This is a genomic window from Oceanospirillum sediminis (assembly GCF_014164585.1).
Taxonomy (GTDB): domain Bacteria; phylum Pseudomonadota; class Gammaproteobacteria; order Pseudomonadales; family Halomonadaceae; genus Oceanospirillum; species Oceanospirillum sediminis.
Genome location: NZ_JACJFM010000002.1, coordinates 204,518 through 262,188 on the forward strand (window position 1 = coordinate 204,518; position 57,671 = coordinate 262,188).

Genomic DNA, 57,671 nt, shown 5'->3' on the forward strand with positions numbered 1-57,671 from the left:
GCAGGCTGTGAAACTGATCTGCTGCCCTTGCTGAGAAAAAGACTCAATCCTGTAATCAGCATCATCACTGAAACCGTAAGTAATAACTGGCCGGCTTATTTCCGGAAGAATATCTCTGACAACAGGATCATCAATACAGACAACAGCCAGACCATAGAAAGGTAAGTTGTGCAAAAAGTCGATAAATGTCTGTTTCAGTTTGCTGAAATCACCACCATAGGTCGACATGTGATCAGCATCAATATTGGTCACGATAGAGACCATTGGCTGCAGATGCAGGAATGACGCATCACTTTCATCTGCTTCTGCAACCAGGTAACGACTTTCACCCAGCCTGGCATTGCTGCCTGCGCTATTAAGACGTCCGCCAATAACAAAAGTAGGGTCAAGCTGAGCTTCTGCCAGTACAGTTGCCATCAGACTGGTGGTGGTGGTTTTACCATGAGTACCCGCAACAGCAATACCGTGCCGGAAACGCATCAGCTCTGCCAGCATTTCAGCGCGACGCACAATTGGCACCCGATTGGCCATAGCATAGGCTACTTCGGGATTATCCGGGTTAATCGCTGTTGATACGACAACAACATCTGCTCCGGATACATTAGATTCCGAATGACCGATAAAAACCTGAGCCCCCAGCCCTATCAGACGTTTCACGCTGGCAGATTCATTCAGATCTGAGCCAGATATCGCATACCCCTGATTCAACAGCACCTCTGCGATGCCACACATACCTACGCCACCAATACCAACAAAATGAATACGCTGGATCCGGCGCATTCCGGGAACACGATAACCGTTTTTTTCTTCAGTCAAAACATATCTCCAGACACTCATCAACAACCTGACTGGTCGCTCTGGGCTGAGCGGCTTTACGTGCATTCAGGCCCATTTGCTTCAATTGTTTTTTATCTGCGGACAAATCAGTCAGCACTTTTGCCAGCGTAGACGCATTCATTTCTTTCTGAGGCATCAGCACAGCAGCCTTTTCGTGGACCAGAAAACGGGCGTTCGCTGTCTGATGATCATCAACAGCAATCGGCAGAGGCACCAGAACAGAAGCCCGGCCAGCTGCGGCCAGTTCAGAAACAGTCAAGGCTCCGGCACGACACAATACCAGATCAGCCCAGCTGTATGCCTGATGCATATCATCAATAAATTCCGTCACATCAGAGTCAATATTAACAGCCTGGTAAGCCTGACATGTCCGGTCTTTTTTACCTTTCCCGGACTGATGACGCACCACTGGACGCTGGTGTTCTGGGATAGAGCTTAACGCTTCAGGTAAGCAATCATTGATCGCCTGAGCACCCAGGCTTCCACCAACCACCAGCAAGTGATAGCGCTCATTTTCAGTACAGACTGGCGCTATATCAAACAGCTCATTTCGAACCGGATTACCACTCACGACGGCTTTATCTTCTGCAAAAGCGCCGGGAAAAGCAGCAAAGGTTTTACGGGCAAAACGGTTTAACCAGCGATTTGTCATACCGGCGACAGCATTCTGCTCATGAATAAACAAAGGCACCCTCATTATCCAGGCAGCAAGCCCTCCCGGACCACTGGCAAAACCTCCCAGCCCGATAACCAGGTCAGGTTTATAGCGCCTTAATACCGATATCGCCTGCCAGACAGACCTGATAATTAACCAGGGAGCTGATAACTTTCTCCGTATACCTTTGCCTCTCAGACCAGCTACCTGAACATGATTTAATGGAATATCAGCCGCTGGAACCAGCCGGTTTTCAATACCGTTCGGACTGCCAAGCCACTCAACTGTCAGCCCTCGTTTGCGGAACTCAGATGCCAGTGAAAGAGCCGGAATAACATGTCCACCCGTTCCTCCGGCCATGATGAGCACTCGTTTCCCCTGATAGGGGTTAGTATCTTTTTCTGGCATACTCCGCTCGTTTCTCTTCCTTCAGGCGTTCACGTTCTTTCAGTGTCAGTCGGGTTTCCTGATCAACCCTGAGGGTAATGGCGACCATAACACAACTGACCAGAAGACTACTGCCGCCATAACTCATAAAAGGCAAGGTAAGCCCCTTTGTTGGCAACAGACCAGTATTCACACCAATATTAATAAAAACCTGTGCGGAAATAACCAGAGCCAGACCAAAACAGGTATAACAGTGGAACAGTAAGCCTGTCTCACCGGCCTTTCGCGCAATATGAACCATGCGAAAAACCAGCAAACCATAAATAAACAGTGTCGCCAGTGCTCCAATTAACCCCAGCTCTTCAGCCAGAATAGCAAATACAAAATCAGTATGCGCTTCCGGCAGATAAAACAACTTCTGGACACTATTGCCCAGCCCAAGTCCATCCCAGCCGCCCCGACCAAAAGCGATCAGAGCCTGCGTCAGCTGATACCCTGAATCAAACTGGGCAGACCAGGGATCAAAATACGTTGTCAGTCGTTTCATTCGATAAGGCTGCATCATAGCAATCATTCCAGCCATAGAAACGGTAGCCACCAGAAGCAGAATGAAACGCATCATGCCAACACCGGATAAAAACAACATACCCAGCATACTACCCAGAATCACAACAGTAGCACCATAATCCGGTTCCATAATCAGCAATAGCCCCATAAAGACCATTACTGCCAGCGGCTTAATAAAACCAGACCACCTATTTCTGACCTCATCCAGTCGTCGCACCAGATACCCAGCCAGATAAACCATCATAAACAGCTTGGCTAGTTCCGAGGGCTGCAAATTAACAATACCCAGAGAGATCCAGCGGGAACTACCATTAATCTCACGCCCGATTCCCGGCACCAGCACCGCCAGCAATAATAAAAAAGCCATCAGTAGCAGGACAAAACTGTTGTCATACCACCAGCGCATGGGAATCAAGACAATAAATAGCCCCAGTCCCAGCCCCATCAACACATAAATACCGTGGCGAATGCTGAAAAAGAAAGGATTACCGTACCGGCTGCCAGCGACTTCCATCGATGCAGAGGTCACCATCAACCAGCCCAGAAACAACAAGAACAGAGCCGAAAAAAGCAACCAGCCATCCACTCGGCGTGTCATTTCCCTGTTTACATATGGCAGGTGTAAAAATGTAGCCAGCGCACTGATCTTACCGGTATCCTGTTCTGCAGGAGCGACCTCAGCCCCCATCTTAAATTTTGCTAATTTCTCAGCAATCAAGGCTCAGCTCCTTTACTGCAGATACAAAAGCATCCCCACGAGCAGCATACCCCGAAAACATATCAAAACTGGCGCAGGCTGGTGATAACAGTACCAGATCTTCAGGCTCAGCCACCGCACGGGCCTTAATGACAGCATCCTGCATATCGGCGGCATAACTGAAGGCAATTCCATCTGGTAATATGGCTTCAATCTGAGGCCCATCTCTTCCCAGTAGAACCACTTCCCGGCAATACGACTGCACAGGCTCTGCAAGGTCTCCAAAATCAGCACCTTTGCCATCACCTCCGGCAATCAGTATCAACTTACCAGCACATCCGGGACCTAAGCCATTCAACGCAGCAACGGTTGCCCCAACATTCGTACCTTTCGAGTCATTAATATAATTAACACCATCAATACTGCCTGCCAGTTGACAACGATGGGCCAACCCCTGAAAAGATCTGAGTGCCTCCAGCATGGCAGAAAATGAAAAACCGGCACACTGACCGATCGCCAGAGCTGCCAGAGCATTTTCCTGGCCATGCCTGCCGGTCAGAGTAATGTCATCAACAGCAATCAGACGCTCATGCCCCAGAGCCAGATATTCTTTTCCTTCATGACAGACCACACCAAACTCACCAGACTCAGGCTGGTCGGTACCAAACCCAACCATCCCTGTTTTATAACCATGAACAGGCAGAGTAGCCTCATCAGAGCGGTTGACTACTGCGTATTCACATCCGGCATAGACCCTCTGTTTGGCAAGCGTGTACTCCAGAACATCAGGGTAACGATCCATATGATCCGGGCTTATATTAAGAATACAGGCCACCTGAGCTTTCAGAGAGTGCGTTGTCTCCAGCTGAAAAGAAGACAGCTCCAGTACATACAGATCTTTTGGTGAGTCTTTAAGCAACTCAAGGGCAGGAACACCAATATTCCCCCCCATACCGACATTAATCCCTGACCTCTCTGCCATTTGAGCTACCAGAGAAGTCACCGTACTTTTCGCATTAGACCCTGTTATCGCAATAATCGGGACAGATACCGCCCGGGCAAACAGTTCAATATCACCAACGATGGAAACACCTTGCTCCGCAGCCAGGCAAATTGCAGGCTCACTGATCGCGACCCCGGGACTGACCACCAATTCCTGAGCCTCACACAACTGCCCTGCATCCAGCGGTCCCAGCCAGATTTCAGTATCAGGAAACGCCTGTTCAAACTGCTCAAGTCCCGGAGGCCTGAAACGGGTATCAGCTACAGCAAACGCCACACCCTGATCTGCCAGATAACGAGCACAGGATAAACCTGTTTGTCCAAGTCCTATAATTACAGAATGCGGCAAAATCCAGCCCCCTTTCAGCGTTCTGCACAGAGTCATAAACACCAGAACAAAAGTTTCTCTGCCAAACGCAGTCTTATACTCCAGCCCGGAACAGGCAACTATCGAAGTGCTTCGTCCGGACATACCAATCTGAATAACCTCAGCGCAACTTCAACGTTGAGAGGCCAATAAGCACCAGTACAACGGTAATAATCCAGAAACGTACAATCACTCTTGGCTCGGGCCATCCCTTCAACTCAAAGTGGTGATGAATAGGAGCCATACGGAAAATACGACGCCCGGTCAGCTTAAAAGAACTGACCTGAAGAATAACGGAAAGGGTTTCCATCACAAAAACCCCACCCATAATAAACAACACAATTTCCTGGCGAACAATAACAGCTACAACCCCTAAAGCAGCCCCCAGTGCCAGAGAGCCAACATCTCCCATAAAAACCTGAGCCGGATAGGTGTTAAACCAGAGAAAACCCAGCCCTGCGCCTGCAATAGTGGCGCAGAAGACCACTAGTTCGCCGGCACCAGCGATGTAAGGGATATTCAGATAGTCAGCAAACTGCAGGTTACCGGAGGCATAAGCAAATACCCCTAATGCAGACCCAACCAGCACCGTAGGTAAAATAGCCAGACCATCCAGACCATCTGTCAGATTCACCGCATTACTGGTACCCACGATAACGAAATAGGTCAGGACAACAAATAATAGCCCCATCTCCCAGGTAAAATCCTTGATAAAAGGAATAATCAATGAGGTCTCAGCCAGACTCGGAGCAGAAAAATAGAGAAAAATTGCAGCACCGCCCCCCGTAACAGATTGCCAGAAATACTTCCATTTCGCGGGTAAGCCACGGGAATTTTTCTCAACCACTTTACGGTAGTCATCCACCCAGCCAATTGCGGCAAACAGCAGAGTAACCAGCAATACGACCCAGACATAACGATTACTCAGGTCGGCCCAGAGCAGCGTACTAATGGCTATTGCACTGATAATCAGGGCTCCCCCCATTGTTGGAGTACCACTTTTACTCAGATGACTCTGAGGCCCATCATCTCTGACAGCTTGCCCGATCTGAGCATCGACCAGCTTACGAATCATCACAGGCCCGAGTAACAAAGAGAATACCAGAGCAGTTAACACTCCCAGAATAGCTCTTAATGTTAGATAACTGAATACACTGAAAGGACTATAAAACTGGGCAAGCCAGTCAGTCAGAATAAGAAGCATGGGTCAAAACAGTTCCTGAATTATCATTTTTATTGCGTCACATAAAGCGACATTCAGATCTCAGATTTATCCATCAGCGCATCTGAGACCTTGTCCATAGCAGCACTTCTCGAGCCTTTGATCAGCAACACCGAATCAGCTGTAACCGCTTGTTTCAGTTCAGCAATCAGATTCACCTGATCATCAAAGTGCCGGCTATCCTCTCCAAACCCTCTGGCAGCATTCTGGCTGAGAGTGCCCTGAGTCCATAATTCATCAACACCTGCACTACGAGCATATATCCCCATCTCAAAGTGCAGACGTTCAGCCTCATCACCCAGCTCCCCCACATCTCCTAGAACCAGAATACGCTTACCGGGGAAATCCATCAGAGTATCAACTGCGGCCTGAACAGCGCCGGGGTTGGCATTGTAACTGTCATTCAGCAAAGTCGCACCTGCTAGCCCCGATAAAGTCTGTAAACGGCCCTTTATGCCGGAGAATTGCTCCAGCCCTTTTACAATCTGGCCGGAAGGGATTCCCAGACTGTAAGCACCAGCGGCGGCGGCCAGCGCATTGGATACATTATGCCTGGCAGGTACATTCAGCTGCACAGGAAACTCACCGTCCGGCATACACAATACAAAGTAATATCCTGTCGTTGTTGCCTGAATTGAATGGCCGCCTACTTGTCTCTCAACCCTTTTTTCTCTTGTATCACATGAGGGCGACGTCTTAACCGAATACACCAGAGTTCGTCGACCTTCAGCTTTATTCAGCCAGTAGGGAGCATAGGCATCATCACCATTGATAATCGCTACACCATGATCCGGCAAAGCGGACAAAAGTTCACTTTTTGCCAGCGCAATATTATCCATTGAACCGAACTCCCCCAGATGGGCTCCGGTCACATTCAGTACAATCCCTGCCTGAGGACGTGCAAGATCGGCGGTATATGCGATCTCCCCCAGATGGTTTGCACCCAGCTCTATCACAGCATAATCATGCTCCTGCTGTAACCGGAGCAGCGTCAGAGGAACACCGATATCATTATTGAAATTACCACTGGTAATCAGGGGACACCCCGACAATGACAGGATAGCCCCCAGCATCTCTTTAACCGTTGTTTTACCACTATTGCCCGTCACACTGATCACAGGGCCGGTGAACAGCTGACGATTAAAAGAAGCAATCTGTGCCAGAGCAAGATGGGTATCTGCCACCAGCCATTGAGCAACAGGCAACGGCTGAGGTTCACTGACGACCAGAGCAACGGCACCCTGGCTGACAACAGATGAACAGAATTGATGGCCATCAAAGCGCTCACCTTTCAGCGCAACAAAGAGATCCCCATGAGAGACTTTGCGAGAATCAATCACCAGTTGACTGAATTCTGCATCTCCATTAATCAACTGGCCACCAAAGGTTTTCTGCAACTCAGAAAGAGATAAGGCTCGCATCATAGTGGCTTTGACTCCGGAAAAAGGTTATACAGATCAGGCTTCCAGTAACTGACGGGCAATAGCAACATCATCGAAATCATGGCGGACCCCTTTGATTTCCTGGTACGTTTCATGACCTTTCCCTGCCAAAAGAATCACATCATCAGGTCCGGCCATAGCCAGTGTTTCTTTGATCGCCAGATAACGGTCACTCTGAACCAGTGCAGCAGGCAAAGACAGGCCTTGCCTGATATCATCAATGATCGACAGTGGTGATTCAGATCTGGGGTTATCACTGGTCACCACCACATGATCAGCCAGCCTTTCAGCAACTTCAGCCATTTGCGGGCGTTTACCCGCATCTCTGTCTCCACCGCACCCGAAGATACACCATAAATTACCCGACAGGTGTCCACGTACAGCACATAGTGCATTCTCAAGCGCATCAGGCGTATGAGCATAATCCACCACAACAGCCGGACGGCCTGTTGTCAGAGAAACATTCTGCATTCGGCCCGGCACAGGTTTAAGCTGGCGACACCCTTCAGCGAGGACGGACATAGAAACTCCCAACCCTGCCAGGCAGGTTACCGCAGCCAGCACATTAGCAATATTAAACATGCCAAACAGAGGCAGAATCAGCTGAAATGCTCCCCAGCGCCCATTAAGATGCAACTCAAAACCATCCCGAAGCACACCAATATCAGAACAAAACAGATCAGCAGATGGATCAGAGAGACTGTAAGTCAACAGCGCCTTTGCCTGATGCTGGCGTTGTAACAGCTCTGAGAAAGGGTCATCCAGATTGACAACAGCAATGGCCAGATCTTTTTTCTGAAACAAACGAGCTTTGGCCTGACCATAAGCCTGCATTGTTCCATGGTAGTCCAGATGATCGCGACTAAGATTGGTAAAGACTGCAGCTTTAAAAGGCGCTCCGGCAATTCGCTGCTGATCCAGAGCATGAGAAGATACCTCAATCGCCTGCCAGTGATACCCCTGATGAAACAGGTCAGCCAGCAGCTGATGCAACTGAATGATATCCGGTGTTGTATACGTTGCAGTACGCATATTATGCAAAGGTCCTGCCCCTACCGTACCAATGACAGCAGCTGACTGACCAGCATACTCCAGTAACTGGGCAATATAATGAGATACAGACGTTTTCCCGTTGGTCCCTGTCACACCAATCAGATGAAAGACCTCGGAGGAAATACCACCTGCCTGGAATAGCCAGGTCCCAAGCTCTTCCCGGAAATTACTTCGGTAAACAACCGGTACCCCGTTCTGCAAAACTACATGATTCTGATCAGACTCGGCCAGCACCAATGCGGCTCCCTGAGTAATAGCGGCATCAATAAACTGACAACCGTCCAGGGTATGGCCTTTCAGAGCAATAAAAATATCGCCAGTATTAACCGTTCTCGAATCCAGTTTTAGCGGACCAGGCTGACCAGGAAAGGAATAATCCGGAAAAAGATCTGATAAAACCTGACAAATATGATGTGCAACAGTCGTACTCACAGACTGTAACTCCTTATTTTTCCTTTACAGAAGAGGCCGCTGCTTCGATATTATCAGGTCTGATATTAAGATAACGTAACGCATTACCCATGATCCGACCAAAGATAGGGGCCGCTACTTCACCACCATAATATTCCTGTCCGGAAGGGCTATCGACCCAGATCACCATCACAATACGGGGATCCGAAACCGGAGCAATGCCAGCGAAGACGGCCATATATTCGTTATCATACCCTCCGGCAGCACTGACCTTATGCACAGTACCGGTTTTACCTGCAATACGATATCCGGGCACAGCAGCCCGGGTGCCTGTACCGCCCCTCTGCGTAACCGTCTCCATCATTTCTATGACTGCCCGAGAGGTATCCGGAGACATGACCTGCTCATCAGGTATAGTATCCATACCCTTCACCAGGGAAATATGTTTTTTCAGTCCACGATTAGCCAGAACCTGGTAAGCCTGTGCTAACTGCAAAGAAGTCACCGCCAGACCATAACCATAAGCCATAGTAGCAATACGTGCCTTTTCTCTGGCCTTTGGAATCAGCAGAGTACCAACACCTTCTCCTGGAAACCCTGTTCCTGTTGTCTGCCCTAAGCCCAGCTGCTGAAAAAAGTTAGCAACGGTATCTTCTGCCATAGACAAAGCAATACGAGCAACCCCGACATTACTGGACTTGGTAATAATCCGGGTCATACTCAGCGTACCGTAATTACGAAAATCACGAATGCTGCTTCCTCCCAGCCTCATATATCCCGGTGAGGTATCAACAGAATCTGTCGCTTTGTACTGACCACTGTTAATGGCTGCAGCAATCGTCAGGGGTTTAACGGTTGAGCCTGGCTCAAACAGGTCAATCATAGCCCGATTTCTCAACGCAGCCACATCCAGCCCTGAACGATCATTGGGGTTAAACGAAGGTTGATTCACCATCGCCAGAACCTCACCGCTTCGGGCATCCAGCATCACAACGGCACCGGATTTCGCCTTATGCTGATCCACTGCGGCCTTCAGCTCACGGTAAGCCATAAATTGCAGTTTGAGATCAATAGTCAGATCCAGAGTCTGGCCGGGCTGAGGTGTTTTAATGACCTGAAGATCCCGGAACACATGCCCACGACGATCTTTCAGAATTTTCTTCTGCCCTGGCTCACCCGCCAGGGCTTCATCAAAGGTCAGTTCCAGGCCTTCCTGGCCTTTATCATCAATATTGGTAAAACCAATCAGATGGGCAGCCATCTCATGGGCAGGATAGTAACGCTTGTATTCATATTGTGCGTACACCCCCCGAATACGAAGGTCCAGTATCTCTCGTGCTTCATGGGGAATCATATGACGCTTCAGATAAATAAACCCTTTACTCTCGGCCCGCTTCATCTTGTCTTTCAGGAAAGACAGAGAAAGATCCAGACGCCGGGCCAGCTCTTTAAGCTCCATATCATCGGCTTTAAAGTGCCGGGGATTTGCCCAGATTGTCGTAACGGGAGTGCTGACCGCCAGGGGTTCGCCATTTCTGTCCCGGATCATACCGCGATAACCAGGAATAGAATCGATCCGGACACTACGTGCATCACCCTGTTCCTGGAGAAATGTACGATCTGCAATGTGTAACTGAATCATACGCCCGGACAGAATAAGAGCAGCCAGCCCCAGAACAGCCAGAGCAATAGGGTAGCGATAACCGATAATCGCCAGAATCGTTTTTTCTTTCACTTCAGCACCTGAATCTGTTTAGGAGAAGCCACTTTCATCTGTAAGGACTCACGTGCCAGCTTTTCAATACGATCCGGGGAAGACAGAGTGCTGCGCTCCAGCATCAGCTGGCCCCACTCTTCTTCAAAATAGCGCTGTTGCTGCTCCAGCTCTCTCAGCTCAGCATACGCCAGTCGACTCTCATATGCAGCGTAAACCACCAATAATGAAGAAAAAAGAACCACAAGGGAGAATGCCATAAACAACCAGGCGGAATAAGGAATACGTTCAGGCATTAAGGCTAAAAACTCAGCCTTCATTCTCTGCACAGGTCCGGGCTGATCCGCATGACGTGGGGTTGCGCCTTTATGCTGTCCTTCTGGCTTCATAACACTCTCTTTAGCAAAATCAGACCAGGCTGACTTTAAACTTTCTCAGCAATACGCATAACAGCGCTACGAGACCGGGGATTATGACGAACTTCATCAGCCGACGGCTTAATTGCCTTCCCTGACAGCTTTAATCGTATATTCAGTTGTTCCTGAGTAAAAGGCACACCCGGCGGCAGATGAGTATCCCCTTTGGCCATATCCCGCATAAAACGCTTTACAATACGATCTTCCAGCGAATGGAAGCTGATTACGACCAGCTTGCCTCCGGGCTTAAGTAAGTCCAGAGATTTTTCCAGACAGATCTCCAGGTCTTCCAGCTCTTTATTAATATGGATACGGATACCCTGGAATGCACGGGTTGCCGGATGTTTGCCTTTCTCCCATGCAGGATTAGCATCCTTAATGATCTGCGCCAGCCTTGCCGTCCTGGTGATCGGAGTTTCCTGGCGCTCTGCAATAATAGCTCTGGCCATACGCCGGGCAAACCGTTCCTCACCATAATCCTTCAGAACACGGATAATTTCAGACTCTGATGCCCGATTAACCCACTCTGCAGCAGATTCACCTGCATCAGGGTTCATTCGCATATCCAGAGGCCCATCATTCATGAAGCTGAAACCACGCTCAGGATCATCTAACTGAGGTGAAGATACGCCGAGGTCCAGCAGAATACCATCCAGCTGCCCTGCGATACCGGCCGAAGTTGCATAATGTTCAATTTCAGCAAAGGACCCCGGAAAAATACTGAATCTCTGATCAGACGATTTCAGATCTCTGGCTACAGCCAGCGCTTCCGGATCTTTATCAATTCCGAACAAGCGACCATCATCCGCCAGCTGGCCCAGAATCAGACGAGAATGTCCCCCTCGACCAAAAGTTCCATCAATATAATTTCCGGATGGATTATGAACTAAAGCCGCTACGGCTTCATCCAACAAAACGGTCAGGTGCTGAAAGGCTTGCGTCATGGTGTATTCTGGTCAGTTGATGTGAATTGAGCGGAATGAAGCCCCTGAAAACAGGGGCCACGGAATGGTGGGAGCTGGCCGATAAGCCGGGTTCTGTCTTGAACAGTCATTCATCTGGGATTTACGTCGCCATAAACCTCAAGCAACCTACCCGAATCCAGTGCGGGCCGCACATTTGGATTCCTATTTGGTCTTGCTCCGGGTGGGGTTTACCATGCCACAAACTGTTACCAGTTGCGCGGTGCGCTCTTACCGCACCCTTTCACCCTTACCTGTGCCTCTGCGAGGCCATCGGCGGTTTACTCTCTGCTGCACTTTCCGTAGGCTCACGCCCCCCAGGTGTTACCTGGCACCCTGCCCTTCGGAGCCCGGACTTTCCTCCCCTGCATAAAATGCAGCAGCGACTGTCTGGCCAACTCCAGACCGCGTAGCATATAAGCTAACACTCCTGCATACAACCTGTTTTTTTATTCACCAGCAAACTACAGGAAAATCAGACAGATGGTTACGACTTACCACTACCAGTCCACCACCAGCCTCAGCGATCCATCAGACTCAGTTTTTTTGCATTGACAGCGCTTGCTGATAAAGCGAATTTTTTTTCTGTCCGGTAATTTTTGCTGTCAGAGCAGCCGCTTGCTTAACAGGCAACTCTTCCAGTAACACCTCAAGCACTCGCCCGGCAGCAACCGAACCCTCATCATCATCCGACGACTCGTCTGCCCCGGCTACCACCAGCACAAACTCGCCCTTTCTCTGATTACTATCAGCTTCAACCTGCTCAATCACCTCAGCCAGAGAACCACTGAGAAAGGTTTCGAAGGTTTTAGTCAACTCCCGGGCCAGGGTCAGTTCCCGACCTTCACCAAACACCTCTGCAATATCTTTCAGGCTCTCCAGTACTCTGTGAGGTGACTCATAAAACACCATTGTTCTCGTTTCTTCCGCCAGTTTTTGCAGCTGCTTTTTGCGCCCACTGCTTTTTGCAGGTAAAAAGCCTTCAAAACAGAAGCGGTCTGTCGGTATCCCTGCAGCCGATAAAGCCGTTACCAGAGCACAGGCTCCCGGTACAGGTATGACACTGAACCCCGCCTGCCTGACTGCACGGACAACCACAAAGCCCGGATCAGAGATCAGAGGGGTTCCCGCATCAGATACAAGGGCAATTGAACGCCCCTGACTCAATTCATCCAGCACCCTGGAGACTCTCTGCTCTTCGTTATGATCATGCACCGAAAATAACGGCTTATTGATAGTAAAATGCATCAGCAACTGACGTGTATGGCGAGTATCCTCTGCCGCAATCAGATCGACAGAGCGTAAAACACTGATTGCTCGCTCAGAAATATCAGCAAGATTACCAATCGGAGTGGCAACCACGTACAATACGGATTCGGACATCCTTTAAACCTGTGTTATTCAGTGTGATTAGTGGACAAAAAAGAGTCAGATTATGCCTGCATCGTTACTGCGGTTTACTGATCTGTCTGTAAAAACCAGACAGAGATACAAGTTGCTCCTCAGCTGTTCAGCAGCCTTGCTCCTGACAGCCTGCGGGTCGACAGCAACAAAGAACGGAACTCCATCGGCACAGCAAGAAACCGGCATTCACTCAGAACAGAGCAGACTATCAGCAGATGATCTTCTTTCTCTTGCTCAGCAGAGCAGTTTTGACCAGGCTCAGATTTATCGCCTGAAAGCCGCTGAGATTCTAGCACAGGAAGGCCGTTCTGAAGCAGCGCTTAATATCCTGAGCCTGATTCAGACTCAGCGCCTGCCATTCAAACAGCAGAAACTGTATGTCATGCTGACCGCCAGACTCAGCCTTGAACAGGGCGACGGCTGGCAAGCCATGCAGGCTCTTAATAACGCCGGCAGCAACATTTACGAGCGCCTTAATGGTAAAGATCAGCAGATCCTGACTCTGTACCGTGCCAGAGCCTATGCTCTGATGGGGTACCACGAAAGTAGTGCCCGAGAATACATGACCCTGGCCAGAATTCAGACAGGCCAGTCTCAGAGCGAAGCCTATGCCGGGTTATGGAACAGCCTGCTGAACATGAGCCAGGAAGATATACGACTGCTGCTGGCAGAAGAAACTGATGAAGAGATGCAGGGCTGGCTGGATCTGGCACGAGTCAGAAAAGAAGCATCTGCCAATCTGGACCAGTTCACTACCGAACTGAACAGATGGCTGGAATACTGGCCAACCCACCCGGCTGTCGAATTCATGCCCAGGGACATTTCATTCCTGGATGAGATCAGCCGAAACCCGATCACGCATATTGCCGTTTTTCTGCCTCAGTCAGGTAAACTGGCCAGAGCAGGTAATGCTATCCGCGATGGCATCATCGCCTCTGCCATACACAACAAAACTCTGGGATCGCAACCTCCGGAACTCAGCTTCTTTGACAGCAATAAACTTTCTGTCAATCAACTGTATTCAGCTGCTTCTGAAGCTGGTGCCCAAGTCGCAATAGGCCCTCTGGCCAAAGACAAGGTCACTGCTCTTCAGCAAAAATCCAGCCTGGCCATGCCAACACTAGCCCTGAATTACGGCACACTATCAGACCGCAACAATCAGGAACTCGTTCAGTACGCCATTTCAGTAGAAGATGAGGCCTCACAAGCGGCACAACGAGCCTGGCAGGATGGCAAAAAAACTGCGCTTACACTCACACCTTCCAATAGCTGGGGAAATCGTGCTCTGAGTGCATTCAGAGATCGCTGGACACAACAGGGGGGTAAAGTTGCCACATCAGCCCGATACAATACAGATACCAATCTGGCATTGAGCATTAAGCACACTCTGGAGATAGACAAGAGCGAAGAACGAAAAAAGCGTCTGGTCAAACTGCTAGGACAAAAGCTGAATTTTGAACCCAGACGCCGGAAAGATATCGACCTTATGTTCCTGGTCGCCACACCAGCCACAGCTCGCCAGGTTAAGCCTGCACTGGCATTTTATTTTGCATCAGAGCTCCCGGTATATGCCACATCCCACCTGTACAACGGGCAACCTAACGCAAAACGGGATCAGGATCTTAATGGCATTAACTTCTGCGATATCCCCTGGTATCTGGAAACCCCTCCATTACTTAAGCAGCAGATTGACACGGCCTGGCAATCAGAAATCAACCGTTATGGCAGACTATTTGCTATGGGGAGCGATGCACTACAGATCGCTGGACGCCTGAGAATGATCAGCCTGTTACCAGGCAGCAAAGTATATGGCGCAACAGGCACTCTCTCTATGCAGACCGACGGTAGAATTCAGCGAGAACTGGACTGGGCCAGGTTTGAAGACGGCATACCGGTAACCCGCCACCATGCGCAACAGCAAGCAATCGGGCAGAACACAAGCAGACAAAGCACCACCCAATAAAAGGAAGCAGTCAATGACAGGGACGTCATACCAGAAAGGACAGCAAACAGAGCAGGCAGCGGAGCAGTATCTGATAACTCAGGGGCTAATTCCTATCGCAAGAAATATCAGGTTCAGAACAGGTGAAATTGATCTGATAATGCAGGACGGCCATTACCGCGTATTTATTGAAGTTCGCTTCCGTAAACACGCTCGCTTCGGATCAGCAGCAGAAAGCATCAACTATAACAAGCAACAACGTTTAATCCGTTCAGCCATGCTGTACAATCAACGCTATCCCAGCAACCAGCCATGGCGCATAGATGCAGTCGTACTGACGCCCGGACAAACAGAGAACTATCATTTTCAATGGCTGCAATCAGCCATTCACGGTTAGACAGAGCATATGGATCTTCAGGACAGAATTATCGCAAACTTCCACAGCAGCATTGACTCTCAGGCCACTGCCAGCGAAATGCTTCCTCCACTGCTTGAACATGCCAGTACCCTGATGGTGAACTGCCTGATTAATGACAACAAAATTGTCTGCTGCGGCAATGGCGGATCTGCTGCCCTGGCACAACACTTCACCTCTGAGTTGCTGGATAAGCACGATAGAGACAGGCCCAGTCTGCCAGCCATGAATCTGTCTTCCGATGCCACCTCAATCAGCGCTATTGCCAACAATAGCAGCTTTAACGAGATCTACTCCCGCCAGGTACTGGCCCTGGGGCAACCCGGAGATATTCTGCTGGTTATCACATCCAGCTGTAAATCGAACAATGTTGTCCAGGCTGTCCAGGCTGCCCATGAGCGCAGCATGACTGTTATCGCGATGACCGGAGGAAATGGTGGTGATGTCGCCTCTCTTCTGAGCGCGGATGACTTTGAAATCAGAGCCCCGGCAGAACATCCTGTCAGAATACAGGAGATACACTTGCTGGCAATGCACTGTATTTGCGATCTGATTGATTACCAGCTGTTCGGGGGAATGGATGAAATGTAGCCAGACCCGTTAAGCCAGTACCAAGTAAGCAAAGTACAATAAAAAATGGCGCATAAAGCGCCATTTTTCATTTCACAACCTTCAGAGAAGGCCGGGAACTTTTCTTTTCTGAAGGCTCAGCCTCTGTATCAGACAGAGACTCAGACATCACCGACAGACCATTGTCAGGCTCCGGATCAGGCACTTCAGGCTCCTGGCCAAAGGCCATTCCCTGGGCATTCTCTCTGGCATAAATAGCCATAACAGCCATTACAGGTACGTAGACATGCTGAGGCACTCCGCCAAAACGAGCAGAGAAACTGATAGCCTCATTGGAAATATCCAGCTCTCGCACTGAGGACATAGCGATATTCAGTACGATCTGACCGTCATGAACGTGCTGCTCAGGCACCATCACATTATCGATAGTTGCATCAACAGCAATGTAAGGTGTCAGATCATTATCTGCCAGCCACTCATAAAGAGCACGAATAAGATACGGACGACTAGATGACATATTAAGCCTGCTTACAGACGCATTTCACGTTCAGCCTCAGATAAACTGGCCTGAAACGCCTCACGATTAAACAACCTGTCTTCCATATAACGCAGCAGAGGTTTCACCTGACTCTCAGGCAGCTCTACGTCCAGCGCAGGCAGACGCCATAAAATAGGAGCGATACAGCAATCTACAATAGTAAATTCATCACTCATAAAATATGGCATTTCTTCAAAAATCGGACTGATTCCCACCAGACTTTCTGTCAGCTCTTTACGGGCCTTTTCAACCGACTCTTCATCCCTGTTTGCCAGAATAATATCTACATGAGTACACCACTCACGCTGAATACGGTGCATCCATAAACGACTCTGTGCACGAGCCACAGGATAGACCGGCAGCAACGGCGGGTGAGGAAAACGCTCATCCAGATATTCCATCATCACATTTGGTTCATACAGAACCAGATCGCGATCAACCAGCGTTGGCAGGCTGTTATACGGATTAATATCGGCCAGCTCAGAAGGTTTATTCGCTTCTGTGCAGTCCAGAATATCAACCGCTACACCCTTTTCTGCCAGCACAATACGTACACGATGGCTGTAATGATCTTCGCCGTTGGAGTAAAAAGTCATCGAGGAACGCTTGGCTGCTACACCCATGTTATTACCCCTATAAAAATTTGAAGCCCAATATATAAGCATATCTTTGCTCAGAGAGCAAAAAAAGCGCGCAACCCCTGAGGGTTGCACGCTCTTCAATCCAGAGTATGGAAACGATTAATGAATATCGCGCCAGTACTCTTTCTTCAGCAGGTAAGCCAGGATACCCAGCAGCACAATAAATGCCAGAACCCATGGCGCAATTGCATTACTCTGCAGCTTAGAAGGCTCACCAACATAAGCCAGGAAGTTAGTCAGATCATACATAGCACGATCAAACTCAACCTTGCTCATGGCACCTTCTTTAGTGATTTTCAGACAGCTATCACCCACTTGCTTACCGGTCAGCGGATCAACCTCTGCATTATGCGTGTTAGGATCACAAACCTTCTCCTGAACACCCTGCAGGGAAGCCAGCACGTTAGGCATACCTACATCTTTAAACACAGTATTGTTCACACCCCATGGACGACTCTCATCCACGTAGAAGCTACGCAGGTAAGTGTAAACCCAGTCAGTACCACGCAGACGCGTCTCCAGACTCAGATCCGGTGGCGCAGCACCAAACCAGACCGCCGCATCTTCTTTTTGCATGGAAATACGCATCTGATCATTATATTTCAGCGAACTGCTGAAAATCAGGTTTTCTTCAATCACATCCTGAGGAATACCCAGATCTTCTGCTGTACGAGCGAAGCGCTGATACTGAGCAGAGTGACATCCCATACAGTAGTTCACAAACAGTTGTGCACCACGCTGCAGAGACGCTTTGTCATACAGATCAGGCTCCATTTTATCCAGGTGAACGTTACCGCCACCGGCTGCAAGCGCCGTAAAAGGAACCAGCGCTAAAATCAGTGCAATCAGTTGCTTTTTCATTAGCCTGTTACCCTCTCTGGCACTGGTTTAGTAGATTCAATTCTGGTGTACCAAGGCATCAGAATGAAGTACAGGAAGTAAATCGCTGTTGTCACCTGAGCCAGAAGTGTACGCCCCGGAGTAGAAGGCAGAGCACCCAGCACACCCAGAATCACAAAGCTAATCGCAAATGCAACCAGGAACAGCTTACTGATCATGCCTTTGTAACGCATAGAGCGCACAGGGCTCTTATCCAGCCACGGCAGCACAAACAGAATAGCAATCGCCGCACCCATTACGATAACACCCAGGAACTTCGCATCCAGACCAAACAACGTGAAGTTAATCGCACGCAGCATCGCGTAGAATGGAGTGAAGTACCACACTGGAGCGATGTGAGCAGGCGTTTTCAGTGCGTTTGCCGGTTCAAAGTTTGGTGGCTCAAGGAAGTAACCACCCATTGCCGGTGCGTAGAAAATGATTGTACAGAATACGAACAGGAATACTGCCACACCCACAATATCTTTCAGCGTGTAGTAAGGATGGAAAGGAATACCGTCCAGAGGAATACCATTCTCATCTTTGTGCTTCTTGATATCGTTACCGTCCGGGTTGTTAGAGCCTACCTCATGCAGTGCAATAATATGCAGCACAACCAGCGCCAGCAACACGATTGGCAGTGCAATAACATGCAATGCAAAGAAACGGTTCAGAGTAATACCAGAGATAAGGAAGTCACCTCGCACCCACTGGGCGAGGTCAGCACCAACTACAGGAATCGCTGTAAACAGAGAGATAATTACCTGTGCGCCCCAGTAAGACATCTGCCCCCATGGCAGCAGATACCCCATAAAGGCTTCTGCCATCAACGCCAGGTAGATAGCCATACCGAAGATCCAGATCAGTTCACGCGGTGCCTTGTACGAACCGTACATCAGGCCACGGAACATATGCAGGTATACCACTACGAAGAATGCAGAAGCACCCGTGGAGTGCATATAGCGCAATAGCCAGCCGTACTCAACATCACGCATGATGTATTCAACAGAAGCAAAAGCACCTTCAGCACTTGGGTTAAAACTCATGGTCAGCCAGATACCGGTCAGAATCTGGTTAACCAGTACTAACAGTGCCAGAGAACCAAAGAAATACCAGAAGTTAAAGTTCTTTGGAGCATAGTATTTACTCAGATGATCTTCCCACATTGCCGTAGCAGGGAAACGATCATCAATCCAGCCCATCAGGCCCGGATTGCCTTTATTACGACTACCAGCCATTATGCGCCCTCCTGATCAACACCGATAACAATCGTAGTGTCAGACTCGTACTTGTATGGAGGAATCTCCAGATTCACAGGCGCCGGTACGCTTTTGAATACACGACCTGCCAAGTCAAAACGAGAACCATGACAAGGACAGAAGAAACCACCCAGCCAGTCATCTCCCAGATCAGCTGGCCCTACTTCCGGACGATACGTAGGGGAGCAACCCAGGTGAGTACAGATACCAATCATTACCGCGTACTCAGGTTTCAGAGAGCGCGCAATGCCTTTCACATACTCAGGCTGCTGTGGAACCTCAGAGTTCGGATCCGCCACCTGGTCATTCAGTTTTTCCAGAGAAGCCACCATTTCTGGTGTACGGTATACAACCCATACAGGCTTACCTCGCCACTCTACTGTCATTTGCTGTCCCGGCTGCAGCTTAGAAATATCAGCTTTTACCGGAGCACCTGCCGCCCTAGCTTTAGCGCTTGGGTTCCAGGATGCAACAAAGGGTACCGCTACCCCCACAACGCCCACTGCACCAACTGCAGATGTCGCGCCGAGAAGGAAACGGCGCCGCCCCTTGTTTACGCCGTCATTACTCATCGTAAGGTTTCTCCCATCAACCAACCCGTTAAACTTCAAAAAGTTATGCAACTAATTCAATAGGTTACAAGCAATAAAGCATTACTCTGCAGCCTTTAGAGAAAATTGCCTAACCCCTTGTCATTTTTCACGGAAAATAAATGGCACAAATAGTAAAAAAATCAGCCCGGCAACACAAGGAAATATAACCCTGTAAAAATAATGCCTTAGTTGCATGACAAATAGTCGAAATTATGCGTCAACAACTGTTCAGGCCAGCATATTCTCTGAATTCGGACAAAAAAAACGCCCAGACATAAAAACTGCCTGAGCGCTCTTGTACAAACCCGATAAAAGGTCTGTAAGCGAATTAACGCTTGGAGAACTGTGGACGCTTACGTGCTTTACGCAGACCCACTTTCTTACGTTCAACCTTACGAGCGTCACGAGTTACATAACCCGCATCACGCAGAGGCTTACGCAGAGTCTCATCGTACTCAATCAGAGCACGGGTCACACCGTGACGAATCGCGCCAGCCTGACCAAAATCACCGCCACCTTTTACAGTCACGTTGATATCGAATTTTTCACCATTCTCTGTCAGTTCCAGAGGCTGACGAACGATGATACGTGCAGTTACACGACCAAAATACTCATCCAGAGCTTTACCGTTAACAGTGATGTTACCAGAACCAGCGCGCAGGAATACACGAGCAGAAGAGGTCTTACGACGACCTGTACCGTAATACTGAGTTACAGACATGATTACCTACCTATTAAAGTTTCAGTTCTTGCGGCTGTTGAGCAGCGTGTGGGTGAGTTTCACCAGCATACACTTTCAATTTAGCCTGCATAGCACGGCCCAGAGGACCTTTTGGCAGCATGCCTTTAACAGCCAGCTGGATAACACGCTCAGGAGCATGATCAATCATCTGCTCAAAAGACATAGACTTGATACCACCGATGTAACCAGTATGACGGTAGTACATTTTGTCTTTGGCTTTGTTACCAGTAACTTTAACTTTCTCAGCGTTGATTACTACCAGGTAGTCACCAGTATCTACGTGAGGAGTATATTCAGCCTTATGCTTGCCGCGCAGACGACGAGCCAGTTCTGTAGCCAGACGACCCAGAGTCAGACCGTTTGCGTCGACAACATACCAGTCACGAGTGACTGTCTGTGGTTTTGCACTAAAAGTTTTCATTTTTAATAGCCTATATCGGCCATACGATCAGAGATTCATTCTCTTTCCTGCAGACCCGTTGCCTATTTTTATTGGTTGCATCTCCTTTGCAACGTTCATCACCTTAAAAAAGGAGCGCGAAGTATAGCGGCAAACATTAAAAAAGTTAACCCCTGTATACTGCCTAAATTCAGGTTAATTGACCTGATCTGACCTAAAACTGATATCCGTCAATACAACACCTGCCAGTTTCTTCAGATACTCACTACGGACTATGCCCTCTTACGGACGATGCTCTCTTGCCAGATATTCGTGAGACTGCATCTCCAGCAAACGGGAGACCGTACGGTCAAACTCAAAACTCAGCGTTCCTCCAAGATAAAGCTCACTGATACCTGCCTCAGCAGAAATAATCAGCTTCACATTACGATCATAGAATTCATCTACCAGATTAATAAAACGTCTGGCCTGATCATCCGTGGTACGCTTCATCTGAGGTACATCACTTAACAGCACTGAATGGAACTCTTTCGCAAGCTCAATATAATCATTCTGGCTACGCGGTCCATCACAAAGCTCATAAAAATCAAACCACACTACATCATCATGAATGCGCTGAGTTTTCAGCATGCGGTGATTAATTTCAATTTCAGCACCTGCCTGCCCCATCCCCAGAGCAATGCTCTTAAAGCTTTTCTCAAGACTGGCATTAGCATCGGCATCCAGCGGGTAATGATAGATTTCAGCCTGTTCCAGTGCACGCAAGCGATAATCTACACCACTGTCCACATTAACCACTTCAGTATATTGTTTCAGCAAATCAATAGCAGGCAGGAAGCGGGCTCGTTGCAGACCGTTTTCATATAGTCCATCAGGAACAATATTGGATGTTGTTACCAGACTCACACCATTCTTAAACAATTCATCCAGCAGTCCAGCCAGAATCATAGCATCAGTAATATCCTTAACAAAAAACTCATCAAGGCAAAGTACACGAATCTCTTTGGCCAACTGAGCAGCCACCAGAGTCAGAGGATTTTTTTCACCGTCAAACTTGCGCAAATCCTCATGAACACGCTGCATAAAACGATGAAAATGGACCCGCATTTTCTCAGGAAATGGCAGGCTGTCATAAAAAGTATCCACCAGATACGTCTTACCACGGCCAACCCCACCCCAGAAATACAGCCCCATCAGAGGCTGGACTTCTTCCTTTTTCTTACCGAATAACCCCTTCAATTTACCTGCAAAGCCTGCTTCTTTCTCAGGTGGCTGCCATGCAACCAGCTCATCATATAAGCGCTGAAGGTGCTTCACCGCCATTTCCTGAGCCGGATCATAACTAAAATCATCCCGCTCCAGATCTTTTTTATAACGCTCTAATGGTGTCATGGGGCCTATCCGGTTTTCGCAGTAAAAATGAGGCCGGTATTATACTGATTCTGACTTAAACCCCCAAATATCGACCTTAGTACGAGTACAGAATGGCGATTTATCATTGATTTTGATTAGTCAACCAGCTGAATAAACCGCTATAATGTTGCCTCTGAAAATAGGCGATACCCGTTAAAAGCTTGAAGGAGCCGCTCGTGGAAGCAGCAAATGTAGATTGGTCAATGCTGGTACTGACCTTTATCGTAGGTGCCGGTGCTGGCGCCCTGATTTCTCACCTGCTGAAATCAGGTTCAGCAGGAAACAACACCAGCTCTGACCTGAAAACCCGAATGAATGAAAAAGAGCTGCAACTGGCGCAGTTAAGTGACAATGTCAGTGAGCACTTCGTTCGCACTGACGAACTGGTCAGCACTCTGGAAAAGAACTATGAAGCATTGATCAGCCATCTTAAAAGTGGCACGGAAAGCTTCTGTGATGATTCAACCCTGATCAAAAAACCTGTTGTCGAAACAGCGGCAGAAAAAAAAGAAGCAGAACCAGAAGAACAGACTGAATCAGAGCCACCAAGAGACTACGCTCCTAAGACATCGGGCACTCTGTCTGAAGACTTTGGCCTGAACAAAGAAAAAGAAGAAAGTACAGAGCCACCTAAAGGCCTGTAACCTACTCTCTTTTATACTGAAAGAAAACCCGGTTTTAAACCGGGTTCTCTTCATCAAGTGCAATGTGCCTGATTCCGGTTTCCCGCTGCAACCATTCCCCCAGAGCAAGAACACCATAACGCTCCGTAGCATGATGCCCCGCTGCAATATAGGTAATACCCAGCTCTCTTGCCGCATGCACAGTGTTTTCTGATATTTCCCCACTGACAAACAGATCACATCCTGCCTCTGCTGCCAGCTCAATCATCCCTTGCGCAGCTCCACTGCACCAGGCCAGCTTTTTAACCACCCTGTCTTTATCACCTATAACCAGCGGCTCTCTTTTCAGCTTATTCGTAATTTCCAATGCAATATCGGACACCCTGGAAGACTTCAACGGTGCACCTGTCAGCCCGATACTTCTTGAATTCCCCGGCTCCAGCCCGCCAGATATCTTCCAGCTAAGCATAGCCGCCAGCCGGGCGTTATTTCCCAGTTCAGGATGGGCGTCCAGAGGCAAATGATAAGCCAGCAGACTGATATCATTACGAATCAGCTGTGAAATTCTGTGGTACTTCATCCCCGTCAGCACTTGCGGCTCGTTACGCCAGAAATAACCATGATGCACAAGCAGTACATCAGCCCCAGCCTCTGCCGCCTGATCCACCATATTCTGACTGGCTGTTACGGCTGTGGCAACAACAGACACTTCATTCCTGCCCTGCACTTGCAAACCGTTAGGGCAATAATCCTTAAACATCTGAGGCTCAAGCAAGGTGTCCAGATGTTGTATCAGCTGTGTCAGCGTAATGCTCATAAATACTCCAAAGCCATATCATTTGTTGCTTGATTTTACAGGATAAGCCACCATATCAGGGATAACTTTGCAAAGAACCCGCAGAATTTACGGGACACCCTATGAAAAAGCTTCTTCGTTATCTGTCATGGCCTGTACTGGTCGGAGCTATCGCTGGCCTGTACATTAACCAGCAGACGCTTCTGAATGCTAATCAGCCCGGCTCAAATACTCCGGTCTTTATTGAAGCAGCACAGGCAGCGCAATCCCCTCGGCTGAGCGGTCCCTACAGCTATTCTGATGCTGTAAAGCAGGCCGCTCCGGCCGTTGTTAATATCTATACCAGCAAAATTGTTCAGCAACGCAGCCACCCTCTGCTGAGTGACCCTGCATTCAGACAGTTTTTCGGATATAACGGCACGCCCAGGCAAGAACGTATGCAATCCAGCCTGGGATCAGGCGTCATCATCAGTACCGATGGTTACATCCTGACCAACAACCATGTAATTGCCGGCGCAGATGAGATTAAGGTTGCTCTCAAAGATGGACGGGAAACCATAGCCCGGGTTGTAGGCACAGACCCTGAAACGGATCTTGCCGTTTTACGTATCCCACTGAAAGAACTGCCCGTAATTACTATTGCACCTTCAGATGCTCTGGAAGTAGGGGATGTTGTGCTTGCTATTGGTAACCCTTTCGGTGTCGGGCAAACCGTTACGATGGGCATTGTTAGCGCAACTGGTCGGGATCAGCTGGGCATCAATACTTTTGAAGATTTTATCCAGACCGATGCCGCTATTAATCCGGGCAACTCAGGAGGCGCCCTGGTCAATCCTAGAGGCGAACTGGTAGGCATCAATACAGCGATCTTCAGTAAAAGCGGTGGCTCTCAGGGAATTGGATTTGCCATTCCATCGGATCTTGCAAGACAAATCATGGTTGATATTGTCCGTGAAGGCAGTGTCGTTCGAGGCTGGCTCGGCGTAGAAGTTCAAGACCTTACCCCTCAACTGGCCCGTTCTTTTGGCTACAACAGCAATCAGGGCATTGTTATCGCTGGCCTGCTGCGCAATGGCCCGGCACACAGGGCTGGCATGCAGCCAGGTGACATTGTTATTGCAGTAGAGGGACAACCGGTTATCAGCAGCCAGGGCACGATGAACCAGATTGCCCAGAAGCGTCCGGGAGAAAGCATCAGCCTGACCGTTTTCCGGCAGGGCAAACGCTACCAGTTAACAGCAGAAGTGGGTAGACGCCCGGTTCCTCAACGCCAGTAGCCCCGAATCACATCACGATAAAAAGCCCGGATCAGTGATACTCCAGGCTTTTTATTCACATCTGTAAATTGATATCAACCAACGAGGAGTCTATTAATCATTTCACTTCTTCACCATGTGCCTGCTTATCCGCGTGATACGAAGAACGAACCAGAGGACCTGAAGCGACATGCTTAAAGCCCATTTCCTCCGCCAGCACACGCAATTCATCAAACTCAGAAGGCGTTACCCAGCGATCAATCGGCAGGTGACTCTTAGACGGCTGCATATACTGACCTAATGTCAACATATCTACATTATGAGCACGCAGATCCTTCAGCACCTCTACCACTTCTTCTTTTGTTTCACCAACCCCCAGCATCAGACCAGACTTGGTCAGCACATCCGGGCAACGCTCTTTGTATTGTTTCAGCAGATCAAGAGACCACTGATAATCCGCACCCGGTCTGACTTTACGATACAAAGCAGGAACGGTTTCCAGATTGTGATTAAATACATCCGGTGGGGTCTGCTCCAGAATATCCAGTGCGATATCCATCCGCCCCCGAAAATCAGGCACCAGCACTTCAATCTCAATGCTATCCATACGCTGACGAGTCTCAGAAATACAATCAGCAAAATGCTGCGCACCACCATCTCTCAGATCATCGCGATCAACTGAGGTAATGACAACATACTTCAGCCTCATATCTGCAATAGCCTCAGCCAGCTCACGAGGCTCACTTTCATTCAGAGCATTCGGTCGACCATGAGCCACATCACAAAATGGGCAGCGGCGGGTACAAATATCCCCCATAATCATGAAGGTTGCCGTTCCACCGTGGAAACATTCACCAATATTCGGACAGGATGCCTCTTCACAAACAGTATGCAGCTTATGGCTGCGCAGCGTATCTTTAATACGCTTAACTTCAGGTGAAGCATACATACGCACTTTCAGCCAGTCCGGCTTACGAGGTACTTCTTCTGTCGGGATAATTTTTACCGGAATACGGGAGACTTTATCCGCTCCACGCAGTTTAACACCCGCCTCAACTTTACCGGCGGATTTAGCGGCTTTTGCTGCCAGGCTTTTGGCTATTGCAGCATTATCTGAGCCTGTTGCACTCATATATCAGTCCAGCCCTTTATGTTCTGTTGTTTGAGGATTACCCAGCCCTGCTACCAGGTAATTCAGCACCCATTGAGTTGCCTGCTCAGGGGTCACCTGAGGCGCAAGCTCTTTTAATTGTGTCATGCGCATTCCCTGATAACCACAGGGGTTAATACGCAGGAAAGGCATCATATCCATATCAAGATTCAGCGCTAGCCCATGAAATGAGCACCCCCGGCGAATCCTGAGCCCTAATGATGCAATTTTTGCTTCAGTATTATCAATGGCAACATAAACTCCGGGGGCATCGGGTTTAGCATAGGCATCAACACCTGAACGCTGCAAAGCATCTGTTACCGCTTCTTCCATCAGCGTAACCAGTTGCCTGACTCCGATATCCAGCTGCTTAACATTCAATAGCAGATAGACGACCAGCTGACCGGGGCCGTGGTAAGTAACCTGACCTCCGCGATCGACTTTCACGACCGGAATATCGCCGGTATTTAACAAATGCTCCTCTTTACCAGCCTGCCCCTGAGTAAAAACCGGAGGATGCTCTAATAACCAGATCTGATCCGGATCATCCAGTCCCCTCTGATCTGTGTATTCCTGCATCCGATGCCAGGTTTCTTCATAAGGCACCAGCCCAAGGTAACGCACCTGTAACGGTCTCACCATTTTCCCCTGCACCATGCTATATATTCAATTTATTATCATTATGAGCGCTAAAACGAACAAATCAGATGACTACCTGAACCCGGCCTGTTGCTTTAAGGGCCTCAAACAATGCCATAATCTGAGGCTCACCTGTGGCTGTAATCGTCACACGAACAGACTGAAAACGACCATTGCTGCTTTCCTGAATACTGACCGTTGAATGATCAACCCCCGGAGCATGACGCTCTACGACATCAAGCACCAGCATCTTAAAATCAGGTGCGGTTCGTCCGACAATCTTCAATGGATATGCACATGGAAACTCAATCTTGGGAGCGTCTTGCTGACTCATCAGATAGTACCTCAGAAACGTAAAAACGGGGTCATCACCCCGTCCTTATGGCAATCAATATAGTTCAGAGTTATATACCCAAGCGTTTTAGTCGGATATAGTTTATATCAGATCTTGCAATGGATTAAAACTCATCAATTTAAAACAACTGAGCCTGCAAAACTGTGCAGGCTCAGAAGAATATTGGGGCAAATCAGGAAAAATTCTAGCCCATCAGATCCGTAAAGAAGAGAACAACACTATCCCACAGACGCTTAAAGAAACCACCTTCCTTAACAGACTCCAGAGCAACCAGAGGCCTTTCAGCCAGTACATTACCATCCAGACTGATCTGAACAACACCGAAGCTTTCACCGGCTACAACCGGTGCCTTGATCACTTTATTCACATTCAGTTTAGCCGTCAGGCGTTTAGCCTGTCCGCGAGGAATAGTCATACTCAGATCATCTCTGATACCCAGCTTGACCTTCTCACTCTCACCCGCCCAGATACGCGGCTCATTCAGAACCTCACCTGCAGTGTAAGGCTTCAGTGTTTCATAGTAGCGAAAACCATAAGCCAGCAATTTCTGACTTTCACGAGCCCGCGCTTCTTCTGATTTTGTCCCCATAACCACAGAGATCAGGCGCATGCCACTGCGTTCAGCAGACGCGACCAGGCAGTAACCAGCTTCCTCTGTATGCCCCGTCTTCAGGCCATCCACCGATTTATCACGCCACAACAGACGATTACGATTCGGCTGACGGATATTGTTATACGTAAAGTATTTCTCAGCATAAACACTGTACTGTTCAGGGTAATCTTTGATGATACGATTTGCCAGAATTGCCAGATCACGAGCCGTAGAAAAGTGTCCCTGGGCCGGCAAGCCTGTTGCGTTCATGTACTGAGTATTTTTCATACCCAATGCCAGTGCATGCTGAGTCATCAGATCGGCAAAAGCCTCTTCACTGCCACCAATATGCTCGGCTACAGCAATACTGGCATCATTACCCGACTGGATAATAATCCCCTTCAGCAAATCAGAGATCGAAACTGAAGTCCCTTCTTTGATAAACATACGAGAACCCGGTGCTTTCCAGGCTTTAACACTGATCAGCACCTGATCATCAGGTGTAATACTGCCTTTAGCAATCTCAGCTTCAACCATGTACGCTGTCATCATCTTAGTCAGACTGGCAGGAGGCAGCTGCTTATCAGCATCATGCTCTACCAGAATCTGACCACTATCAGCATCCATCAGCACATATGAACTCGCAGCCAGCTTAGGTGCCGCCGGAATCAGGGTTGCAGCCTGCACCATCAGTGAAGCCATCAGCCCCAGGGCTGATATCAGAATAGTCGCCTTAATACGTAGCTGCCGGAAAATCCTCATGATAAAAACTCTTAATTCAATGTATTTATTTGATAAAACTTCAGAATTCGAACCTGATATCACTCTGATTATCAACGGCCGACCTGAATAATAATTGGCCGACTGAATCCTGCTTTGATAAGGACATCCATTAACGCCCTAAGTTCAGAACGGGTCTGCACCGGACCAATTTGTACTTTATGCAACTGTTTCTGGTTTCGTTCAGATGACACAACACGAATTGCCTGTCCGGTTTTTTTACTCAGATTAAACCGGATCTTCTCTGCAGACTCCGCTTTACTCATTGCGGCCACCTGAACCAGCACAGGCGGCGTAAGCTGATTAAGCTTCCGATCCATACCACCATTCCAGGTCACAGGGTCAATCGCTTCCAGCCTTACCCTGGCAGTTCCTTTATCCAGCATGTCCAGGCGGATTGCAGCCGCATAGGAAAGATCAATAACACGATCACCATGAAACGGGCCACGATCGTTCACCCTTACCAGAACCTGACGATTATTCTCAAGGTTCGTGACCAGAACATATGATGGCAGAGGAAGGCTCTTATGGGCTGCTGACAACTGGTACATATCATAAACCTCACCATTTGAGGTTTTATAGCCATGAAACTTTTTGCCATACCAGGAAGCCGTTCCTTCTGCTCTGTACCCTTTACTATCTGGCAGAACCGTATAGCTTTTCCCCCAGACCATATACGGTGATTTATTACCCGCCGCACTAGGGGCTTCATAAACGGGTGTCAGCTCTTTGATCAACGATTGATCATATGGCTGATCCGGCGCCTCATCCTGTGCCAGCTTATAACGAGAGCCAGGAACAGGATCATTGCCACAACCAGTAAACAAGAAAACTACACTGGTCAGCAGTGCCAGGCGCAAGCGGGTCAATATCATATATTTCATCCGTTCTGATCAGCCTTTTTAATTTCCTGACTCAGCTGATGAACCGCCATTGCATATAATTTGCTGTGATTATAACGAGTAATCACATAAAAGTTATTCAGACCCAGCCAGTATTCAGTTCCTCTGGCACCCTCCAGCTGCATCGCTGTCGCATCACCAGATACTTTGCTATTACTCTGGCTGGAAAAACCCACTGCCCGTAGCTCTGAAACAGTATGTTCAGGCTTCAGGCTTACATTAACCACACTTTTATAAGCTTCGCCTTCAACCTTTGCCTTCAGAACCACTTCCGCATTTTTTTGCCAGCCATGTTCTTTAAAGTAATTGGCCACACTGCCTATAGCATCAACAGGATTATTCCAGATATTACGTTTCTTATCGCCATCAAAGTCAACGGCAAACGCCCGGTAGCTGCTGGGAATAAATTGAGGATAACCCATCGCCCCCGCATAGGAACCTGTCACACTGAAGGGATCAATGCCTTCTTCCCTGGCAAGAATCAGATACTCTTTCAGCTGCTTGCGGAAAAACTCTGCTCTTGGCGGATAGTCAAAACCCAGTGTACTCAGTGCATCAACAACGCGATAACTGCCTTTAATACGTCCGTAGAAAGTTTCAACGCCAATGATGGCAACAATCACTTCTTTGGACACACCATAAATCAGTTCAGCTCGCTCCAGCTCAGCCCGGTACTTACGCATAAAACTGACGCCACCACGAATGCGCTTTTCCGTCAGAAAGATTTTGCGGTAATCTTTCCACTGAAGATGCCGTTCAGCAGGACGGGAGATAGCATCCAGAATACTCTGTTTTTTCTCAGCCTTATCCAACAGCGTTTTAAGCTGATCCGGATTAAAATTGTGCTGCTGAACCAGCTCATTAATAAAGTCATCAACCCAGACCTGGCGCTCATAACCCGACGTATCCGCATCTGACTGTTGTCCGGTTGCCGATGCCGCATCCTGCTTTGCTGCATATCCGATAGCGGAAGCTGGCAGGAGTACAGCGATAACCCCCAGATTTTTCAGGTTATGAAAAAAACGTTTTTTACTGAATATTTTGTATTCCATCTTTATTTTACCGGTCTGAGCGTCAGCCATCTGTTAAATCCCAGAGGGGGGGCATGTTAACAAAAGCATCTTTTGAAAAACATTGTTATTTGTTGCACTACTTAACAAGTAGTGAACGGTGAGTATGTATAGACATCAGAATGCCGAAACCTGCCAGCAGGGTAACACTGGAGGTTCCACCAAAACTAACCAGAGGTAAAGGCACTCCAACCACTGGCAACAATCCACTTACCATACCGATATTGACAAAAACATAAACAAAAAAGGTCAGCGTAATACTTCCCGCAACCAGACGTCCATAAGTAGACTGAGCATTCAGCGCAATAAAAAGCCCTCTGCCAATAATCAGCAGATAAAGCAATAAGATAGCGCAGACGCCTATTGTGCCGAACTCTTCTGCAAGCACAGCAATAATAAAATCAGTATGCCTTTCCGGAAGAAACTCCAGCTGAGACTGAGTACCTTCCAGCCAGCCTTTACCATAGAGTCCACCAGAGCCTATGGCTGTTTTAGACTGAATAATATTCCAGCCCGAGCCAAGAGGGTCACTCTCGGGGTTGAGGAAAGTGAGCACCCTTTGACGCTGATAGTCTCTCATCACATGCCACAATGCAGGTAAAGCAGCAATACCCAGAGCCACAAAGCTACCAATCAGCTTCCAGCTGAGTCCTGCCAGCAAAATAACAAATAATCCGGCCGCAGCAACCAGAAGCGAAGTGCCTAAATCCGGTTGTTTAGCAATCAGAAGTACAGGCACAACCAGAATAACAGCGCTGATAATCAGATGATGCCAGCCAGGTGGCAAAGGGCGATGAGACAAATACCAGGCCACCATCATCGGCATTGCCAGTTTCATAAACTCAGACGGCTGAAAACGAATCACTCCGGGGATAGCCAGCCATCGCTGAGCCCCTTTCGCCCCGACACCAAATAACAGCACCCCTACCAGCAATATAGCAATACTCAGATAAAACAGCGGTGACCAGCGTTCCAGAATTCTGGGATTAAACTGAGCCAGAATGATCATACCGGCAAGAGCAACGGCAAAGCGTAAACTCTGACGATAGACATCCTCCATGCTCTCTCCGGACGCACTGTACAGCACAAACAAGCCACTGCTAATAAGGACGAGTAATAGCAATAGCATCCAGAAATCCAGATGCAGACGCTCAAACCAGCCTACAGGCCTGCTGAATGCGCTGGCAGCACCGGGTAACTGATGCAAAAAATCACGTGTACTCACTGGCGATTTCCATCCACAAGATCAGAAGCAGTCTTAGTACTTTTCAGACGCTCAGGAGTCAACCAGGCATCAAAAACCATACGGGCTATCGGAGCTGCCGTTGTGCTGCCGCCACCGGCATTCTCAACAACCACAGCCAGTGCAATCTGAGGATTCTCGACAGGGGCAAAGCCAGCAAACAAGGCATGATCCCGGTGCCGTTCATGTAGCTTACTGGCATCATATTTCTCCCCTTGTTTGATCCCCTTAACCTGAGCGGTTCCCGTTTTACCAGCCATGGTATAACGAATGCCTTTACTGATTCGTCTGGCCGTTCCTGTACTACTATGAACAACGGCCACCATGCCATCAATTACCTGATCCCAGTATTCCGGTTTTGATACAGAAACATCCTCTGGCTTGTTCTCTGGATTCAGATGGGCCTGATTTCTCCCCTGCATCTCAACAATCCTCGGCTGAACCCATTTTCCACGATTGGCCAGCACTACCATTGATGTAGCGATCTGAAGAGGCGTCGCCAGCCAGTATCCCTGACCGATACCAATACTCAGAGTCTCACCCGGAAACCAGGGAAGCTTGCGGTGAGCTTTCTTCCATTCCCGTCCGGGCATGAGCCCGCTACTGGCTCCGGGCAGATCCAGTGCAGTGTTGATACCAAAGCCAAATTGCTTCATAAAAGGCTGGATCCGGTCAATCCCTAGGTTATATGCCAGATTATAAAAGTAGGTATCATTAGACACGACGATTGAACGCTTCAGGTTAACTTTTCCGTGTCCCACACGCTTCCAGTTACGATACAGGCGAGAATCATTCGGCAGTTGATACCAGCCGGGATCATAAATCGTTGTAGTAGCATTAACGACACCATGTTCCAGACCTGCCAATCCCATAAATGCTTTAATTGTTGAAGCCGGAGGGTATTTCCCCCGGATTGTCCGATCAAACATTGGCAGATCAGGGGATGTGATCAGCTGTCGATAAATATCAGGGTTAATCCCTCCAACGAACAGATTAGGATCAAAGCTTGGTGTGCTCACCATAGCCAGGATACCACCCGTATTCGGGTCAATTGCCACCAGCGCACCACGGAATCCGGCCAGTGCTCTGGCCGCCACCTTTTGCAGTTCCGCATCCAGATATAATGACAGCGATTCGCCTTGCTCCGGCAGTTCCTCCGACAAAACCTGCAACACTCGCCCTCTGGCATTTGTTTCTACAGTCTGTACGCCAACTCTGCCATGTAAGGCTGTTTCATACTGACGCTCAATCCCGCCTTTGCCGATATAGTGGGTTCCTGCATACTGAGAACGATCAACTTTTTTAAGGTCTTTTTCACTGATCCTGGAAACATAGCCCAGAATATGGGCTGTCAGAGGGCCATACGGATAATGGCGGATTAACTGAGCCTCGATATCGACTCCGGGCAACCGGTAACGATTGACAGACACCCGGGCAATCTGCTCATCGTCCAGCTGGCTCAACAGAAGAGCAGACTGAAAAGGGCGCCGTCTGCTGTAAGCCTGTTTACTCATATCCTCTTTCTGTTCTTCGCTCAGCTCCAGAATATCAGCAAGAACATCAAGAACAGCGGCAGTATCACCCGCTCGCTCTCTGACAAAAGTCAGATTATAACTGGGCAGGTTCTCAGCCAGAATACGACCATTCCGGTCAAAGATGAGCCCCCGCGTCGGAGGAATAGCACGCACATGCATGCGATTTTTATCAGAACGGGTTGTGTATATATCGTACTGATAAACCTGCAGATAGAGCATGCGCCCTACCAGTACCAGCACTAACAGAATAACGAAAAGAAACGCGACAAAGACACGCTCTCTGAAAATACTCTGTTCCAGCTTCAGATTTTTGAAGGTGCGCTTTTCCGACATCCGGCCGTTACCGCTATCTGATCATAAAAGTTATTGCTATACAGTGAGCTGAAAATAGCCCATTTATAAGAGGCATATCACGACACCCGGCAGGCATACTCAGACAGTAGAAATACTGATTCTGATGGAATTTGCCGAATAATTATCTGTGATAAGGGTGCCCCTGAATCAGGCTCCAGGCCCGATAAATCTGTTCAGATAAAAGAATTCTTACCATAGGATGGGGCAGGGTTAACGGAGATAAGGACCACTGCTGATTTGCCCGTTGCCTGCATTCAGGTGCAAGACCTTCCGGGCCACCTACCAGCAGAGCAACGTCCTGACCGGACATCTGCCAGCCTTCAGCCTGCTTCGCCAGCTGCTCTGTTGACCAGGGATTACCCAGAACTTCAAGTGCGACAACATGGTCAGAAGACCTGATCTTAGACATCATCAGCTCGCCTTCTTTCTGAATAGCTCGCTCAATATCTGCGTTCTTTCCCCGGTTTCCCGGTGCAATCTCAATCAACTCCAGAGAAAACTCTCTCGGCAGACGCTTAGCATACTCCTGATACCCCTGTTCAACCCAACGGGGCATCTTCGTACCTACAGCAATCAGGCGTATCTTCAAGATACGCTCTCCGCTTCTGAGTCTTCAGGCAGATCACTCCACAGACGTTCCAGGTCATAGAACTGACGAGTAGCCGGTTGCATCACATGTACCACCACATCGCCCAGATCAACCAGAACCCACTCACTACCGGCCTGGCCTTCAACTCCCAAAGGACGAACTCCGTTATCCTTCACGTTTTCTACAACATTATTCGCCAGAGATGATACATGGCGGTTCGAAGTACCACTGGCAATAATCATGAAGTCAGTCACACTGGTGCTACCAGAGACATCCAGTACGGTGATATCGTTACCTTTCATCTCTTCCAGTGAATCAATAACCAGCTGCTTGAGTTGTTCAGTTTGCATAGGACCTCAATATTCAGGATAAAGCAGACAAGCGGGTAATTGTCTTACAAGTTTGAACGCCTTTGTAGCTTTATGTTCAAAAAAAGCGAAAAAAAGCCGTAAAACCCTGCCAGACATCTCATAAAAAATTGCCAGCCCCTGTCACAATAAAGATATGCAGCAATAATTTCGTCTACAAGATACCCTCTCCGGGAAAGCTAGCAACGATACAAAGCGTGTGCCTGTGCATAACTCAGCACACATTCTGGCAACAGATAGCGTGCAGATTGCCCGCGAAACAGCTGCTGTCGGATATAGGTCGCGGAGATTTCCAGTTGAGATGGCAGACTGACCGGAACAATACCACCTGCCAGCTGATAAGGAAGCTGTTCGGGCCTGATATGACGCGCCTGCCAGATTTGCGCTTCAACAGATCCCGGAGATAATTGATATCCCGGTCGGGTCAGTACCACCAGATTAGCCAGTTTCAGAATCCGCTCCCACTGGTTCCAGCGTGAAAACGATGCAAATGCATCAATCCCCATTACCCAGCACAGCCCGGTTTCAGGGCCATATTCGTTACGCATGCTTTCCAGCGTATAAACAGAATAGGAAGGCCGATCAGATAAAATCTCCCGGTCATCAACCACAAGCGCCTCTTCACCAGCAATGGCCAGCTCCAGCATTTCCAGACGTTGCTCTGAACTGGCTCCGGGCCGACTTCTGTGCGTAGGCTGATGACATGGCAACATACGCACTTCCGCCAGACCCAGTAACTGGCACAGTTCCAGCGCCGAGCGCAGATGACCATTATGGACCGGATCAAATGTCCCTCCCATAACAGCAATCAGCTTATGAGCCTGTTTCACATTCATTTCCGACAACATTTCGCCTCTGCTCTTCACCACATTGCACAATCGGACAAACGACTGAAAACAATATTACGACACTCTTCAATCATCAGTTGAAGAATACAGCGTTTCATTAACAGACAACTCTGTTCAGGTCTGTTTATGCAACCTGTATAAGCAACAATGGCAGACTCCCCGGTCTGCCATTGCTGTACGCTGCTATCCTCTATCAGGCATATCCGACCCTACTGCCGGATATGGCCATCCCCCAGAACGATATATTTCTGAGAAGTCAGACCGTCCAGGCCTACCGGACCACGGGCATGAATTTTATCCGTTGAGATACCAATCTCAGCCCCCAGACCATACTCAAAGCCATCAGCAAACCGTGTTGAAGCATTAACCATAACAGAGCTTGAATCCACTTCCGCCAGGAAACGACGGGACAGCGAATAATTATCCGTCACAATGGCATCGGTATGATGAGAACCATACTGATTAATATGAGCTATCGCTTCATCAATATCAGCAACGACTTTAATGGCCAGCACGGGAGCCAGATACTCAGTCGCCCAGTCTTCCTCCGTCGCTTCACGAGCCAGGGGAAGAATCTCTCGGGTCTGCTCACATCCACGTAATTCAACCCCTTTTTCTGCATAAGCTTTTTCCAGCTCAGGCAGAATAAGATCTGCAATACTGGCATGAACCAACAGAGTTTCCATTGTGTTGCAGGTGCCGTAACGGTGGGTTTTTGCATTCACTGCGATATCCAGCGCCTTCTTAGGGTCAGCCTGATCGTCAATATAGACATGACAGATACCATCCAGATGCTTAATCACAGGTACAGAGGCTTCCCGACTGATCCGCTCAATCAGCCCTTTACCACCACGAGGCACAATCACATCAACATATTCAGGCATAGTGATCAGCTCACCAACAGCAGCTCTGTCAGTGGTTTTGATCACCTGAACGGTACTCTCTGGCAGACCTGCAGCCTTCAACCCGGTTGCCAGACATTCCGCAATCGCCTGATTAGAATGAATAGCCTCAGAACCTCCACGCAGAATCACCGCATTGCCGGACTTCAGACACAGACTGGCCGCCTCAACTGTTACGTTGGGTCTGGATTCATAAATAATACCGATCACTCCCAGAGGAACACGCATTTTACCAATCTGAATCCCTGAAGGCCGGTAATTCATATCAGTGATCTCCCCGACCGGATCGGGCAATGCAGCAACCTGGCGCAAACCTTCAATCATGGTATCAATGACGCTGGGTGTCAGGGCCAGTCGATCCAGAAGAGCACTATCCAGGCCATTAGCACGACCACTTTCCAGATCTTTTTCATTCGCCAGTACCAGAGTCTCACGCGCGGCATCCAGAGCCTCAGCCGTTGCCAGCAGCGCTTTATTTTTTACTCCGGTATCTGCTTTCGCAATTTCACGCGAAGCCTGACGAGCCTGAAGGCCCGTTTGCTGCATATATTCACTGATATTCATTATTTTTTATCCTGTTCCCCTTCTTGCTATGTTGTCCTGCTTCTTGGCTTCTGCTTAAAGCAGCCGGTCTATCAGGGTATACAGACCGGGCCAGAGTATTTTACATGGTTCAGTATTATCCTGAAGCCCCGACTTTATCCTTAACATGCTGTCGCTTATCAGATGATAAGTCTGCTGCGACAGACAATCGCTCCATCTCATCGGATTTACCCGGAACAAGTGATCGACGAAAATCCCTGCAACCCGTTATAATCGTTTTGGATTACTACTGGAAAGATTTCAAGGCGCGAATGGATATCAGACAAAAAGCCCACCTGCATGCGGCTTACTTTATTCTGGCCGGAGCAGGTACATTATTGCTGAGCTGGGGTTATTATGGAAAAAACCTGTCGGAAGCCGGTTCTATTCTGCTGGCAGGCGGGGTTGCTCTGGTGCTATGTGGCTGCTGGAATCTATGGAGTGTACGCCACTACAACGGCATTCTTCCCTTTCTGGTACTGCTGATTTTTGGTGGCCTGAGTATCGCCGGACACTGGATACCCTCCATGATGACCGCTCACTGGGCTTATATTCTGCCACTCTATCTGTTCAGTCTGCTTAATTTCAAACCAGCTCTGCTGTTGACACTGGCTTACGCATCAATATTCAACCTGTCTACCACAGTACAGCTGGAAGGTGTTGAGCGACTGCAGGTACTCTATCTGTTCTGGTCAGCGACAACTATTGCCTGCATCTTTATCTTTACTAATCGGGAGCGGCAGCAGCATCTGCAGAAACTGATCAGCATAGACCCGGAGAGCGGGGCCTATAATCTGCAACAACTGCACGATGACCTGGTCAGGGAACTGGCGCGCAATGACAGGGAAAATACCAGCTTGGCAATTCTGTGCTTTAAAGAGCGTCAGGAGCAACCCAGAAAAGATCTGAAAAAGCTCTCAGATCATATTACACCCCAGTTACGACCTTTTGACCGACTTTACCGACATCAGGATCACCTGGTGGCCATTCTGCCCTCCGCTAACTACCAGGACAGTATCCATCTTTGCGCCCGCTTTCATAAAGCCAGAGAGATACATATCGCCCTTGCAGCCATTATTCCCGGAGAACATGACACAGAAAAAGAAGTGCTGATCAAGGCAGAAGCAGCCATTATGTCGGCCACAGAACAGGCTGCTGATGCCCCCTTATATCTGGTCAGTGACTTTCTGGATACCACGGAGGGTTTCCATGCTTAAACTCAGTTCGGGCATTCAGCTGCTAAGAGATAAAATTACAGCAGCGATCTATCTTTCACTGGCCATCGCTCTGGCAGTAACGGCCTGGTATCATCAATTGCTGGGGCATTATGACCAGATTCTCTGGCCGGCACTGACCAGCCCTTTTATACTGGCGCTGGCCATTATTCGCTTTATTCAACCCATTGACTCACCAGACGTTACCGTTTATCCGGTACTGATACTACTGGGATGTATCCTGTTAAATAACGGCCACCTTGATGATCCTCTTTATCGTCAATGGCTGTATATGCTGCCAGTTTTTACCTATTTTGTGCTGCCTGTACGTCAGGCCAGTATCACCCTGGCGGTGTTTGTCTGCATATTTTTCCTGTTTCGCTCAGATCTGCATAATGGCATCATTTTTTCCGACCTGACGATCCATTCCACACTGTTTGCCGGTATCAGTTTTCTGTTTGCTTATACCCAGGAAAAACAAACCCGGACACTGGAACAGCTCAGCGGTAAAGATAGCCTGACCGGTGCTTTTACTGAACGTCAGTTACACGAAAGACTGGAAGTTGAAGTCGCCAGAACCCGCACCACACAACGTCCTCTGTCAGCACTCTATATCACTCTTCATGGACTGGACGAATATGCTGAGCAACACAGCGAACAAAGCTACAACAAATTGATTCGCAAAATCAGTCACACGATGCAGGATAGTTGTCGTACAGGCGATGAACTGTATCGTATCAGAGAAAACAGTTTTCTTTATCTGCTGCCAAATACATCAGTTAACGGCAGTATTGTGCTGAAAGAGCGGGTCTGGCAACAGCTGACCGAACAAACCGAACTGGATAATATTCTGCCGGATGCAACCATGAATCCGGCCACATTACAAAATGATGAGCAAGCCCAGCATTTTCTGACCCGGACACTGGATACACCGGAAAAACCTGCCTGATGTTCTGCCCTGTCGGGATGATGGGGCATGTACTTTCTGAAAAATAATGAGATCACCATGTCAGATCAGTATAAAGGGCTGTTCAGCCTTCACGGCGGACTATTGCTGTTCGGCGGCACGGCTATTTTCTCCCGCACCCTGGATCTGAGTGCACTGGATATTACCGCATGGCGCTGTGTTGTCGCAGCCGCCTTGTTACTGGGCTGGCTTGGGTTACGAAAAAAAACACTGGTCTTTAACAGCACAGCACACTGGCTGGGATTGATCGCTTTATCTGTCCTGATGGGGCTACATTGGGTCACTTACTTCCACTCTATGCAGGTCTCCAGTGTGACAACCGGGATGCTGGCTCTGTTTACTTACCCTGTTATCACAGTACTGCTGGAACCGGTATTGGATCACACCCGCTTACAATTCCGGGATTTGCTCGCAGCAATTCTGGTTGTTAGTGGCGTGGTACTGATGACTCCGACCCTTGATCCGGATAACCCGGTAGCGGCCGGTGTTTTCTGGGGGATATTCTCAGCGGCATTATTCTCGGTAAGAAACATTCTGCAACGGCGTTATTTCAGTACATACAGCCCGGTGCTGATCATGGGCTGGCAGACTTTTTTTGTCGCCGTTATGTTACTGCCTTTCGCCAGTCACCAGTTATTTTCTCTGCCATCCGAACAATGGTTTCAGTTACTCTTGCTTGGAACTGTATTTACCGCAGCGCCACATACCTTGCTGGCAAACAGCCTGCGTTATCTGAAAGCCACCAGCGTAGGACTGATTTCATGCCTACAGCCTGTTTATGGCACCTTGCTGGCAGCCATCCTGCTATCGGAACACCCTGATTTTATGACGATAGCCGGAGGCTTACTGATTATTGCTGCCGCCGCCAATGAAACCCTTAAAAAACAACCAACACAATTAAAACCGTAGAGCAGACCAGATTGTAGTACAGACAAAATATATTAAGCTGAATAGGTAGCCTGTCCGGGTCAGGAAGACTCCCCCCAGCGCGGCATCAGTCCCTGATCAAAGCCCAGCTGATCAAGAACACGTGCAACAATAAAATCCACCATATCATTGACAGTCTCAGGATGGTGATAAAATCCGGGACTGGCAGGCATTACCAGGGCACCCATACGTGTCAATGTCAGCATATGCTGCAGATGAACTTCATGATAAGGCGCTTCCCGATGTACCAGAATCAACTGACGGCGCTCCTTCAACGCCACATCCGCTGCTCTTTCAATCAGGTTATTACTGGCTGCCGTTGCAATAGCAGACAGAGTGCCTGTCGAACAGGGACAAATAACCATTTTGTGTGGGGCTCCTGAGCCGGATGCAACCGGAGACATCCAGTTTTCACGTCCATACACCCGTATCTGACCAGGCTGAGCAGAAAAACGCTGATAAAGCGCCTCTTCCAGACGATGAGTATCAGCGGGAAACTTCTCTTCTGTTTCCGTGGCAATGACCACATGAGCGGCTTTTGAAATAAGCACCGAGACCTCACAATCCAGTGCAATCAGACACTCTATCAGACGTATACCATACTGAACCCCGGATGCACCGGTCAAAGCGACCGTAACCCGCTCTCTTTGAGAGGTTTCAGATACATTCTTATTATCAGAAGACAAGCCTGATGATGTGGCGACACAAGCAGAAGATGCAATGGAATCAGAAGCAACAGTTTGCAAGGGATTACTCAGCTTTTAATTTCGACAGTAAAACATAACGCACAATATAGACGAGGTTATTTCCGTCAGAAACAGATAAACGGCTTCAACAGAAATAACCCCGAATGCACGACATAACAGTATACGACAGAATCAGGAATTCAGAGCATCCAGCAATTTCTGATGAATGCCGCCAAAGCCACCATTGCTCATCACAACAATCCTGTCACCCGGTTTACTGTTTTCAACCAGAGCATCGATCAACTGACCAAGATCAGATTCAACCTGAGCAGGCACAGGAGAATCCCCAACGACCTGCTCAAGATTCCAGTCCAGTCCTTTTGGCTGATACCAGAAAACCTGATCAGCGCAACGGGTTGACTGTGCCAGCTGATCCTGCAAGGTACCCAGTCTCATCGTATTAGAACGCGGTTCAATAACAGCAATCAGACGCCCAAGTGGCTCATTTCCGGTATCCTTTTCCAGTTCCAGTTGATTACGCGCCCCTTCCAGAGTGGTATAGATCGCGGTTGGGTGATGAGCAAAGTCATCATAAACCCGGATACCTCTCACCTCACCTTTCAACTCCATCCGGCGTTTCACATTCCGGAATTCAGCCAGTGCTTCAGCAGCAATTTCAGGAGTAACACCAACATGACGAGCAGCAGCAATCGCTGCCAGTGCATTGGCCACATTATGCTGTCCTGATAATGCCCATTTCAGTTCAGCCACGACATCGCCGCGGTATAACACCGAAAATTCACTGCCATCAGAACGGATCATCTGCGCCTGCCAGTGCCCGCCTTCATTGTCATCAATGTTCTGGCACTCAGTCCAGCACCCCATATCCAGTACCTGATTCAGACTGGCTGTATTCTGATGAATGATCAGTCCCTCACCTGGTACTGTACGTACCAGATGATGAAATTGACGCTGAATCGCCGCCAGATCAGGAAAGATATCAGCATGATCAAATTCCAGGTTGTTCATCACCAGTGTCCGGGGCTGATAATGAACAAACTTGGATCGCTTATCAAAAAACGCACTGTCGTATTCATCCGCCTCAATGACAAAAAACGGGGTATCCCCCAGACGGGCAGACACGCCAAAGTTCTCAGGTACTCCTCCCACCAGAAACCCCGGACTCATATGAGCATATTCCAGAATCCAGCCCAACATACTGGTTGTCGTTGTTTTACCATGAGTACCGGCAATAGCCATGACCCAGCGTCCGGGCAGAACATGATCGGATAACCATTGTGGCCCAGAGGTATAAGCCAGACCTTTATTCAGTACATATTCTACTGCCGGATTACCCCGGCTCATCGCATTACCAATGATGACAAGATCAGGTGCGGGATCTAACTGAGCTGGATCAAACCCTTCAGTAACGTCAATCCCCTGCTCCTGCAACTGAGTACTCATGGGAGGATATACATTAGCGTCACAGCCTGTCACCTTATGCCCCAGCTCCCGTGCCAGTAATGCCAGACTTCCCATAAAGGTGCCGCAAATCCCCAGAATATGCAGATGCATGATCACTCCTCCCCGCTCTGAATCCGGCGGTTTTCATCGATAATACAAAAACGGCAGAGTATCACGGCTCCGGCCATCTTCCCATGCCCCCGACAGACTATTTCCCACTCCCCCCGCACTGACTATAAGCAATTAAAATGCAGCGTAACTGAATGAAAAGACAACAGTTTCATTAACACGCTATAAAAACCTGCTATATCCCCATGCAAAAGTCCCGGTTTTCAAGTAAGATTGCCCGCATTTTTTCGGGCAGGTCTGTCGGACCTGGCTAATATTCTTATATTTAACGAACCTATGCGACTCTCAGGAGCCTGATTCAGCGATGAGCAAGCAAAACGCATTTTACGCCCAATCCGGTGGTGTAACGTCCGTCATTAACGCCAGTGCCTGTGGTGTAATTGAAACTGCACGTAAGCACAGCGACACAATTGGCACAGTTTACGCCGGACGTAACGGTATTATCGGTGCTCTGGTAGAAGAGCTGATTGATACCAATGCTATCTCTGATGAAGACGTTGCAGCACTGCGCTTCACTCCTGGTGGCGCATTCGGCTCCTGCCGCTACAAGCTGAAAGATATTGACACGCACCGTGAGCAGTATGAGCGTCTGATTGAAGTATTCAAAGCCCACGATATTGGTTACTTCTTCTACAACGGCGGTAACGATTCTGCAGATACCTGCCTGAAAGTATCTCAGATCTCTGAAAAGCTGGGCTATCCGATCAAAGCCATCCACGTTCCTAAGACCGTTGATAACGATCTGCCGATCACTGATACCTGCCCTGGCTTTGGTTCTGTTGCCAAATACATCGCACTGTCCACGATGGAAGCAGGTCTGGACATTAAGTCCATGTGTGAAACCTCAACCAAGGTGTTTATCCTGGAAGTGATGGGGCGTCACGCAGGCTGGATTGCTGCTGCTGGCGGACTGGCACAGCAGGCAGAAGACCAGCCACCACATATCATCATATTCCCGGAGATCGCTTTTGATCGCGCAGCGTTTATGGCAAAAGTGGATCAGAGCGTTAAAGATCACGGCTACTGCGTGATTGTGGTTTCTGAAGGCGCACACTACGAAGACGGCACCTTCCTGGCCGATGCCGGTACCAAAGATGCTTTCGGTCATACTCAGTTAGGTGGTGTAGCACCAACACTGGCCAATATGGTTCGTGAAGAACTGGGTTATAAATATCACTGGGCAGTGGCAGATTACCTGCAGCGTGCTGCACGACACATCTCTTCTAAAACCGATCTGGACCAGGCTTACGCTGTAGGTCAGGCTGCGGTTGAAATGGCTGTTGCTGGCAAGAATGCAGTTATGCCTGCAATTACACGCACCAGTAATACACCATTCAACTGGACAATTACAGAAGCCCCCCTGGATCAGGTGGCTAACGTTGAGAAGTTTATGCCACGGGATTTCATCACCGAAGATGGCTTTGGCATTACTGACGCTTGCCGCGAATACCTGGAGCCTCTGATTCGTGGTGAAGCTGAGCTGCCATATGATGAAAAAACCGGCCTGCCACGTTATGTTCGCCTGCAACACACTCTGGCAGGAAAAAAACTGCCTGAGTTTAAAGCCTGATCAGTATCGCATTCATCAGCCTGGTTATTTCGCTAACCTCAACGTTGCTATGGTATGACAGCATAAAAGCCCTGTTATAAGACAGGGCTTTTACTATCCGCCAGAAACGTAAACCAGCCCACTCACTTATTAACCCTCTCCCCATCGGGCAAACTTTTACATCCCATCAGAAATCCGTTCTAATCAGAACTATACTGTCTTCAGTTAATGTTGCTCCGGAGTCTGATAGTTATGATAAAACTGTTATCCCAAACCCGGATTTTTATTATTTCTCTGATACTGTCTCTGTTCAGCTCTGTTGCTATCGCTCAGACAATCAGAATCGCTACGGGGGAATACCCGCCTTTTTGCTCCAGCTCTGCAAAACACTACGGTTTTGTCAGCCATGTCATCAGTGAAGCCTTTGCTCGCGAAGGCCATCAGGTTGAATTTGATTTTTTACCCTGGAAACGGGCCTTGTATCAGACATCTAACGGCGAATACGATGCCACCAGCTGGTGGGTATATAGCGATGAAAGAGCGGCTAAATTTTATTACAGTGATACGGTTGTCACCAACAGCGTGCACTTTTTCTATGTTAAAGCTCATAATTTCGACTTTGACTGGAAAACCCTATCTGATCTGGATGATTATCGCCTGGGGGTTACACGGGGTTACTTTTATAATGAAGAGTTCACTCAATACAGAGAAGAGAATACTGACCGGTTTGATGTCGTCAACAGCGACGAGCAAAGTCTGAAGCGCATGCTGTTGAAACGCATCGACCTGTTTCCGGTTAACGTGGTGGTCGGACTGGAATTACTCAGAACAAAATTCGGGCCGAATGTGATCCATCAGATCACCTATCATCCCAGACCTCTCAGTAGTAAAGACGGCTTTATCCTGTTTCCTAAAAGCCAGGCAAACTCAGCTCAACTATCAGCTATCTTTAATTCAGGCCTAAAAAAACTAAAAGCAGATGGTAGCTACGAACGCATGCAGGAAAACCTGCTGTCTGGCTATTACTCTAATTAAAAACAGGCATCCTGTGACAACATCACTTTACCGGCCCATATTACTCTGCTGACAACTGTTGTCAGTAGAGTAGCCATATCCTCTTTCAGATCATCCTATGACGGATATCAATATAGTATTACCTGAGCGCCAGCAGTAAGGAAACAATGTGAACAAAGCCGAACGCCTGTTTCAACTAACCAATTTATTACGAGGACGACGCACAGCCATCACCGCCCGTACCCTGGCTGAAAAACTTAATGTCAGTGAGCGGACAATTTACCGGGATATTCAGGCTCTTGAGCTATCCGGCATCCCCATTGAAGGGGAAGCAGGTATAGGCTATCGCATCCGTCATAATTTTGAACTGCCACCTCTTATGTTTAATCGCAGCGAGATTATCGCTCTGTTGCTTGGCAGCCGTATGGTTCAGGCCTGGTCAGATAAAGAACTGGCCGGAGCAGCCAGTCGTGCAATAGAAAAGATCAATGCCATTCTGCCTGACGATCTGAAAGCTCTGGCCGAACAACAAACCCTGCTGGTACCGGATTACTTTGTCAACAGCAAACAATCCGATATTAGCCAGGCTGTGCGCAAAGCGATTGAAAATAAGCAACGCATATACCTGACTTACAATCGGGCTGACGGTGAATATTCAGAAAGAATCCTGGACCCGTTGGGCATGGTGTACTGGGGAGGTAAATGGACGCTGATCGCATGGTGTCATCTCAGAGAAAATTACCGTGAATTTCGCATTGATCGTATCAACTCAGCCAGCCCATCAGATGAATACTTCCAGACCAGTGAACAACACAGCCTTGATCATTATATAAGCCTGATAACATACCCTGCAGAAACAGACTACTCCTGATTACCCATTATTTATACACGTCAGAATATTTCATGTTATTACACATGGGTAGACCAGCATAAGCCATAGCTACTAGACTTGCCTTCTGACGATAGCGCAGAGAGTAATCAAATGGAAATGCAGGATACTATGGCACCCCGGCCATACTATAAACAGAATCAACACGCTCGGGTTTACTGGCTAACAGGACTTTCTGCCTCAGGAAAATCAGCTTTAGCAACGGCTCTGAAAACTCAATTGACTCAGTCAGGTGTACCCGCAGTCGTTCTGGATGGAGATCATCTGAGAGATAGCCTTTGCTCGGATCTGTCGTTATCAGAGCAGGACAGAAAAGAAAATATCCGTCGTACAGGTGAAGTAGCACGCCTGCTCCAGCAAAATGGTATACATGCAATCTGCGCTCTGATTTCCCCCTATCGCGCCGATCGCAATGCCGTTCGCCAGCGTATTCCTGACGGTCAGTTTATTGAAGTTTATCTGTCTACTCCCCTGAAAACCTGTATCCGTCGAGACCCTAAAGGCTTATATCAGAAGGCCCTGAATGGACAGATTAAGGGGATGACAGGCATTGATGCACCTTATGAGGCACCTGAAGCCCCCGAATTCTGCTTTGATACACGCTTTATTCAGCCAGAACACATTGCACGCCTTCTGGTATAACTCAATGCGCAATTAAAGGGATATACTTTTATGGATTTTTCAGGCTGGTACCCTGTAGCCCTGCAAGAAAAAGAGCAACCACTGATTAAATGGACTTATTTTGGAGACCAACGTTTTACCAGACCATTCTTTTATGATGAACAGACAGGAAAACCTTATCAATGGCAGCCATTTGACTCCCTGCTCCAGGCCAGCTATCAGGAGATAGTGTCGCCTGCAGCCTTTTTCTTTCACAGCTCGCGCTGTGGTTCAACACTGCTCAGCCAGCAACTCTCCTTATCCGAACGCTTTATCAGCTTATCGGAACCAACCGGGCTTGACCTGATACTTCACTATGTCCACGATCTGGATAATCAGGATGAGCAGATCGCTCTGATACGCACTATGGTTCAGATACTCGGGCAGAAACGATTTGATCGCGAGAGCCACTTATTTATTAAAACAGACAGCTGGCATATCGCCTGGCTCCCCCTGATCAGACAAGCCTACCCAGAAGTGCCATGCTACTTTATGTTCAGGGAGCCCGAAGCCATTATCGCTTCTCATCAGAAGCTCAGAGGGCGTCAGATGGTACCTGGCGTGGTAGATATGAAAGCAGTACAACCGGATCTGAGTCAGGTCGAACCCTGGGATCTGGATCGCTATGCTCAGCAGGTACTATTGCGTTTTTTTGAACTGGCTATTCAGTACCACAAGCAAGGTCTGCTCACACTGATAGATTACAACACCCTGCCAGATTATATATGGCATGACCTGAACACAGAGCTTAACCTGCAATTCACTCTCAAAGAGATGAATATAATGCGACAGGCTTCAGGCAATCATTCCAAACGACCCGACCAGTTATTCCATGAAAAAAAGGCATCTGATATACAAATTATCCCGGAACTATCAGCATGTTATCAGCAATTAAAACAATGTAATGCGATAGACAGTAAAGCCTGACTCATTGACTTTTCGTATGTAATATACCGGGTTATAAGGCGTAATAGCTTTATTAAAAGCGGCTTATTAAAGTCTCTGAAAAACATCAGGGGATAATTATGAGCCGCTTCCTGCAACTGCCGTTAGTTTTTGATATCACACAGCTCAATCGTGATCTGGCAACACTGACAGATAAACTCTGGCACAGTCATATCAATCAACAAGCGCATGATGGTGGCTGGAGTGCATTACCGCTGCGTTCTGTTGGTGGAAGCATTGAACAGATTGCCGTCAAAGAAACAGATCAGTCTTTATACCAGGATACAGAGTACCTGACTCATACCCCCTATTTTCAGCAAATACTCAGCCAGTTTTCCTGCCCATTAGTCTCTGTTCGCCTGATGAAACTCAAAGCAGGTGAAGAAATAAGAGAGCACACAGATCTTGATTTAGGCTATGAAAGTGGCGCTGTTCGCCTGCATATCCCCATTACCACTCATCCGGACATTCTGTTTCATATTGATCAGCAACCCATTCATTTCGGATCTGGAGAGTGCTGGTATATGAATGCGGACTTGCCTCACCGTGTGATTAATCCAACAGATACTGACAGAGTCCACCTCGTCATCGATTGCCTTGTAAATGACTGGATAGAAGCGCTGTTCAGCCGAGCTGGTTATCAGTCTATTAAGGTACAACATAAATACGGAGACCCTACCATCAATGACGACAACGTATTACAGGTTATAGCTGAACTGGAGCGTATGGATACAGATGCAGGTCGGAAAATAGCAGCAAAACTGAAAAGCATTCACCAAAGCAATGCTCAGGCAGTCTGAAAAGACTGCTCATGCTTAACAGACTTTCTGCGTGCGATTGCTATATAAAGCGATTCCGACAGCTATCTGTATTTGTCAGCATTCGTACCTTCAGATGATGAAACCAAACTGAATCAGATAATTCATTACCTGTACATTCGGGAGAAGAGACATGCCAAAACAAGATATTCAACATATTATCAACACTATCCTGATGGCCAGCCCAGAAGAACTATTCTCTCTGAAAGCAGAGACAGACCAACTGGTTAGTCTGCTATGCAAAGTAACAGATATCGACTTACACCCAGCTATTTTTCATGACGAACATGCAACAGAAACCATGCATGGAAAAGCGGTATCGATGACAACAGCAGCCCAGTGCGCAGAAGAATTTATGCGCACTCAGGTCTTTTTGCGAGGTGTATTTCAGGCTATTCAGGATCAGCTGAAAACCCAGGATAGCATCAGGATTCTATATGCTGGCACCGGGCCCTTTGGCCTTCTGGTAGTACCTTTGCTACATCAGTTTACCCCGGACAAAGTTCAGGTTTATCTGTTAGACATTCATCAGGAATCATTGGATGCTCTGCAAAAGCTGATTGAAATACTTGATGTCGATGATTTTATAGAAAACCAGCAGTGTACAGATATTCTGCAATGGCCGATTGAACAACAGCAACCTTTCGACCTCATCATTTCAGAAACAATGAAAGCAATGCTGGATCAGGAACCCCAGGTATCTGTTTTCCGTCACTTGATTCCTTTATTAAAACCTGAGGGGGAGTTGATTCCTCAGCAAATTCAAATTAAAGCCTGGCTGGCAGCTCCCCGATCCTACAATACTCACAGTTTTTATCTTGGCGAAATATTCACATTAGATCGGCAACAAACATATTTATTACACCAGCAAAGCAATCCCACTATTAAAGGTAGCCTGGACATCCCTGAATACCCTGAAGTGTATAAAGATCTTAAGTTTACAACGGATATTCAGGTGTATGGCAGACACTGGTTGACCGAACATCAGTGCTCTCTTAACCTGCCAAAAGTCATTATAGGCACCTCTCCGGAGCCAGGCTCTCAGCTAAGGTATCAATACGAGATAAAACAACATCCTGAGTTCACTTTCGATTATGAAAGCTCTGATGACTTCTCTATTGAACAATTACCTGATCACTTCGAATTATCGGAAACAGGCATCCCATATCTGAAACGCTGCTGGTATAAGGCACAGTTATTAAAACAGAACCACTCTATCAACGACCTGCTACAAAAAGAGTCTGAACTGGACCAACTGCTATTTAATACCTTGTTGCCAGAACCAGACAAGGGAAATGCCCTTCTGTATCAGAGCCACTCTCTTAATGAGTTTGAACGATACATGACCCATAGCCAACAACCACCCAATAACATTCATAAAATAAACATTTTTACAGAAGAGCTCAGACGAAAACTTCAGTAAACCAGCTGAAAGAGGCTTATGCCAATGCCCTGGCTTCACCTGAGCTCATCTGGTTCTGATAATAAAGCCAGAAAATAGCCAGCTGTAACTGGCGTCACATTACGACGACACCTGTAACCTTTCGTAATACTTTTTTCTAATCAATAGAAATAGCATACGGAAGTAGCTGGTTTTATCAGAGATTTTTCACAGGAAGTGATAACCACATCTGAAAATAAAGTGTTATCCGGTTTAATTCAGGAAAAAGCATCGCGTTCAGCATGCAAACAAATTAATTAGCCTTATAAAACAATTGGAAAACAGCATGCAAAGACAAAAAATGTCGCAACGAGTCGAGTCAGATACTGCTGAAGTAACATCTGTTGATCCAAGACTTCAACAGATGCTTAATCAGTCAATCAGAGATCAGTTAAATCAATCTCTGAGTCAGGTTTCAGACGGTGAGCGTCAACTTTTGCTAAAGCAGTCTGTTCTGCAGCTGACAGAGAATATTATTCATAATAATTGCTCTCATGATGAATGGGTAGATTTATATAGCGAAACGCATCAGCACCTGATGTCCAGTTATCGGGAAGCTGACTTATCTGAAGAAGAAAAAAACCAATCTAACATTATAAAAACAGGATTGGTTATGTCTGTTGAATATAGTACAGGTACATTCAATGATATATACCGCGTCAATGCTTTTATTCGTGGTGCCTACCAGGCTATTAATAATAAGGAAAATCAGGAGACAATTCATATTGTTTATCCAGCTTGTGGCCCTTTTGCTCCTCTATTAATCCCTCTGATCAGTTACGTACAGCAAAAAAACATCAACAATAAAATTAAAATATCACTTATTGATATACAACCTGGGGCAATAAAAGCACTTGATCAATTAATTAATGACCTGGGAGTGAGGGAATATATTCATGAATTAGAGTGCATGGACATAATGGATTATAACCCGGGCTTTAAAATTGACATTTTAATTCTGGAAGCTATGCAGCATGGTATTACTCGAGAAGGCCATCTTTTCTTTGCCAGACATCTTGCACAATTTATGACAGAAGACAGCATTCTATTACCAGAAGAAATTACCGTAAACGCATACGCTGGTATTTGTCAGACAGAGTTCGCAACTCAATGGGACGACCAGGATAGAACACACTCCTCGTTACAAAATGAGCAAACCAGAGGCTATAGGCAGCATATAGGAAAAGTAATCACTCTAACTCTGAAAAATATTAAAGATGCAACAACAGTATCTTTAGGAGAGTCTATTGAACTTATTGAAGGAGATATAGTAACTATTCCTGTCGATATAGGAAGTGATAAAGCCCTGCTATTATTCACAACAATCACTGTATTTAACAATGAAAAAATCAGTGAATATGACTCAGGTATTACACAACCTATTTACATGCCGTCAGTATGTATGAATTTCAAACCCAAAGCCCCCCAACCAGACGACCTTTTAGTTAAAAGCGGTGACAATATAAGGTTTTACTACAAGATGGACGCAACTCCCGGCTTTCTGCCAGTAAAAGCATAGCAGGTATAAAAAAATGAACAGTAAACTTTCTGTCATCACTTCCAGCTGCGCTGCACTTTCTATGATTTCTTATTTATTTAATAAGAAAATGCTGGCAGGCGTTATCATTACTGGAGAAATGAACCCTGATATTCAATCTCTGGAAGCACAGTTAAATCACAGCAATATTCCTTTTTGCTATACCAGTGAAGAAGACAAAATGATATCAGCACTGGTTTCCTGGCAAGCTATTGCAGGGGTTATTTTTTATTGCCGCTCAAAAATATCACTGCCTGTGATTAACACACCAGAAAAAGGCACGATTAATATTCATGCTTCTCCCTTACCAGCGTACCGTGGCCCGCAGCCTGTCTACTGGCAGATTCGCAATGGTGAAAAACAGACCATGCTGACAGCTCATATGGCGGTAGAGGAATATGATGCAGGAGATATTGTTGCACAACAAACCGTACCTGTGTCGGAGTACGATACTCACCACAGTCTTACAGGAAAATTATATAGTTATATTCCTGATCTGATGGAAAAAGTTATTAATCAGCTGGAAAAACATAAGCAGTTTATAACACAACCGCAAGCTGAAGCACCTTATTTTTATGCCAGAAATATAACAGATGAAGACCTGAAAATTAACTGGAAAACAATAACTGCGTCAGAACTTATTAATCAGGTCAGGGCAGGCAACCCTCAGTGCGGCGGTTCCATTCTGACATTGGGTAGCAATCAGGGGCAAGCCCAGCTATTACAGGCAAGTTATTCCGATTTACCTGTTCATAACATTCCTCCTGGCACAATTATTTGTGTCTCATCAGACAAGGGGCTTGTTGTAGCTTTAAAGGACCAAGCTGTACGTCTGGATATTATCGCCAATGCGGATGGTGTTTACGATGGTTTTAGATTTGCCTGCCTGTTCAGGCTCAGCTCAGCAATGAGCTTTTCATAACCTAAACCCGGCAATTGTGCCAAGCATATAAAAAAGGAAGTCAAAATGGATCCATTAATGACCACGATCTCTTATTGGGGAGCAAACTTCAATCCACGGGACTGGCTCTTCTGCGATCACTCGTTGTTGTCTATAGGCTCATTTCCTGCAGTTTACAGCCTTATCGGTACCATCTACGGAGGTGACGCCCGTACAACATTCTCATTACCAGATCTGAGAGGTCGTGTACCACTGGGTGCAGGCTACTCCCCGGGCTTACAGAACTATGTACAAGGTACCAGAGCCGGGCATGAGTTTGTGACACTTAGTTCTTCAGAGATTCCATCACTCAATCAGACTATGAGCTTGTCAGGATTATCCGCTAACTTGCCTATTAGCACCACAACAGGAACAGTCTCTGATATGACTGGGGCGAATGCTGCCCTTGCCGTTGGATCAACAGATGTTGGTGGAGATGTTTACTCTACTCATATGTACTCCCCTTCTCCAACCGCATATAAAGCTCTTCCAATAACAGGAAGCGTTACAGCAACCGGTGGGGGAAATGGTAATTCCCATGAAAACCGTATGCCATACTCTGTAGTACAGTGCATTATTTCAATGAATGGTATCTATCCAAGCAGGAACTAAGCAATTGTGCGCAATAATCTTCCCCATAGCTTATTGCGCACTTTAAATAAACAGGGAAGGTAATATTGGGTATGAAAAGAGGTATAAGGAGGCTGATAATTGCTGATAAAAGCATCTCTCAGATAAACGTCCTGATAGCAGACTTATCCGACAATGGCATTTTATTATATATACCAGAAGATACTGACTCTATTACCGTCTTAACCAGAAAGATAGCTGCCAACAAAGGTGTTAATCAGGTTTATATCTTCACACATGGTTACCCGACTAGCCTTATTCATGGCAGTGAAAAAATAACCTCTACAGATCTATTCAAGCATAAAAAAGAAAGTGCCAGCTGGAACTTGTCATTGAGTATTGAAGCTGAAATTATGCTTTATGCCAGCAATATTGCTCAGGGGGGCACGAGCAAACAGTTTATAAGACAATCTCACGAATTATCAGGCTGCAAAATCGCTGCTTCAAGCTATCCATTTGGTCATATACCTATTGGCAGCACTGGCAACTGGATGTTACCAGTCACAACCAGACATTATCTCCACTATTCATTAATAAACTTGCTACAAAAAATTGGAGGCACACCTTGGCTACAATCTTAACTGCGGGCGATATGGCTATTATTGATTTTAATATCGACCATGATTCTTTCCGGCTTGCTGCTCTGACAGATATTACAGCAGGTACGGTAATTAAAATTACAGATAGGGGCTGGACCAGTGCAGGTAATTTTGGCAGCTATGGCAGTAATGAGGGTACTATCGTCTGGACGGTAGGATCTGATATTACGGCAGGTGAAACATTCGAATTTACCGTGGCAGCGGGCACACCAACAGTTACATTGCTTGAAGTATATGATAATGCAAACAGAAGCTCTGAAGTTTCAACAGAGAGCACAAGTTGGAGTAGTCACAGTTTTGCATTAGGAGGAGATCAGATCCTGATTTATCAGGGCACAGATGCATCACCAACCTTTATATATGGGTTAACAACATCAAACAGTGCAAGCAATCACTCTGCTGATGGAGAATGGCAAAACACCTCAGCAACAAGTTCAAGCTTATCCCAATTGCCTTCGGGCCTAACCAATGGCGTCTCTGCATTAGCTCTAACCCGGGGATTACACTTAGATAACGTTACTTATGCTGGCCTGACCACTCAGGCCGATAAAGCTACCTGGCTAACACGCCTGAGTAATACCAGTAACTGGGTAGGGGATGATGCTGCAAAGCAGACTGGTGTAATTTCTGCGACGGCAGGTGATTCTAATGCCAAGCTTGCAATGGCTCCATCAAATGCCGTGCCAACTCTGACCACTGTCAGTACACTGACCGGAGCGACTGAAGACACAGAGTTTGAAGTTACTCTGAGTACTCTTGAAACAGAGGGTGATGAAAGTGATGACAATAGTGTTGATGGTTTTATCGTAAAAGCCGTTTCTGGTGGTACATTAAAAATAGGTACAGATGCTGGCTCTGCAACGGCATGGCATGCAAGTAGCAATAATCTGATTAACGCCTCTAATAATGCCTACTGGACACCCGACAGTAATACTAACGGTAATCTGAATGCGTTTACTGTTGTTGCTGTTGATAACGAAGGAGCAGAATCTGCTACACCAGTACAAGTAACAATTAATGCATCAGCGGTAAATGACGCCCCCACCATTACCAGTTCAGGCAACTACACCCTGACAGCAGTTAACGAAGAAACGCCATCGACCGGAGTACTGATCTCTACGATTCTGGCCGATAGCAATATCAGCCATGCCGATGTCGACAGCGGTGCCAGTAGCGGTATTGCAGTAACAGCGACTACAGGTACCGGAAGCTGGGAGTTTTCCACAGACAACTCGAACTGGACCAGTTTTGGTAGTGTCAGTACCAGTGCCGCTCTGCTATTGGATAGTGCAACCTATGTGCGTTTTACTGGTGGTACGGAGTATTCCGGGTCTGCTAATTTTACCTTCCAGGCCTGGGACCAGACCAGTGGTAGCGCTTCAACCAATGGTTCTGCTCAGACAGGAAATGCCAGCGTCAACGGCACAAGTACTGCGTTCTCTTCTGATAGTGCAACAGCTTCTATTACAGTCAATGCGGTAGATGATGCCCCTACCGGCTCTGGTGCTGCTACGCCTGCCAGTTTTACTGAAGATACCCAGGGCAACCTGGATCTGTCAGGCTTTACCGTGGCCGATGCAGACAGTGCTTCCGTGACAATTACCCTGACTGCCAGCGCAGGTACACTGGTTGCCTCTTCCTCAGGTGGCGTTACTGTTGGTGGTAGCAGTAGCGCTCTGACCCTGACCGGAGCACCTGGCGATATCAACACCTGGCTGGCTACCACCTCCAACGTACAATATACCGGTGCTACGAATGCAAACGGTGCCGGAGCTGCAACCATCACGATTACCGGTGCTGACGGGACAACCTCCAATGTTGCAATGGGATCGGTGTCTCTGAATATCAGTGCAGTCAATGACGCACCCACCATTACCAGTTCAGGCAACTACGCCCTGACGGCAGTAAACGAAGAAACAGCCTCGACCGGAGTACTGATCTCTACGATTCTGGCCGATAGCAATATCAGCCATGCCGATGTCGACAGCGGTGCCAGTAGCGGTATTGCAGTAACAGCGACTACAGGTACCGGAAGCTGGGAGTTTTCCACAGACAACTCGAACTGGACCAGTTTTGGTAGTGTCAGTACCAGTGCCGCTCTGCTATTGGATAGTGCAACCTATGTGCGTTTTACTGGTGGTACGGAGTATTCCGGGTCTGCTAATTTTACCTTCCAGGCCTGGGACCAGACCAGTGGTAGCGCTTCAACCAATGGTTCTGCACAGACAGGAAATGCCAGCGTTAACGGCACAAGCACAGCGTTCTCAACGAACAGTGCAACGACGTCAATTACAGTCAATGCGGTAGATGATGCCCCTACCGGCTCTGGTGCTGTTACGCCTGCCAGTTTTACTGAAGATACCCAGGCCAACCTGGATCTGTCGGGCTTTACCGTGGCCGATGCAGACAGTGCTTCCGTGACAATTACCCTGACTGCCAGCGCAGGTACACTGGTTGCCTCTTCCTCAGGTGGCGTTACTGTTGGTGGTAGCAGTAGCGCTCTGACCCTGACCGGAGCACCTGGCGATATCAACACCTGGCTGGATACCACCTCCAACGTACAATATACCGGTGCTACGAATGCAAACGGTACCGGAGCTGCAACCATCACGATTACCGGTGCTGACGGGACAACCTCCAATGTTGCAATGGGATCGGTGTCTCTGAATATCAGTGCAGTCGATGATGCGCCAACCGTATCAGGCGTACCGGATGATTCTGTTATACTTTCAGTAGGGCAATATCTCGATCTTTCTGCCTCCAGCGTAGCTGATGTGGATACAGACCCGGTTACCGCAACCCTCTCTGTAAATAGTGGTGTCCTTACGGCAACATCGGCCGGTGGCAATCACTCTGGAGGCGCTGCAGTCGTTCAGACCGACTCACAAACCGTGACGCTAACAGGCTCACCGGCAGAGGTCGATGCTTACCTGAATGATACCTCCGAACTCACCTTTACCTCAGTGGCCTCTACCGCTGATGTAACGCTGACCGTTTCCGTGGATGATGGTGTTAACAGTGCAGTTTCAGATACGGCAACCATCTCTGTTCTGGATGTCGTCAGACCAATCGCCAGCAACTATACCGATTCAACCAATGAAGATACGGCTGTCACTGCATTCAGTAATACTGAACTGCCAACAGCAGAAGATTCCGATATAGGTACAGCACATACTGTCGAATACATTACTATTGATACATCCACTGTAACAGGTGGGGTACTTTCCCTGACAGGAACACCGGCAGGTGGTACATCAACGACGGGGGGAATTACATTCTATACCGCAACAGGTAATTTGTCCGGCACAGTCAATATCGCCATAGGTGACATTGGCAATCTTGTCTTCACACCAACCGCCAATTTATCAGGCACCGGTGCAGGCAGCTTTGCCTGGACAGTCACTGACAGCGGAGGCGATACCTCCACGGCGGCTACCTGGACGCTGGATATTAACGCAGTTGAAGATGTACCTACACTGACGGGCGTTACAACAACCATTACCGCACTGGAAGATACAGCAACCAACCTGATTACCGGAACACCAGTATTTACCGATGTGGACACGACGGGCGATATTGTCGCCACGCTAACAGCAACGAATAACGCCGCGACCTTAACGGCTTCAAATGCGAATGGCGTTGTCGTCGGTAACAGTGGCACCCATGCCATCACATTAACGGGCACCGCCACAGAAATTAACACCTTCCTGCAGACAGCATCTAATGTCACTTATACCGGAGCAACCAACAGCACAACATCGGATACCGTAACCGTCACAGTGAATGATGGAGAAGGTGGCACAGGTACGGCTGAAACCATCACGGTCAATATGACTGCCGTGAATGATGCCCCTGCTGTCAGCGCAACAGGCACAGGTGGTAACTCAATTAATGGTGCTGCAACGGGACTGTTCAGCAGTGCTGCCGTTGATGTTGATACCCCTGATACTGGCGACCTGATCACCGGACTTAAATTGACCGTCAGCGGCTTACAGAATGGTGCAGATGAAAAAATTAATTTTGATGGCACAGCAATCGCATTGACAGCGGGCACTAATGGTACAACTACCGGCGGTAATAGCCTGGGTTATAGTGTGGCCGTCTCATCCAGTACAGCAACGGTGACAATTACTCATGCAGGTGTGGCTGA

Annotated in this window: 53 protein-coding genes and 1 other RNA gene (1 of these 54 cut by a window edge); 19 read left to right on the forward strand and 35 right to left on the reverse strand. The window is 47.8% G+C overall.

The features are described from left to right. The 12 genes from murC to rsmI form a co-directional block, all read right to left on the reverse strand. A protein-coding gene (gene murC, locus H4O21_RS02500; RefSeq protein ID WP_182807258.1) for a UDP-N-acetylmuramate--L-alanine ligase crosses the window boundary here: on the reverse strand, positions 1-837 show its 5' portion. Its footprint begins 630 nt before the window's first position; the window shows 837 of its 1,467 coding nt (coding positions 1-837); the start codon lies at positions 835-837; its stop codon lies off the left edge, out of view. Beyond that, positions 809-1,900, reverse strand: a complete 1,092-nt coding sequence (gene murG, locus H4O21_RS02505; protein ID WP_182807259.1) for an undecaprenyldiphospho-muramoylpentapeptide beta-N-acetylglucosaminyltransferase — start codon at positions 1,898-1,900, stop codon at positions 809-811. The genes murC and murG overlap by 29 nt, the downstream gene beginning before the upstream one ends. Beyond that, positions 1,881-3,164 (reverse strand): putative lipid II flippase FtsW, encoded by a 1,284-nt coding sequence (gene ftsW, locus H4O21_RS02510; RefSeq protein ID WP_255487094.1) that lies wholly within the window; start codon positions 3,162-3,164, stop codon positions 1,881-1,883. The genes murG and ftsW overlap by 20 nt, the downstream gene beginning before the upstream one ends. Beyond that, positions 3,154-4,617: a UDP-N-acetylmuramoyl-L-alanine--D-glutamate ligase gene (gene murD / locus H4O21_RS02515; RefSeq protein ID WP_305082218.1), complete on the reverse strand. Its 1,464-nt coding sequence runs from the start codon at positions 4,615-4,617 to the stop codon at positions 3,154-3,156. The genes ftsW and murD overlap by 11 nt, the downstream gene beginning before the upstream one ends. A 16-nt stretch (positions 4,618-4,633) precedes the next feature. After that, the gene (mraY, locus tag H4O21_RS02520) at positions 4,634-5,716 is read right to left on the reverse strand and encodes a phospho-N-acetylmuramoyl-pentapeptide-transferase (RefSeq protein WP_182807260.1); all 1,083 of its coding nucleotides are present in this window, start codon (positions 5,714-5,716) and stop codon (positions 4,634-4,636) included. Between the two features lie 53 nt (positions 5,717-5,769). Next, positions 5,770-7,158 carry a UDP-N-acetylmuramoyl-tripeptide--D-alanyl-D-alanine ligase gene (locus tag H4O21_RS02525; protein ID WP_182807261.1) on the reverse strand — a complete coding sequence of 463 codons (1,389 nt, stop codon included), beginning with the start codon at positions 7,156-7,158 and terminating at the stop codon, positions 5,770-5,772. A 33-nt stretch (positions 7,159-7,191) separates the two neighbouring features. After that, complete coding sequence (locus tag H4O21_RS02530; protein ID WP_182807262.1) at positions 7,192-8,661, reverse strand: UDP-N-acetylmuramoyl-L-alanyl-D-glutamate--2,6-diaminopimelate ligase; 1,470 nt, start codon at positions 8,659-8,661, stop codon at positions 7,192-7,194. Positions 8,662-8,674: 13 nt separating this feature from the next. Beyond that, positions 8,675-10,375 (reverse strand): peptidoglycan D,D-transpeptidase FtsI family protein, encoded by a 1,701-nt coding sequence (locus H4O21_RS02535; RefSeq protein ID WP_368737510.1) that lies wholly within the window; start codon positions 10,373-10,375, stop codon positions 8,675-8,677. Continuing rightward, on the reverse strand, positions 10,372-10,743 hold the full coding sequence (ftsL, locus tag H4O21_RS02540) for a cell division protein FtsL (RefSeq protein WP_182807263.1): 372 nt from the start codon (positions 10,741-10,743) through the stop codon (positions 10,372-10,374). Before ftsL ends, H4O21_RS02535 begins: the two co-directional genes overlap by 4 nt. A 35-nt stretch (positions 10,744-10,778) precedes the next feature. Continuing rightward, the gene (gene rsmH, locus H4O21_RS02545) at positions 10,779-11,714 is read right to left on the reverse strand and encodes a 16S rRNA (cytosine(1402)-N(4))-methyltransferase RsmH (RefSeq protein WP_182807264.1); all 936 of its coding nucleotides are present in this window, start codon (positions 11,712-11,714) and stop codon (positions 10,779-10,781) included. Positions 11,715-11,780: 66 nt separating this feature from the next. Further along, positions 11,781-12,134, reverse strand: an RNA gene (gene rnpB / locus H4O21_RS02550) — RNase P RNA component class A. 135 nt (positions 12,135-12,269) lie between these two features. After that, entirely contained in the window at positions 12,270-13,115 is an 846-nt protein-coding gene (gene rsmI, locus H4O21_RS02555; RefSeq protein WP_182807265.1) for a 16S rRNA (cytidine(1402)-2'-O)-methyltransferase, read from the reverse strand. A gap of 112 nt (positions 13,116-13,227) precedes the next feature. Here rsmI and H4O21_RS02560 point away from each other — a divergent pair, with 112 nt between their 5' ends. From H4O21_RS02560 to H4O21_RS02570, 3 genes are read left to right on the forward strand one after another with little or no spacing between them, the layout of a single operon-like run. Beyond that, positions 13,228-15,099, forward strand: coding sequence for a penicillin-binding protein activator (locus H4O21_RS02560; protein WP_220495470.1), 1,872 nt, complete (start codon positions 13,228-13,230; stop codon positions 15,097-15,099). Between the two features lie 13 nt (positions 15,100-15,112). Next, on the forward strand, positions 15,113-15,475 hold the full coding sequence (locus H4O21_RS02565; RefSeq protein ID WP_182807267.1) for a YraN family protein: 363 nt from the start codon (positions 15,113-15,115) through the stop codon (positions 15,473-15,475). 9 nt (positions 15,476-15,484) lie between these two features. Continuing rightward, positions 15,485-16,084, forward strand: coding sequence for an SIS domain-containing protein (locus H4O21_RS02570; RefSeq protein WP_182807268.1), 600 nt, complete (start codon positions 15,485-15,487; stop codon positions 16,082-16,084). Positions 16,085-16,151: 67 nt separating this feature from the next. Here H4O21_RS02570 and H4O21_RS02575 read toward each other — a convergent pair whose 3' ends face one another. From H4O21_RS02575 to zapE, 8 genes are all read right to left on the reverse strand, one after another. Beyond that, on the reverse strand, positions 16,152-16,580 hold the full coding sequence (locus H4O21_RS02575; protein WP_182807269.1) for a ClpXP protease specificity-enhancing factor: 429 nt from the start codon (positions 16,578-16,580) through the stop codon (positions 16,152-16,154). Positions 16,581-16,591: 11 nt separating this feature from the next. Further along, the gene (locus H4O21_RS02580) at positions 16,592-17,224 is read right to left on the reverse strand and encodes a glutathione S-transferase N-terminal domain-containing protein (protein ID WP_182807270.1); all 633 of its coding nucleotides are present in this window, start codon (positions 17,222-17,224) and stop codon (positions 16,592-16,594) included. Positions 17,225-17,341: 117 nt separating this feature from the next. Beyond that, entirely contained in the window at positions 17,342-18,103 is a 762-nt protein-coding gene (locus H4O21_RS02585; RefSeq protein ID WP_182807271.1) for a cytochrome c1, read from the reverse strand. Then, positions 18,103-19,359 (reverse strand): cytochrome b, encoded by a 1,257-nt coding sequence (locus tag H4O21_RS02590; protein WP_182807272.1) that lies wholly within the window; start codon positions 19,357-19,359, stop codon positions 18,103-18,105. Before H4O21_RS02590 ends, H4O21_RS02585 begins: the two co-directional genes overlap by 1 nt. Next, the gene (gene petA, locus H4O21_RS02595; RefSeq protein WP_182807273.1) at positions 19,359-19,952 is read right to left on the reverse strand and encodes a ubiquinol-cytochrome c reductase iron-sulfur subunit; all 594 of its coding nucleotides are present in this window, start codon (positions 19,950-19,952) and stop codon (positions 19,359-19,361) included. The genes H4O21_RS02590 and petA overlap by 1 nt, the downstream gene beginning before the upstream one ends. A gap of 349 nt (positions 19,953-20,301) precedes the next feature. Continuing rightward, positions 20,302-20,694 (reverse strand): 30S ribosomal protein S9, encoded by a 393-nt coding sequence (gene rpsI, locus H4O21_RS02600; RefSeq protein WP_182807274.1) that lies wholly within the window; start codon positions 20,692-20,694, stop codon positions 20,302-20,304. A gap of 13 nt (positions 20,695-20,707) precedes the next feature. Beyond that, complete coding sequence (gene rplM, locus H4O21_RS02605) at positions 20,708-21,136, reverse strand: 50S ribosomal protein L13 (RefSeq protein WP_182807275.1); 429 nt, start codon at positions 21,134-21,136, stop codon at positions 20,708-20,710. 261 nt (positions 21,137-21,397) lie between these two features. Beyond that, the gene (zapE, locus tag H4O21_RS02610; protein ID WP_182807276.1) at positions 21,398-22,507 is read right to left on the reverse strand and encodes a cell division protein ZapE; all 1,110 of its coding nucleotides are present in this window, start codon (positions 22,505-22,507) and stop codon (positions 21,398-21,400) included. Positions 22,508-22,704: 197 nt separating this feature from the next. On the opposite strand from zapE, the gene H4O21_RS02615 reads away from it, so the two are divergent. Further along, complete coding sequence (locus H4O21_RS02615) at positions 22,705-23,172, forward strand: Z-ring associated ZapG family protein (protein ID WP_182807277.1); 468 nt, start codon at positions 22,705-22,707, stop codon at positions 23,170-23,172. Positions 23,173-23,206: 34 nt separating this feature from the next. Here H4O21_RS02615 and H4O21_RS02620 read toward each other — a convergent pair whose 3' ends face one another. After that, a complete protein-coding gene (locus tag H4O21_RS02620) occupies positions 23,207-23,968 on the reverse strand; it encodes a Nif3-like dinuclear metal center hexameric protein (protein WP_182807278.1) in 762 nt (253 codons plus the stop codon). A gap of 101 nt (positions 23,969-24,069) precedes the next feature. Between H4O21_RS02620 and H4O21_RS02625 the strand changes: the two genes are divergently transcribed. Beyond that, on the forward strand, positions 24,070-25,224 hold the full coding sequence (locus H4O21_RS02625) for a Do family serine endopeptidase (RefSeq protein WP_182807279.1): 1,155 nt from the start codon (positions 24,070-24,072) through the stop codon (positions 25,222-25,224). A 97-nt stretch (positions 25,225-25,321) separates the two neighbouring features. Here H4O21_RS02625 and lipA read toward each other — a convergent pair whose 3' ends face one another. The 12 genes from lipA to H4O21_RS02685 form a co-directional block, all read right to left on the reverse strand. Next, positions 25,322-26,335, reverse strand: a complete 1,014-nt coding sequence (lipA, locus tag H4O21_RS02630) for a lipoyl synthase (RefSeq protein WP_182807280.1) — start codon at positions 26,333-26,335, stop codon at positions 25,322-25,324. Positions 26,336-26,338: 3 nt separating this feature from the next. Beyond that, positions 26,339-26,995 (reverse strand): lipoyl(octanoyl) transferase LipB, encoded by a 657-nt coding sequence (gene lipB, locus H4O21_RS02635; protein WP_182807281.1) that lies wholly within the window; start codon positions 26,993-26,995, stop codon positions 26,339-26,341. 61 nt (positions 26,996-27,056) lie between these two features. Next, entirely contained in the window at positions 27,057-27,326 is a 270-nt protein-coding gene (locus H4O21_RS02640) for an HP0495 family protein (RefSeq protein ID WP_182807282.1), read from the reverse strand. 205 nt (positions 27,327-27,531) lie between these two features. Continuing rightward, positions 27,532-28,701, reverse strand: a complete 1,170-nt coding sequence (locus tag H4O21_RS02645) for a D-alanyl-D-alanine carboxypeptidase family protein (protein WP_182807283.1) — start codon at positions 28,699-28,701, stop codon at positions 27,532-27,534. A 71-nt stretch (positions 28,702-28,772) separates the two neighbouring features. Further along, positions 28,773-29,594, reverse strand: a complete 822-nt coding sequence (locus H4O21_RS02650; protein ID WP_255487095.1) for a septal ring lytic transglycosylase RlpA family protein — start codon at positions 29,592-29,594, stop codon at positions 28,773-28,775. 5 nt (positions 29,595-29,599) lie between these two features. Next, complete coding sequence (gene mltB, locus H4O21_RS02655; protein ID WP_255487096.1) at positions 29,600-30,703, reverse strand: lytic murein transglycosylase B; 1,104 nt, start codon at positions 30,701-30,703, stop codon at positions 29,600-29,602. Between the two features lie 67 nt (positions 30,704-30,770). Then, positions 30,771-31,916: a rod shape-determining protein RodA gene (rodA, locus tag H4O21_RS02660; RefSeq protein WP_370463908.1), complete on the reverse strand. Its 1,146-nt coding sequence runs from the start codon at positions 31,914-31,916 to the stop codon at positions 30,771-30,773. Further along, a complete protein-coding gene (mrdA, locus tag H4O21_RS02665; protein WP_182807285.1) occupies positions 31,913-33,802 on the reverse strand; it encodes a penicillin-binding protein 2 in 1,890 nt (629 codons plus the stop codon). The genes rodA and mrdA overlap by 4 nt, the downstream gene beginning before the upstream one ends. 142 nt (positions 33,803-33,944) lie before the next feature. Next, positions 33,945-34,412: a 23S rRNA (pseudouridine(1915)-N(3))-methyltransferase RlmH gene (rlmH, locus tag H4O21_RS02670; protein WP_182807286.1), complete on the reverse strand. Its 468-nt coding sequence runs from the start codon at positions 34,410-34,412 to the stop codon at positions 33,945-33,947. After that, positions 34,409-34,762 (reverse strand): ribosome silencing factor, encoded by a 354-nt coding sequence (rsfS, locus tag H4O21_RS02675; protein ID WP_182807287.1) that lies wholly within the window; start codon positions 34,760-34,762, stop codon positions 34,409-34,411. The genes rlmH and rsfS overlap by 4 nt, the downstream gene beginning before the upstream one ends. 197 nt (positions 34,763-34,959) lie before the next feature. Next, on the reverse strand, positions 34,960-35,628 hold the full coding sequence (gene nadD, locus H4O21_RS02680) for a nicotinate-nucleotide adenylyltransferase (RefSeq protein ID WP_220495471.1): 669 nt from the start codon (positions 35,626-35,628) through the stop codon (positions 34,960-34,962). 209 nt (positions 35,629-35,837) lie between these two features. After that, positions 35,838-37,094: a glutamate-5-semialdehyde dehydrogenase gene (locus tag H4O21_RS02685; protein ID WP_182807288.1), complete on the reverse strand. Its 1,257-nt coding sequence runs from the start codon at positions 37,092-37,094 to the stop codon at positions 35,838-35,840. A gap of 290 nt (positions 37,095-37,384) precedes the next feature. Here H4O21_RS02685 and H4O21_RS02690 point away from each other — a divergent pair, with 290 nt between their 5' ends. From H4O21_RS02690 to H4O21_RS02700, 3 genes are read left to right on the forward strand one after another with little or no spacing between them, the layout of a single operon-like run. Further along, positions 37,385-38,329, forward strand: coding sequence for a GGDEF domain-containing protein (locus H4O21_RS02690; protein WP_182807289.1), 945 nt, complete (start codon positions 37,385-37,387; stop codon positions 38,327-38,329). After that, positions 38,322-39,275 (forward strand): GGDEF domain-containing protein, encoded by a 954-nt coding sequence (locus H4O21_RS02695; protein ID WP_182807290.1) that lies wholly within the window; start codon positions 38,322-38,324, stop codon positions 39,273-39,275. Before H4O21_RS02690 ends, H4O21_RS02695 begins: the two co-directional genes overlap by 8 nt. A 27-nt stretch (positions 39,276-39,302) precedes the next feature. Continuing rightward, entirely contained in the window at positions 39,303-40,202 is a 900-nt protein-coding gene (locus tag H4O21_RS02700; protein ID WP_182807291.1) for a DMT family transporter, read from the forward strand. 59 nt (positions 40,203-40,261) lie between these two features. On the opposite strand, the gene H4O21_RS02705 is transcribed toward H4O21_RS02700, so the two are convergent. Together H4O21_RS02705 and mpl are read right to left on the reverse strand one after the other, a co-directional pair. Further along, on the reverse strand, positions 40,262-40,906 hold the full coding sequence (locus H4O21_RS02705; RefSeq protein ID WP_182807353.1) for a flavin prenyltransferase UbiX: 645 nt from the start codon (positions 40,904-40,906) through the stop codon (positions 40,262-40,264). Positions 40,907-41,098: 192 nt separating this feature from the next. Further along, complete coding sequence (gene mpl / locus H4O21_RS02710) at positions 41,099-42,481, reverse strand: UDP-N-acetylmuramate:L-alanyl-gamma-D-glutamyl-meso-diaminopimelate ligase (protein ID WP_182807292.1); 1,383 nt, start codon at positions 42,479-42,481, stop codon at positions 41,099-41,101. Between the two features lie 322 nt (positions 42,482-42,803). Here mpl and H4O21_RS02715 point away from each other — a divergent pair, with 322 nt between their 5' ends. The 11 genes from H4O21_RS02715 to H4O21_RS02765 all read left to right on the forward strand — a co-directional run bounded on the left by H4O21_RS02715 (position 42,804) and on the right by H4O21_RS02765 (position 53,503). Further along, positions 42,804-44,069, forward strand: coding sequence for a 6-phosphofructokinase (locus H4O21_RS02715; protein WP_182807293.1), 1,266 nt, complete (start codon positions 42,804-42,806; stop codon positions 44,067-44,069). Positions 44,070-44,300: 231 nt separating this feature from the next. Then, positions 44,301-45,083: a substrate-binding periplasmic protein gene (locus H4O21_RS02720; RefSeq protein WP_182807294.1), complete on the forward strand. Its 783-nt coding sequence runs from the start codon at positions 44,301-44,303 to the stop codon at positions 45,081-45,083. Positions 45,084-45,231: 148 nt separating this feature from the next. Next, positions 45,232-45,933 (forward strand): helix-turn-helix transcriptional regulator, encoded by a 702-nt coding sequence (locus tag H4O21_RS02725; protein ID WP_182807295.1) that lies wholly within the window; start codon positions 45,232-45,234, stop codon positions 45,931-45,933. 111 nt (positions 45,934-46,044) lie between these two features. Continuing rightward, positions 46,045-46,593 (forward strand): adenylyl-sulfate kinase, encoded by a 549-nt coding sequence (gene cysC, locus H4O21_RS02730; RefSeq protein ID WP_220495472.1) that lies wholly within the window; start codon positions 46,045-46,047, stop codon positions 46,591-46,593. A 30-nt stretch (positions 46,594-46,623) separates the two neighbouring features. Then, the gene (locus H4O21_RS02735) at positions 46,624-47,538 is read left to right on the forward strand and encodes a hypothetical protein (protein ID WP_182807296.1); all 915 of its coding nucleotides are present in this window, start codon (positions 46,624-46,626) and stop codon (positions 47,536-47,538) included. A gap of 98 nt (positions 47,539-47,636) precedes the next feature. Further along, entirely contained in the window at positions 47,637-48,356 is a 720-nt protein-coding gene (locus tag H4O21_RS02740; protein WP_182807297.1) for an aspartyl/asparaginyl beta-hydroxylase domain-containing protein, read from the forward strand. A gap of 151 nt (positions 48,357-48,507) precedes the next feature. Continuing rightward, entirely contained in the window at positions 48,508-49,797 is a 1,290-nt protein-coding gene (locus H4O21_RS02745; protein WP_182807298.1) for an SAM-dependent methyltransferase, read from the forward strand. Between the two features lie 304 nt (positions 49,798-50,101). Further along, positions 50,102-51,334: an SAM-dependent methyltransferase gene (locus H4O21_RS02750; RefSeq protein ID WP_182807299.1), complete on the forward strand. Its 1,233-nt coding sequence runs from the start codon at positions 50,102-50,104 to the stop codon at positions 51,332-51,334. 13 nt (positions 51,335-51,347) lie between these two features. After that, positions 51,348-52,274 (forward strand): methionyl-tRNA formyltransferase, encoded by a 927-nt coding sequence (locus H4O21_RS02755; RefSeq protein ID WP_182807300.1) that lies wholly within the window; start codon positions 51,348-51,350, stop codon positions 52,272-52,274. A 45-nt stretch (positions 52,275-52,319) separates the two neighbouring features. Next, positions 52,320-52,904 (forward strand): phage tail protein, encoded by a 585-nt coding sequence (locus H4O21_RS02760; protein WP_182807301.1) that lies wholly within the window; start codon positions 52,320-52,322, stop codon positions 52,902-52,904. 71 nt (positions 52,905-52,975) lie between these two features. Further along, positions 52,976-53,503: a DUF4347 domain-containing protein gene (locus H4O21_RS02765; protein WP_182807302.1), complete on the forward strand. Its 528-nt coding sequence runs from the start codon at positions 52,976-52,978 to the stop codon at positions 53,501-53,503. Positions 53,504-57,671 lie beyond the last annotated feature (4,168 nt).

Bases quoted from the DNA above. Each gene is read 5' to 3' on its own strand.
- mrdA (WP_182807285.1), bottom strand. From the start codon at position 33,802: ATGTCGGAAAAGCGCACCTTCAAAAATCTGAAGCTGGAACAGAGTATT.
- rsmH (WP_182807264.1), bottom strand. From the start codon at position 11,714: ATGACGCAAGCCTTTCAGCACCTGACCGTTTTGTTGGATGAAGCCGTA.
- rplM (WP_182807275.1), bottom strand. From the start codon at position 21,136: ATGAAAACTTTTAGTGCAAAACCACAGACAGTCACTCGTGACTGGTAT.
- cysC (WP_220495472.1), top strand. From the start codon at position 46,045: ATGGAAATGCAGGATACTATGGCACCCCGGCCATACTATAAACAGAAT.
- H4O21_RS02755 (WP_182807300.1), top strand. From the start codon at position 51,348: ATGAACAGTAAACTTTCTGTCATCACTTCCAGCTGCGCTGCACTTTCT.
- nadD (WP_220495471.1), bottom strand. From the start codon at position 35,628: ATGTTGTCGGAAATGAATGTGAAACAGGCTCATAAGCTGATTGCTGTT.
- murD (WP_305082218.1), bottom strand. From the start codon at position 4,617: ATGTCCGGACGAAGCACTTCGATAGTTGCCTGTTCCGGGCTGGAGTAT.
- H4O21_RS02525 (WP_182807261.1), bottom strand. From the start codon at position 7,158: ATGATGCGAGCCTTATCTCTTTCTGAGTTGCAGAAAACCTTTGGTGGC.
- rsmI (WP_182807265.1), bottom strand. From the start codon at position 13,115: ATGTCCGAATCCGTATTGTACGTGGTTGCCACTCCGATTGGTAATCTT.
- H4O21_RS02580 (WP_182807270.1), bottom strand. From the start codon at position 17,224: ATGGGTGTAGCAGCCAAGCGTTCCTCGATGACTTTTTACTCCAACGGC.
- H4O21_RS02765 (WP_182807302.1), top strand. From the start codon at position 52,976: ATGAAAAGAGGTATAAGGAGGCTGATAATTGCTGATAAAAGCATCTCT.
- ftsL (WP_182807263.1), bottom strand. From the start codon at position 10,743: ATGAAGCCAGAAGGACAGCATAAAGGCGCAACCCCACGTCATGCGGAT.
- H4O21_RS02690 (WP_182807289.1), top strand. From the start codon at position 37,385: ATGGATATCAGACAAAAAGCCCACCTGCATGCGGCTTACTTTATTCTG.
- H4O21_RS02620 (WP_182807278.1), bottom strand. From the start codon at position 23,968: ATGAGCATTACGCTGACACAGCTGATACAACATCTGGACACCTTGCTT.
- H4O21_RS02735 (WP_182807296.1), top strand. From the start codon at position 46,624: ATGGATTTTTCAGGCTGGTACCCTGTAGCCCTGCAAGAAAAAGAGCAA.
- mpl (WP_182807292.1), bottom strand. From the start codon at position 42,481: ATGCATCTGCATATTCTGGGGATTTGCGGCACCTTTATGGGAAGTCTG.
- mraY (WP_182807260.1), bottom strand. From the start codon at position 5,716: ATGCTTCTTATTCTGACTGACTGGCTTGCCCAGTTTTATAGTCCTTTC.
- rpsI (WP_182807274.1), bottom strand. From the start codon at position 20,694: ATGTCTGTAACTCAGTATTACGGTACAGGTCGTCGTAAGACCTCTTCT.
- H4O21_RS02750 (WP_182807299.1), top strand. From the start codon at position 50,102: ATGCAAAGACAAAAAATGTCGCAACGAGTCGAGTCAGATACTGCTGAA.
- H4O21_RS02640 (WP_182807282.1), bottom strand. From the start codon at position 27,326: ATGAGTCAGCAAGACGCTCCCAAGATTGAGTTTCCATGTGCATATCCA.
- H4O21_RS02745 (WP_182807298.1), top strand. From the start codon at position 48,508: ATGCCAAAACAAGATATTCAACATATTATCAACACTATCCTGATGGCC.
- H4O21_RS02575 (WP_182807269.1), bottom strand. From the start codon at position 16,580: ATGTCATCTAGTCGTCCGTATCTTATTCGTGCTCTTTATGAGTGGCTG.
- H4O21_RS02625 (WP_182807279.1), top strand. From the start codon at position 24,070: ATGAAAAAGCTTCTTCGTTATCTGTCATGGCCTGTACTGGTCGGAGCT.
- H4O21_RS02715 (WP_182807293.1), top strand. From the start codon at position 42,804: ATGAGCAAGCAAAACGCATTTTACGCCCAATCCGGTGGTGTAACGTCC.
- H4O21_RS02685 (WP_182807288.1), bottom strand. From the start codon at position 37,094: ATGAATATCAGTGAATATATGCAGCAAACGGGCCTTCAGGCTCGTCAG.
- lipB (WP_182807281.1), bottom strand. From the start codon at position 26,995: ATGGTGAGACCGTTACAGGTGCGTTACCTTGGGCTGGTGCCTTATGAA.
- murG (WP_182807259.1), bottom strand. From the start codon at position 1,900: ATGCCAGAAAAAGATACTAACCCCTATCAGGGGAAACGAGTGCTCATC.
- zapE (WP_182807276.1), bottom strand. From the start codon at position 22,507: ATGACACCATTAGAGCGTTATAAAAAAGATCTGGAGCGGGATGATTTT.
- H4O21_RS02645 (WP_182807283.1), bottom strand. From the start codon at position 28,701: ATGAGGATTTTCCGGCAGCTACGTATTAAGGCGACTATTCTGATATCA.
- H4O21_RS02650 (WP_255487095.1), bottom strand. From the start codon at position 29,594: ATGATATTGACCCGCTTGCGCCTGGCACTGCTGACCAGTGTAGTTTTC.
- H4O21_RS02590 (WP_182807272.1), bottom strand. From the start codon at position 19,359: ATGGCTGGTAGTCGTAATAAAGGCAATCCGGGCCTGATGGGCTGGATT.
- H4O21_RS02695 (WP_182807290.1), top strand. From the start codon at position 38,322: ATGCTTAAACTCAGTTCGGGCATTCAGCTGCTAAGAGATAAAATTACA.
- lipA (WP_182807280.1), bottom strand. From the start codon at position 26,335: ATGAGTGCAACAGGCTCAGATAATGCTGCAATAGCCAAAAGCCTGGCA.
- H4O21_RS02720 (WP_182807294.1), top strand. From the start codon at position 44,301: ATGATAAAACTGTTATCCCAAACCCGGATTTTTATTATTTCTCTGATA.
- H4O21_RS02700 (WP_182807291.1), top strand. From the start codon at position 39,303: ATGTACTTTCTGAAAAATAATGAGATCACCATGTCAGATCAGTATAAA.
- H4O21_RS02740 (WP_182807297.1), top strand. From the start codon at position 47,637: ATGAGCCGCTTCCTGCAACTGCCGTTAGTTTTTGATATCACACAGCTC.
- petA (WP_182807273.1), bottom strand. From the start codon at position 19,952: ATGAGTAATGACGGCGTAAACAAGGGGCGGCGCCGTTTCCTTCTCGGC.
- H4O21_RS02570 (WP_182807268.1), top strand. From the start codon at position 15,485: ATGGATCTTCAGGACAGAATTATCGCAAACTTCCACAGCAGCATTGAC.
- H4O21_RS02585 (WP_182807271.1), bottom strand. From the start codon at position 18,103: ATGAAAAAGCAACTGATTGCACTGATTTTAGCGCTGGTTCCTTTTACG.
- H4O21_RS02760 (WP_182807301.1), top strand. From the start codon at position 52,320: ATGGATCCATTAATGACCACGATCTCTTATTGGGGAGCAAACTTCAAT.
- mltB (WP_255487096.1), bottom strand. From the start codon at position 30,703: ATGGCTGACGCTCAGACCGGTAAAATAAAGATGGAATACAAAATATTC.
- H4O21_RS02565 (WP_182807267.1), top strand. From the start codon at position 15,113: ATGACAGGGACGTCATACCAGAAAGGACAGCAAACAGAGCAGGCAGCG.
- rsfS (WP_182807287.1), bottom strand. From the start codon at position 34,762: ATGCAAACTGAACAACTCAAGCAGCTGGTTATTGATTCACTGGAAGAG.